Origin of the sequence: Tabrizicola flagellatus, from assembly GCF_046295235.1 — a bacterium.
In the GTDB taxonomy this organism is placed as follows: Bacteria; Pseudomonadota; Alphaproteobacteria; order Rhodobacterales; family Rhodobacteraceae; genus Tabrizicola; species Tabrizicola flagellata_A.
The window spans coordinates 1-52,244 of the sequence record NZ_JBKBLV010000028.1 but is presented as its reverse complement, the minus strand read 5'-3'; the positions used below and the strand labels follow the sequence as shown (position 1 = coordinate 52,244).

General features: G+C 66.4%; 63 protein-coding genes (1 of these 63 running past the window's edge). 25 read left to right on the top strand and 38 right to left on the bottom strand.

Features of this window, described 5'->3' with window-relative positions:
* The 7 genes from acpS to folK form a co-directional block, all read right to left on the bottom strand.
* On the bottom strand, positions 1-385 hold the 5' portion of the coding sequence (gene acpS / locus ACK4IU_RS13155; protein ID WP_409735906.1) for a holo-ACP synthase. Its footprint begins 41 nt before the window's first position; only the first 385 of its 426 coding nucleotides appear in the window; the start codon lies at positions 383-385; the stop codon falls past the left edge of the window.
* Between the two features lie 46 nt (positions 386-431).
* A complete protein-coding gene (locus ACK4IU_RS13150) occupies positions 432-953 on the bottom strand; it encodes an HdeD family acid-resistance protein (protein ID WP_409735902.1) in 522 nt (173 codons plus the stop codon).
* Between the two features lie 111 nt (positions 954-1,064).
* On the bottom strand, positions 1,065-1,823 hold the full coding sequence (locus ACK4IU_RS13145) for a pyridoxine 5'-phosphate synthase (RefSeq protein ID WP_409735899.1): 759 nt from the start codon (positions 1,821-1,823) through the stop codon (positions 1,065-1,067).
* A 34-nt stretch (positions 1,824-1,857) separates the two neighbouring features.
* Complete coding sequence (locus ACK4IU_RS13140) at positions 1,858-2,565, bottom strand: DUF2062 domain-containing protein (protein ID WP_409735896.1); 708 nt, start codon at positions 2,563-2,565, stop codon at positions 1,858-1,860.
* Between the two features lie 40 nt (positions 2,566-2,605).
* The gene (locus ACK4IU_RS13135) at positions 2,606-4,723 is read right to left on the bottom strand and encodes a RelA/SpoT family protein (RefSeq protein WP_409735894.1); all 2,118 of its coding nucleotides are present in this window, start codon (positions 4,721-4,723) and stop codon (positions 2,606-2,608) included.
* A gap of 28 nt (positions 4,724-4,751) precedes the next feature.
* Positions 4,752-5,105 carry a DNA-directed RNA polymerase subunit omega gene (rpoZ, locus tag ACK4IU_RS13130; protein ID WP_149588964.1) on the bottom strand — a complete coding sequence of 118 codons (354 nt, stop codon included), beginning with the start codon at positions 5,103-5,105 and terminating at the stop codon, positions 4,752-4,754.
* Positions 5,106-5,201: 96 nt separating this feature from the next.
* Positions 5,202-5,762, bottom strand: coding sequence for a 2-amino-4-hydroxy-6-hydroxymethyldihydropteridine diphosphokinase (gene folK / locus ACK4IU_RS13125; protein ID WP_409735891.1), 561 nt, complete (start codon positions 5,760-5,762; stop codon positions 5,202-5,204).
* Positions 5,763-5,918: 156 nt separating this feature from the next.
* Here folK and ACK4IU_RS13120 point away from each other — a divergent pair, with 156 nt between their 5' ends.
* From ACK4IU_RS13120 to ACK4IU_RS13085, 8 genes are all read left to right on the top strand, one after another.
* Positions 5,919-6,494 carry an NYN domain-containing protein gene (locus ACK4IU_RS13120; protein WP_409735888.1) on the top strand — a complete coding sequence of 192 codons (576 nt, stop codon included), beginning with the start codon at positions 5,919-5,921 and terminating at the stop codon, positions 6,492-6,494.
* 49 nt (positions 6,495-6,543) lie between these two features.
* Positions 6,544-6,972 carry a YqaA family protein gene (locus ACK4IU_RS13115; protein WP_409735886.1) on the top strand — a complete coding sequence of 143 codons (429 nt, stop codon included), beginning with the start codon at positions 6,544-6,546 and terminating at the stop codon, positions 6,970-6,972.
* Between the two features lie 216 nt (positions 6,973-7,188).
* Positions 7,189-8,142 carry a 4-hydroxy-3-methylbut-2-enyl diphosphate reductase gene (ispH, locus tag ACK4IU_RS13110; protein ID WP_409735883.1) on the top strand — a complete coding sequence of 318 codons (954 nt, stop codon included), beginning with the start codon at positions 7,189-7,191 and terminating at the stop codon, positions 8,140-8,142.
* Positions 8,142-8,612 (top strand): hypothetical protein, encoded by a 471-nt coding sequence (locus ACK4IU_RS13105; RefSeq protein ID WP_409735880.1) that lies wholly within the window; start codon positions 8,142-8,144, stop codon positions 8,610-8,612. The genes ispH and ACK4IU_RS13105 overlap by 1 nt, the downstream gene beginning before the upstream one ends.
* A gap of 36 nt (positions 8,613-8,648) precedes the next feature.
* A complete protein-coding gene (locus tag ACK4IU_RS13100; protein WP_409735877.1) occupies positions 8,649-9,110 on the top strand; it encodes a DUF3429 domain-containing protein in 462 nt (153 codons plus the stop codon).
* Positions 9,111-9,112: 2 nt separating this feature from the next.
* A complete protein-coding gene (rnhA, locus tag ACK4IU_RS13095; protein WP_409735917.1) occupies positions 9,113-9,583 on the top strand; it encodes a ribonuclease HI in 471 nt (156 codons plus the stop codon).
* Positions 9,580-10,227: a trimeric intracellular cation channel family protein gene (locus ACK4IU_RS13090; RefSeq protein WP_409735875.1), complete on the top strand. Its 648-nt coding sequence runs from the start codon at positions 9,580-9,582 to the stop codon at positions 10,225-10,227. The genes rnhA and ACK4IU_RS13090 overlap by 4 nt, the downstream gene beginning before the upstream one ends.
* A gap of 41 nt (positions 10,228-10,268) precedes the next feature.
* Positions 10,269-10,769, top strand: coding sequence for a transcriptional regulator (locus tag ACK4IU_RS13085; protein ID WP_409735873.1), 501 nt, complete (start codon positions 10,269-10,271; stop codon positions 10,767-10,769).
* On the opposite strand, the gene ACK4IU_RS13080 is transcribed toward ACK4IU_RS13085, so the two are convergent.
* The 4 genes from ACK4IU_RS13080 to def (ACK4IU_RS13065) are packed head-to-tail and all read right to left on the bottom strand — an operon-like array spanning position 10,762 to position 12,948.
* A complete protein-coding gene (locus ACK4IU_RS13080) occupies positions 10,762-10,995 on the bottom strand; it encodes a GlsB/YeaQ/YmgE family stress response membrane protein (protein ID WP_409735870.1) in 234 nt (77 codons plus the stop codon). The genes ACK4IU_RS13085 and ACK4IU_RS13080 overlap by 8 nt on opposite strands.
* 50 nt (positions 10,996-11,045) lie before the next feature.
* Entirely contained in the window at positions 11,046-11,939 is an 894-nt protein-coding gene (fmt, locus tag ACK4IU_RS13075) for a methionyl-tRNA formyltransferase (protein WP_409735868.1), read from the bottom strand.
* Positions 11,936-12,439: a peptide deformylase gene (gene def / locus ACK4IU_RS13070; RefSeq protein WP_409735866.1), complete on the bottom strand. Its 504-nt coding sequence runs from the start codon at positions 12,437-12,439 to the stop codon at positions 11,936-11,938. Before def (ACK4IU_RS13070) ends, fmt begins: the two co-directional genes overlap by 4 nt.
* Positions 12,436-12,948, bottom strand: a complete 513-nt coding sequence (gene def / locus ACK4IU_RS13065; protein ID WP_409735864.1) for a peptide deformylase — start codon at positions 12,946-12,948, stop codon at positions 12,436-12,438. Before def (ACK4IU_RS13065) ends, def (ACK4IU_RS13070) begins: the two co-directional genes overlap by 4 nt.
* 196 nt (positions 12,949-13,144) lie before the next feature.
* On the opposite strand from def (ACK4IU_RS13065), the gene ACK4IU_RS13060 reads away from it, so the two are divergent.
* Positions 13,145-14,317, top strand: coding sequence for a MalY/PatB family protein (locus ACK4IU_RS13060; protein ID WP_409735862.1), 1,173 nt, complete (start codon positions 13,145-13,147; stop codon positions 14,315-14,317).
* Positions 14,314-14,853 carry a murein L,D-transpeptidase family protein gene (locus ACK4IU_RS13055; protein ID WP_409735860.1) on the top strand — a complete coding sequence of 180 codons (540 nt, stop codon included), beginning with the start codon at positions 14,314-14,316 and terminating at the stop codon, positions 14,851-14,853. The genes ACK4IU_RS13060 and ACK4IU_RS13055 overlap by 4 nt, the downstream gene beginning before the upstream one ends.
* Before the next feature lie 73 nt (positions 14,854-14,926).
* Here ACK4IU_RS13055 and ACK4IU_RS13050 read toward each other — a convergent pair whose 3' ends face one another.
* Complete coding sequence (locus tag ACK4IU_RS13050) at positions 14,927-15,280, bottom strand: hypothetical protein (RefSeq protein ID WP_409735857.1); 354 nt, start codon at positions 15,278-15,280, stop codon at positions 14,927-14,929.
* Positions 15,281-15,513: 233 nt separating this feature from the next.
* Here ACK4IU_RS13050 and cbiB point away from each other — a divergent pair, with 233 nt between their 5' ends.
* From cbiB to ACK4IU_RS13035, 3 genes are read left to right on the top strand one after another with little or no spacing between them, the layout of a single operon-like run.
* On the top strand, positions 15,514-16,413 hold the full coding sequence (cbiB, locus tag ACK4IU_RS13045; RefSeq protein WP_409735855.1) for an adenosylcobinamide-phosphate synthase CbiB: 900 nt from the start codon (positions 15,514-15,516) through the stop codon (positions 16,411-16,413).
* Between the two features lie 25 nt (positions 16,414-16,438).
* Complete coding sequence (locus tag ACK4IU_RS13040; protein ID WP_409735853.1) at positions 16,439-17,596, top strand: lytic murein transglycosylase; 1,158 nt, start codon at positions 16,439-16,441, stop codon at positions 17,594-17,596.
* A complete protein-coding gene (locus ACK4IU_RS13035; RefSeq protein ID WP_409735851.1) occupies positions 17,596-18,501 on the top strand; it encodes a glycosyltransferase family 2 protein in 906 nt (301 codons plus the stop codon). Before ACK4IU_RS13040 ends, ACK4IU_RS13035 begins: the two co-directional genes overlap by 1 nt.
* A 69-nt stretch (positions 18,502-18,570) precedes the next feature.
* On the opposite strand, the gene ACK4IU_RS13030 is transcribed toward ACK4IU_RS13035, so the two are convergent.
* Positions 18,571-18,954, bottom strand: coding sequence for a group II truncated hemoglobin (locus tag ACK4IU_RS13030; protein ID WP_409735849.1), 384 nt, complete (start codon positions 18,952-18,954; stop codon positions 18,571-18,573).
* Between the two features lie 5 nt (positions 18,955-18,959).
* Entirely contained in the window at positions 18,960-21,329 is a 2,370-nt protein-coding gene (locus tag ACK4IU_RS13025) for a DUF1989 domain-containing protein (RefSeq protein ID WP_409735847.1), read from the bottom strand.
* Positions 21,330-21,455: 126 nt separating this feature from the next.
* On the opposite strand from ACK4IU_RS13025, the gene ACK4IU_RS13020 reads away from it, so the two are divergent.
* Positions 21,456-22,316 (top strand): EamA family transporter, encoded by an 861-nt coding sequence (locus tag ACK4IU_RS13020; RefSeq protein WP_409735845.1) that lies wholly within the window; start codon positions 21,456-21,458, stop codon positions 22,314-22,316.
* Positions 22,317-22,343: 27 nt separating this feature from the next.
* Here ACK4IU_RS13020 and ACK4IU_RS13015 read toward each other — a convergent pair whose 3' ends face one another.
* The 10 genes from ACK4IU_RS13015 to ACK4IU_RS12970 form a co-directional block, all read right to left on the bottom strand.
* On the bottom strand, positions 22,344-23,348 hold the full coding sequence (locus ACK4IU_RS13015; RefSeq protein WP_409735843.1) for a GlxA family transcriptional regulator: 1,005 nt from the start codon (positions 23,346-23,348) through the stop codon (positions 22,344-22,346).
* Positions 23,341-24,411, bottom strand: a complete 1,071-nt coding sequence (locus tag ACK4IU_RS13010; protein WP_409735840.1) for a heme-dependent oxidative N-demethylase family protein — start codon at positions 24,409-24,411, stop codon at positions 23,341-23,343. Before ACK4IU_RS13010 ends, ACK4IU_RS13015 begins: the two co-directional genes overlap by 8 nt.
* Positions 24,412-24,420: 9 nt before the next feature.
* Positions 24,421-25,383 carry a PDR/VanB family oxidoreductase gene (locus tag ACK4IU_RS13005; RefSeq protein WP_409735838.1) on the bottom strand — a complete coding sequence of 321 codons (963 nt, stop codon included), beginning with the start codon at positions 25,381-25,383 and terminating at the stop codon, positions 24,421-24,423.
* Positions 25,380-25,970 (bottom strand): dimethylamine monooxygenase subunit DmmA family protein, encoded by a 591-nt coding sequence (locus ACK4IU_RS13000; RefSeq protein WP_409735915.1) that lies wholly within the window; start codon positions 25,968-25,970, stop codon positions 25,380-25,382. The genes ACK4IU_RS13005 and ACK4IU_RS13000 overlap by 4 nt, the downstream gene beginning before the upstream one ends.
* Before the next feature lie 91 nt (positions 25,971-26,061).
* Positions 26,062-27,201: an aminomethyltransferase family protein gene (locus tag ACK4IU_RS12995; protein ID WP_409735836.1), complete on the bottom strand. Its 1,140-nt coding sequence runs from the start codon at positions 27,199-27,201 to the stop codon at positions 26,062-26,064.
* A 157-nt stretch (positions 27,202-27,358) separates the two neighbouring features.
* Positions 27,359-29,122: an APC family permease gene (locus ACK4IU_RS12990; RefSeq protein WP_409735834.1), complete on the bottom strand. Its 1,764-nt coding sequence runs from the start codon at positions 29,120-29,122 to the stop codon at positions 27,359-27,361.
* A gap of 343 nt (positions 29,123-29,465) precedes the next feature.
* Positions 29,466-29,627, bottom strand: a complete 162-nt coding sequence (locus ACK4IU_RS12985; protein WP_160147777.1) for a hypothetical protein — start codon at positions 29,625-29,627, stop codon at positions 29,466-29,468.
* Between the two features lie 16 nt (positions 29,628-29,643).
* Positions 29,644-31,035, bottom strand: coding sequence for an ammonium transporter (locus ACK4IU_RS12980; protein WP_409735830.1), 1,392 nt, complete (start codon positions 31,033-31,035; stop codon positions 29,644-29,646).
* A 259-nt stretch (positions 31,036-31,294) separates the two neighbouring features.
* Positions 31,295-32,638, bottom strand: a complete 1,344-nt coding sequence (locus tag ACK4IU_RS12975; protein ID WP_409735827.1) for an NAD(P)-binding domain-containing protein — start codon at positions 32,636-32,638, stop codon at positions 31,295-31,297.
* Positions 32,639-32,819: 181 nt separating this feature from the next.
* Positions 32,820-33,233 (bottom strand): universal stress protein, encoded by a 414-nt coding sequence (locus ACK4IU_RS12970; RefSeq protein WP_409735825.1) that lies wholly within the window; start codon positions 33,231-33,233, stop codon positions 32,820-32,822.
* Between the two features lie 109 nt (positions 33,234-33,342).
* On the opposite strand from ACK4IU_RS12970, the gene ACK4IU_RS12965 reads away from it, so the two are divergent.
* Positions 33,343-33,705 (top strand): cupin domain-containing protein, encoded by a 363-nt coding sequence (locus tag ACK4IU_RS12965; protein ID WP_409735823.1) that lies wholly within the window; start codon positions 33,343-33,345, stop codon positions 33,703-33,705.
* Positions 33,706-33,712: 7 nt separating this feature from the next.
* Here the strand turns inward: ACK4IU_RS12965 and ACK4IU_RS12960 are convergent, their stop codons facing one another.
* The 6 genes from ACK4IU_RS12960 to ACK4IU_RS12935 all read right to left on the bottom strand — a co-directional run bounded on the left by ACK4IU_RS12960 (position 33,713) and on the right by ACK4IU_RS12935 (position 39,771).
* Positions 33,713-34,465 carry an SDR family NAD(P)-dependent oxidoreductase gene (locus ACK4IU_RS12960; RefSeq protein ID WP_409735820.1) on the bottom strand — a complete coding sequence of 251 codons (753 nt, stop codon included), beginning with the start codon at positions 34,463-34,465 and terminating at the stop codon, positions 33,713-33,715.
* Positions 34,466-34,474: 9 nt separating this feature from the next.
* A complete protein-coding gene (locus ACK4IU_RS12955; protein WP_409735818.1) occupies positions 34,475-35,227 on the bottom strand; it encodes an SDR family NAD(P)-dependent oxidoreductase in 753 nt (250 codons plus the stop codon).
* 257 nt (positions 35,228-35,484) lie between these two features.
* Positions 35,485-36,792: a type III glutamate--ammonia ligase gene (gene glnT / locus ACK4IU_RS12950; RefSeq protein WP_409735816.1), complete on the bottom strand. Its 1,308-nt coding sequence runs from the start codon at positions 36,790-36,792 to the stop codon at positions 35,485-35,487.
* Positions 36,793-36,841: 49 nt separating this feature from the next.
* Entirely contained in the window at positions 36,842-38,170 is a 1,329-nt protein-coding gene (locus tag ACK4IU_RS12945) for an FMN-binding glutamate synthase family protein (RefSeq protein ID WP_409735814.1), read from the bottom strand.
* Between the two features lie 10 nt (positions 38,171-38,180).
* The gene (locus ACK4IU_RS12940; protein WP_409735812.1) at positions 38,181-38,870 is read right to left on the bottom strand and encodes a protein GlxC; all 690 of its coding nucleotides are present in this window, start codon (positions 38,868-38,870) and stop codon (positions 38,181-38,183) included.
* Between the two features lie 4 nt (positions 38,871-38,874).
* Complete coding sequence (locus tag ACK4IU_RS12935) at positions 38,875-39,771, bottom strand: class II glutamine amidotransferase (RefSeq protein ID WP_409735810.1); 897 nt, start codon at positions 39,769-39,771, stop codon at positions 38,875-38,877.
* A gap of 263 nt (positions 39,772-40,034) precedes the next feature.
* On the opposite strand from ACK4IU_RS12935, the gene ACK4IU_RS12930 reads away from it, so the two are divergent.
* Genes ACK4IU_RS12930 through ACK4IU_RS12905 form a run of 6 tightly spaced genes read left to right on the top strand, consistent with a single transcriptional unit; the run spans position 40,035 to position 43,270 of the window.
* Positions 40,035-40,289: a hypothetical protein gene (locus ACK4IU_RS12930; protein WP_409735808.1), complete on the top strand. Its 255-nt coding sequence runs from the start codon at positions 40,035-40,037 to the stop codon at positions 40,287-40,289.
* Entirely contained in the window at positions 40,289-40,666 is a 378-nt protein-coding gene (locus ACK4IU_RS12925) for a hypothetical protein (protein ID WP_409735805.1), read from the top strand. Before ACK4IU_RS12930 ends, ACK4IU_RS12925 begins: the two co-directional genes overlap by 1 nt.
* Before the next feature lie 6 nt (positions 40,667-40,672).
* The gene (locus tag ACK4IU_RS12920; protein WP_409735803.1) at positions 40,673-40,858 is read left to right on the top strand and encodes a hypothetical protein; all 186 of its coding nucleotides are present in this window, start codon (positions 40,673-40,675) and stop codon (positions 40,856-40,858) included.
* Complete coding sequence (locus tag ACK4IU_RS12915; RefSeq protein ID WP_409735801.1) at positions 40,851-42,287, top strand: APC family permease; 1,437 nt, start codon at positions 40,851-40,853, stop codon at positions 42,285-42,287. The genes ACK4IU_RS12920 and ACK4IU_RS12915 overlap by 8 nt, the downstream gene beginning before the upstream one ends.
* 36 nt (positions 42,288-42,323) lie before the next feature.
* Positions 42,324-42,998 carry a hypothetical protein gene (locus tag ACK4IU_RS12910; RefSeq protein ID WP_409735798.1) on the top strand — a complete coding sequence of 225 codons (675 nt, stop codon included), beginning with the start codon at positions 42,324-42,326 and terminating at the stop codon, positions 42,996-42,998.
* Positions 42,995-43,270 carry a hypothetical protein gene (locus tag ACK4IU_RS12905; protein WP_409735796.1) on the top strand — a complete coding sequence of 92 codons (276 nt, stop codon included), beginning with the start codon at positions 42,995-42,997 and terminating at the stop codon, positions 43,268-43,270. Before ACK4IU_RS12910 ends, ACK4IU_RS12905 begins: the two co-directional genes overlap by 4 nt.
* A 53-nt stretch (positions 43,271-43,323) precedes the next feature.
* Here the strand turns inward: ACK4IU_RS12905 and ACK4IU_RS12900 are convergent, their stop codons facing one another.
* From ACK4IU_RS12900 to hemF, 3 genes are read right to left on the bottom strand one after another with little or no spacing between them, the layout of a single operon-like run.
* Positions 43,324-43,677 (bottom strand): hypothetical protein, encoded by a 354-nt coding sequence (locus tag ACK4IU_RS12900; RefSeq protein ID WP_409735794.1) that lies wholly within the window; start codon positions 43,675-43,677, stop codon positions 43,324-43,326.
* A 6-nt stretch (positions 43,678-43,683) separates the two neighbouring features.
* Positions 43,684-44,295 (bottom strand): LysE family translocator, encoded by a 612-nt coding sequence (locus ACK4IU_RS12895; RefSeq protein ID WP_409735792.1) that lies wholly within the window; start codon positions 44,293-44,295, stop codon positions 43,684-43,686.
* Between the two features lie 10 nt (positions 44,296-44,305).
* Positions 44,306-45,166, bottom strand: a complete 861-nt coding sequence (hemF, locus tag ACK4IU_RS12890; protein ID WP_409735789.1) for an oxygen-dependent coproporphyrinogen oxidase — start codon at positions 45,164-45,166, stop codon at positions 44,306-44,308.
* Positions 45,167-45,242: 76 nt separating this feature from the next.
* Here hemF and ACK4IU_RS12885 point away from each other — a divergent pair, with 76 nt between their 5' ends.
* On the top strand, positions 45,243-45,632 hold the full coding sequence (locus ACK4IU_RS12885; protein ID WP_409735787.1) for a hypothetical protein: 390 nt from the start codon (positions 45,243-45,245) through the stop codon (positions 45,630-45,632).
* Positions 45,633-45,647: 15 nt separating this feature from the next.
* Here ACK4IU_RS12885 and ACK4IU_RS12880 read toward each other — a convergent pair whose 3' ends face one another.
* Genes ACK4IU_RS12880 through clpS form a run of 3 tightly spaced genes read right to left on the bottom strand, consistent with a single transcriptional unit; the run spans position 45,648 to position 47,827 of the window.
* Positions 45,648-46,460, bottom strand: a complete 813-nt coding sequence (locus ACK4IU_RS12880) for an SDR family NAD(P)-dependent oxidoreductase (protein WP_409735785.1) — start codon at positions 46,458-46,460, stop codon at positions 45,648-45,650.
* A gap of 13 nt (positions 46,461-46,473) precedes the next feature.
* Entirely contained in the window at positions 46,474-47,460 is a 987-nt protein-coding gene (locus tag ACK4IU_RS12875) for a class I SAM-dependent methyltransferase (RefSeq protein ID WP_409735782.1), read from the bottom strand.
* A 46-nt stretch (positions 47,461-47,506) separates the two neighbouring features.
* Positions 47,507-47,827: an ATP-dependent Clp protease adapter ClpS gene (gene clpS, locus ACK4IU_RS12870; protein WP_409735779.1), complete on the bottom strand. Its 321-nt coding sequence runs from the start codon at positions 47,825-47,827 to the stop codon at positions 47,507-47,509.
* A 106-nt stretch (positions 47,828-47,933) separates the two neighbouring features.
* Between clpS and ACK4IU_RS12865 the strand changes: the two genes are divergently transcribed.
* From ACK4IU_RS12865 to ACK4IU_RS12855, 3 genes are all read left to right on the top strand, one after another.
* Positions 47,934-48,629, top strand: a complete 696-nt coding sequence (locus ACK4IU_RS12865) for an HAD family hydrolase (RefSeq protein WP_409735777.1) — start codon at positions 47,934-47,936, stop codon at positions 48,627-48,629.
* A 266-nt stretch (positions 48,630-48,895) separates the two neighbouring features.
* Positions 48,896-50,863 (top strand): serine hydrolase, encoded by a 1,968-nt coding sequence (locus ACK4IU_RS12860; protein WP_409735775.1) that lies wholly within the window; start codon positions 48,896-48,898, stop codon positions 50,861-50,863.
* A gap of 3 nt (positions 50,864-50,866) precedes the next feature.
* Positions 50,867-51,544: a fumarylacetoacetate hydrolase family protein gene (locus ACK4IU_RS12855; RefSeq protein ID WP_409735773.1), complete on the top strand. Its 678-nt coding sequence runs from the start codon at positions 50,867-50,869 to the stop codon at positions 51,542-51,544.
* 180 nt (positions 51,545-51,724) lie between these two features.
* Here the strand turns inward: ACK4IU_RS12855 and ccoS are convergent, their stop codons facing one another.
* Both ccoS and ACK4IU_RS12845 read right to left on the bottom strand, forming a co-directional pair.
* Positions 51,725-51,883, bottom strand: a complete 159-nt coding sequence (ccoS, locus tag ACK4IU_RS12850) for a cbb3-type cytochrome oxidase assembly protein CcoS (RefSeq protein ID WP_149589877.1) — start codon at positions 51,881-51,883, stop codon at positions 51,725-51,727.
* On the bottom strand, positions 51,883-52,244 hold a 362-nt coding region (locus ACK4IU_RS12845), incomplete at its 5' end, for an HAD-IC family P-type ATPase (protein ID WP_409735771.1). The genes ACK4IU_RS12845 and ccoS, both read right to left, overlap by 1 nt.

Below are 52,244 nucleotides of genomic sequence, written 5' to 3'. Positions count from 1 at the left end.
CGATCACCACGAACGCCTGCGCCCAGGGGTGGTCGTCGGTCAAGGTGACATGGATCACCGCCTCGTGGCCCTCGGGTGTCATCGCCCGCAGCCGGTCGGCCGCCCAGCCCGTGACATGCATCACCGGCTGGCCCGAGCGCAGGTTGGTCACCGCCATGTCCTTCCAGGCGATCCCCATGCGCAGGCCGGTGCCCAGCGCCTTGGAACAGGCCTCCTTCGCCGCCCAGCGTTTCGCATAGGTCGCCGCCACCGCCCGCGCCCGGCCTTCCGCCTTGCGCTGCTCGACCGCGGTGAAGACGCGGTTCTTGAACCGTTCGCCATGGCGGGCGAGCACGGCCTCGATCCGCTCGATGTTGGCCAGGTCGGTGCCGATGCCCAGGATCATCGCATCCTTCCCGCAGCCGCGACCCGCGACCTGACGCCGTCCCGCCTCAGGCGCGTTCGATGCGACGCGCAGCCCAGACCAGCCCCAGAAGCGTCGCCCCGTCCGAGATCAGCTGCAGGCCCAGAAGCAGCCCCAGCGTGACCATCGCCGCCTGCCCGAAATTCGCGAAGATCACGATGCCAAGGACAAGCGACATCGCGCCCGACAACAGGACCATCCATTTCCAGTTGCTGGCCGGCATGCCAAGACCGGCCACCAGCTTGAAGGCGCCCGACACCACGAAGAGGATCGCCAGCAGGTAGGTCAGGCTGATCACCCCGGCCAGGGGATGCACCAGCAGGCTGATCCCGGCAAGGGCCGCCAGAACGGCCAGAAGCAGCGACCACAGACGATGGCTCCAATCCGTCTCGGCAACGACAGCGACCGCCTGGACGATCCCGAACAGCAAAAACATCCAGCCGGTAAGGATCGTCACCGCGATCGAACCGGCGACGGGATTGAGGATGGCGAAGAACCCGGCGACCACCGTGACGATCCCCAGGACGACAAGCAAGGTTCTGTTCTTCATGCGCAGCTCCCGATCCGGGCAGACAGGCGCCCGGTGCGGAAAGCCGACCATGCAATCGCAATCCGGTCAACTCGCATTTCACCTGCGCCCGGTAGGGCCCGTCGCGCATGGCTACAGACCGCGCGCCAGGTCCATCCGGCGGCGCATCTCCTCGATCGCTGGGCCGAGGCCGCGGAAGATCGCCTCGCCGATCAGGAAATGACCGATGTTCAGCTCCATCAGTTCGGGGATCGCGGCGATGGGCTCGACATTCTCGTAAGTGAGCCCGTGCCCGGCATGAACCTCCAGCCCCAGGCTTGCCGCCCGTTCCGCCCCGGCCCGCAGCGCCGCGAGCTCGCGCTCGGCCAGAGCGGTCTCGCCATCGGCCAGCAGGTCGGAATAAAGCCCCGTGTGCAACTCCACCACCGCCGCGCCGATCCGGGCCGAGGCCTCGATCTGGCGGGGATCATGGCTGATGAACATGCTGACCCGGCACCCCGCCTCGCGCAGGGGGGCGATGAAATCGGCCAGCCGGTTCTGGTCGCCGGCCACGTCGAGCCCGCCTTCGGTCGTCCGCTCCTCGCGCTTTTCCGGCACCAGGCAGACGGCATGCGGGCGGTGGCGCAGGACGATGGCCTGCATCTCGGCCGTCGCGGCACATTCGAAGTTCAGCGGGATCCCGATGCCCGCCATCAGCGCCTCGATGTCGGCGTCGCGGATGTGGCGGCGATCCTCGCGCAGATGCGCAGTGATCCCGTCCGCGCCCGCCGTTTCCGCCAGAAGTGCGGCGCGCAGCGGGTCGGGCCAGGCCGAGCCGCGCGCGTTGCGCACCGTGGCCACATGGTCGATGTTGACCCCAAGCCGCAGCTTTCCGCCGTCCCGTAGTGCCATCGTCTTTTCGCCTTTCGCAGAGTCCGTTGCCAGTCTAGGGGCTTCCGGGCGCGTCGTCATCGCCTTCGGCGTCGCCCTTCTCGCCGCGCAGCTTCAGTTTCGCCGCTGCCTCGGCCAGCTTGGCCCGCATCTTGTTGCGCCGTTCGGCGCGCTCATGCGCGGTGGCGGCACGGGCCTTCTGATAGGCTTCGACAAGCGGGATGGTGACGTAATAGGCGATGGCGCTGATGATGATTGCCGGGCCAAGCGCACCGATGAACCAGGGCAGGTAGATCTCGTTCCAGAACTGGACAAGCCCGTCCCAGCGCGCCTTTTCCGGGCCGAACAGCGACATGAAATTGAACCACAGATCGTGGCCGGCATTGTCCAGGGCATTCCAGATGTACTTGAAGTTCAGCGGCGCCTCGATCCCCAGGATCCAGTGCCCCAGCCAGACCGAAAAGACGGTGAATGGCGGGGTCGTCACCGGATTGGTGTTGAAGGTGCCCAGAAGCGCGGCCAGCACGTTGCCGCGGATCAGCCGGGCCATGCCCCAGGCCGCCAGGAACTGCATCCCCGGCAGCGGCAGGAAGCCGATGAAGAAGCCGGCAAAGACCCCGCGCGCCACCCGGTGCGGCTGGTCAGGCAGCCGCCGCATCCGGTAGACGACATAGCGGGTCGCCCGTTTGAAGCCGGACCGCGGATAGACCTGCTCGCGCAGCCATTCGCCCCAAGTCAACGGATCCCTGCGCTTGAAAACCAACTTCGTGCCTCTTGCCCCCGACTGCGCCCGTTGTGCTGGCCTAGGGCCGCCGTGTCAAATCCCGATGACGAGAGATCTGGGCCACGTCGGTTTCGGCTTCCAGCGCCGTCATCACCATGTGCAGGTGCTCTACATCGCGCAGGTCCACGTCAACAATGAGGCGATAGAAGTCCGGTTTTCTGTCGGTGAAGCGCAGGTCGGAGATGTTGGCCTTCTGCTCGCCGATCAGGGTGCAGATGCGGCCCAGGACTCCCGCATCGTTCGAGATCGTGAGGTCCAGGCTCACCGTGAACACCGGCTTGTGCCGGCCCGAATGCCAGTGCAGGTCCACCCAGCGCGAGGTCTGGTCCTCGAACTCTTCCAGCGCGGGGCAGTCGATGGCATGGACCACCACGCCCTGCCCCCGGTAGGTGATGCCGACGATGCGTTCCCCCGGCACCGGCTGGCAGCACTGGGCGCGGCGGAACTCCTGGTCGGCGGTCAGCCCGGCCACCGGGCGACCCGAGTCCACTTCCTCGGCCACCGCCTGCGCCAGTTCGGGATAAAGCGTCTCGACCACCCGCCGCGCCGGCAGTTCGGCGCTGCCCAGCCGGGCCAGCAGGTCGTTCTCGTCCGCCAGCCCCAGCATCTTGGCCGCCGTCCGCAGCGCCTTGTCGGTGGCCTTCTTGCCCACATGCTCGAAGGCCGCCCGGGCCAGTTCCTGCCCCAGCTTGACGAACCGCCCCCGGTCCTCCTCGCGCAAGCTGCGCCGGATCGCCGCCTTGGCGCGGCCCGTGGTAACGATGTCGATCCAGCTGGCCTGCGGCCGCTGGCCTTCCGCCGTGATGATCTCGACCGACTGGCCGTTCTTCAGCCGGGTCCACAGGGGCACCCGGATGCCGTCGATCTTGGCCGAGACGCAGGAATTGCCGATCCGGGTGTGGATCGCATAGGCGAAGTCCAGCGGCGTCGCCCCGCGCGGCAGCTGCACCACGTCGCCCTTGGGCGTGAAGCAGAAGACCTGGTCGGAATACATCTCGAGCTTGACGTGCTCCAGGAACTCGTCGGTGTCGCCCTCGTCCAGCCGTTCCGTGAGGCTCGCGATCCATTTCGCCGGGTCCACCGCGAAGGGGTTCACCGCCCGCACGCCCTCGCGGTAGGACCAGTGCGCCGCGACCCCGGCCTCGGCCACCTCGTGCATCTCGCGAGTGCGGATCTGCACCTCCACCCGCTTGCCGTCGCGCCCCGAGACCGTGGTGTGGATCGACCGGTAGCCGTTGTTCTTCGGCTGGCTGATGTAATCCTTGAACCGACCCGGCACCGCCCGCCAGCGCTGGTGGATGACGCCGAGGATGCGGTAGCAGTCCGCGACGCTGCTGCATATCACCCGGAAGCCGTAGATGTCGGACAGCCTGCTGAAGGCCAGGTCCTTCTCCTGCATCTTGCGCCAGATCGAGTAGGGCTTCTTCGCACGCCCGAACACGTCCGCCTCGATGCGCGCCTTTTCCAGCTCGTGCCGGATGTCGCCGCTGATCTGGTGGACAACATCCCCCGTCTCGCGCTGCAAGGTCAGGAACCGGCGCATGATCGAGTTGCGCGCCTCGGGATTCAGGACCTTGAAGGCCAGGTCCTCCAGCTCCTCGCGCATCCACTGCATGCCCATCCGGCCGGCCAGCGGCGCGAAGATCTCCATCGTTTCGCGCGCCTTCTGGGCCTGCTTCTCGGGGCTCATCGACCGGATCGTGCGCATGTTGTGCAGCCGGTCGGCAAGCTTGACCAGGATCACCCGCAGGTCGCGGCTCATCGCCATGAACAGCTTGCGGAAGTTCTCGGCCTGCTGGCTTTTGGTCGAGGACAGCTGAAGGTTCGTCAGCTTCGTCACCCCGTCCACCAGCTCTGCCACTTCCGCGCCGAACTGCGCCGAAAGGTCGGCATAGGTGGACCGCGTGTCCTCGATCGTGTCGTGCAGAAGCGCGGTCACGATCGTCGCGTCATCCAGCCGTTGCTCGGTCAGGATCGCGGCCACGGCGACGGGATGGGTGAAATAGGGCTCGCCTGACTTGCGGAACTGGCCCTCGTGCATCTTCAGCCCATAGGCATAGGCCCGACGGATGAGGTCGGCATTGCAGCGCGGGTTGTAGTTGCGGACCAGGGCGATGAGGTCTTCGACGTCGATCATCACCGCCCCTCTGCGGGTCTCTCGTCCGTCAGAACTCGCCCTGGGCTTCCATCAGGGCGCGGAGCAGTTTTTCTTCCGACATGTCGTCGACCATCGGGCGATCCATCTCTCCACCCATCAGAAGCGCCATCTGGTCTTCTTCCGGCTCGTCCACCTCGATCTGGGTCTGGTGGCTTTCGATCAGACGCTCGCGCAGAACCTCGGCCGACAGCGCCTCCTCGGCGATCTCGCGCAGGGCGACGACCGGGTTCTTGTCGTTGTCGCGGTCCACCAGCACCGGAGAACCCGCCGCAATCTCGCGCGCCCGATGGGCGGCCAGCATCACCAGCTCGAACCGGTTCGGAACCTTGTCAACGCAATCTTCGACCGTCACGCGGGCCATGGGACACTCCAATCGGAAGCTTCGCTGGAAGTGGCCTGTTTATGCCGCCCGCGCGGGCTTGACAAGCGGCAAAACAGGCAAGTTCACGCGTGTCTGTCACAACGGTCGCACTTCCGCGCGATCGGCTTCGGGCAGGTCCGCCAGCATCTCGGCCACCGTGCGCCCGTCGCGCGGATGGCGCCAGTCGGGCGCGACATCGGCAAGCGGCACCAGGACGAAGGCCCTGTCCTGCAACCGTGGATGCGGCAGGATCAGCCGGTCCGGCGCGATACGGGCCTGCGCCTCGGGGGCAAGACCGCGCCAGGCATCCTGGGTTTCGGCGTCGGGCAGCACCGAATCGCCCAGCGTCAGAAGGTCAAGATCCAGCGTCCGCATTCCCCAGCGTGAATTGCGCTGCCGGCCGAATTGCTTCTCGATCCGGTGCAGGGCCGCCAGAATTGACGTTGGGTCAATTTCGGCGCCCACCTCAAGGACGATCGCCGCATTCACATAGTCCGGCCCCGCGCCGGGGGGAAAGCATGGCGTCGCGAAGAACCGGCTAACTGCCCGCACCGAAAGACCTTCTGCCGCAATCGCACGGATTGCACGTCTGAGCGTCTCTGCCGGAGCGTCACCTTCGAATGGCAGGTTTGCGCCGATTGCAACCAGTGCGTGCATGAATTTCACCTTCACGATGGATTATTTCCTATACTTCACTTGTCGAAAACCGGCCCGGGCTGCTATTCACAGCCTGTCAGCCGCGCGACATTGATTTTCGTCGTGCAGACTATGGGGAGCACAGCATCCGCGCGGCGACATTGAGGGGACCTTTAAATGTTTTACAAGGACGAACGGCTTGCGCTGTTCATTGATGGTTCGAACCTTTACGCGGCCGCCAAAGCCCTGGGTTTCGACATCGACTACAAGCTGTTGCGGATGGAGTTCTTGCGTCGGGGAAAGCTTCTGCGCGCCTTCTACTACACCGCACTGCTTGAAAACGACGACTACTCGCCGATCCGGCCGCTGGTGGACTGGCTCCATTACAACGGCTTCACCATGCGCACCAAGCCCGCGAAGGAATACACCGACAGCCAGGGACGGCGGAAGGTGAAGGGCAACATGGACATCGAGCTTTGCGTCGATGCCATGGAACTGGCCGCGCGGGTGGACCATGTGGTGCTGTTCTCGGGCGACGGCGACTTCAGGCCGCTGGTAGAAAGCCTGCAACGTCAGGGGGTTCGGGTCTCGGTCGTCTCGACGATCCGCAGCCAGCCGCCGATGATCGCGGACGAACTGCGCCGCCAGGCCGACAACTTCATCGAGCTGGACGAGCTGCGCGAAGTCATCGGCCGCCCGCCGCGCGAACCGCGGCCCGTGGTCGGCGAAGAGGTCGCGGTCGAGGCGAAGTGAGCCTTGCGGTGATCGCCTCGGGGTCTGGGGCCCCCGATCCGATCCACCCATGATCGCACTGTCCGGCCTGTTCGTGGCGGCATTTCTTGCCGCTACCCCGGTTCCTTTCCAGTCCGAGGTCGTATTCCTCGCGATGCAGGCCGCAGGTTGGCCCCCTGCCCTGTTGATCCTGGTCGCCTCGATCGGCAACACGCTAGGCTCCTGCGTGACCTATGGCCTTGGCCGCTGGCTCTCCGACCAGCGTGACCATCGCTGGTTCCCGCTGAAGCCCGCCCAGATGGCCCGCGCCGAAGGCTGGTGGGCCCGCTGGGGCCTCTGGCTCCTTCTCCTGTCCTGGGCGCCGTTCGGCGATGCGATCGTCGCGCTTTCCGGCGTTCTGCGGGTGCCGCTGCCGCTGTTCCTGATCCTGGTCGCCATCGCCAAGACCGGCCGCTACATCGCGCTTGGCTGGATGGGCGAGGCGGCCTTCGGCACCTAGTCGAACCGCTCGTCGATGCCCTTCGGGCACTCCTCGCCGGCGACCTCGCGACGAGAAGCCGAAGGCGCACGAGGAGCATCTTGGTCATCAGATCCTGAACTCCCACAGCCAAGCCATTGAAATCCCTAATGGCCCGAGACCAGCTCCGCGTGGACACTGGACGCCCGCGCCGCCAACCCGTAAACCTGTCCCAACCGCCCTCCCAAAGGCCGCCCGATGCCCGACCTGCCGTCCCTCACCCTCTACCTCGCCGCCCCGCGCGGCTTCTGCGCCGGGGTGGACCGCGCGATCAAGATCGTCGAGATGGCCCTGCAGAAATGGGGGGCCCCGGTCTATGTCCGGCACGAAATCGTCCACAACAGGTTCGTCGTGGATGCCCTGAAGGCGCAGGGGGCCGTCTTCGTCGAGGAACTCGACGAGGTTCCGTCCGACCGCCCCGTCGTCTTTTCCGCCCACGGCGTCCCGAAATCCGTCCCGGTCGAGGCCGCCCGCCGCAATATGATCGCGGTGGACGCCACCTGCCCGCTGGTGACGAAGGTCCACAACGAGGCCGCCCGCCACCATGAGGCCGGCATTCAGATGATCTACATCGGCCACGCAGGCCATGCCGAAACCGTCGGCACCATGGGCCAGCTTCCCCCCGGCGAGGTGCTGCTGGTCGAAACCGTCGCGGACGTGGCGAAGCTTCAGGTCCGCGACCCCGCCAAGCTCGCTTTCATCACCCAGACCACGCTGTCCGTGGACGACACCGCCGAGATCGCCGCCGCGCTCAAGGCCCGCTTCCCCCTGATCCGGCCCCCCGCGCACGACGACATCTGCTACGCCACCACCAACCGCCAGGCCGCCGTCAAGGCGGTCGCGCCGAAGATCGACGCGCTCCTTGTGATCGGCGCCCCCAACTCCTCGAACTCCCGGCGCCTGGTCGAGGTCGGCAGCGCCGCCGGCTGCCCCTATTCCATGCTGATCCAGCGTGCCTCCGACATCGACTGGCGCGCGCTGCACGGCGTCCGCGCCATCGGCCTCACCGCCGGGGCCTCTGCGCCCGAGGTGCTGGTGAACGAGGTCATCGACGCCTTCCGCGCCCGTTTCACCGTCACGGTTGACCTCGTCGAAACCGCCGTCGAGGACGTCGAATTCAAGGTTCCCCGCATCCTGAGAGAACCCGCCTGATGCTGAAGCCGCTTGCTTTCCTGATTGTCCTTGCGCTGCCGGTGCAAGCCGACGAACCGGCCCCGGTGCTGGCCGACTACTGGACCAATTCGGGCAGCCTGCCGCCCGAATACGCCTGGGAAACCAGCGTCCTGATCCGCGAGGACGGACAACTGGAACTGAAGCACTGCCGGGGCTACGAGACCGAGGGCCCCGCCTGCAAGCAGCGCAAGGCGAAGGTCCCTGCGACCGCGCTGGAGGCAATCCGCACCGCGGCGACGGACAGCGGACTGCTTGAGGAACCCGCCCGAGAGACCGATGCGCCGGTGGTCGGCGGCGGGATGACCTGGGGTCATGTCTACCTGCCCGGCGGGACGGTCGAGCTGCTTTCGCAACCCGCAGAAGCCGATGTGCAGCGGGTCGGCAAGGTTCTTGCCGCCATTGCCGCCGCCATCCCGCCGCGATTTGAGCGCTTCACCGATCCGGACTGACTGGCCTTGCGCGGCGGGGCAGGCTAGATCATCGCAATGACCGACGACACCCGCATCCCCCGCCCTGCCCTTCTGCTCGGCCTTGCCGGGCTGATCCCGTTCCTGTGGTCGGCGGCCACGCATCTGTCGCCCGCCCTTGCGGCCGCGGCCGGGAAATGGCTTTCGCCGATGTTCCTCGGCGCCTATGTCGGGCTGACCTACGGCACCGTCATACTGTCGTTCATGTCCGGCGTCCTCTGGGGGTTCGCGACCCGGGCCGAGGGCCGAGAGGCCGCCATCGCCTACACCCTCTCGGTCATCCCGGCGCTCTGGGCCTTCTTCATGGTGCCCGACGCCTCGGACACCTCGGCCATCTTCCTTGCGGCCGGCTTCGTCGGCCTCCTGCTCCTCGACGCCACGTTCCAGGCCTGGGGCCTCGCCCCGCGCTGGTGGCTGCGGCTGCGCGTCATGCTGACCGTGGTTGTCCTCGGCTGCCTCGCCATCCCGCTACAGGCCTGATGATGGCGGACCTCTTCGCCTATACCGACGGCGCCTGTTCCGGAAACCCCGGGCCCGGGGGCTGGGGCGTGCTGATGATCGCGCGCGAGAACGGCGCGGTCGTGAAGGAGCGCGAGCTTCAAGGGGGGGAAGCCATGACCACGAACAACCGCATGGAGCTTCTGGCCGCGATCTCGGCGCTCGAGGCGCTGACAAGGCCCTCCGAGGTGACCATCGTCACCGACAGCGCCTATGTGAAGAATGGCGTCACCGAATGGATCCATTGCTGGAAGGCCCGGAACTGGCGCACCGCCGGGGGAGCCCCGGTCAAGAACGTCGAGCTGTGGCAAAGGCTTGAGGCGGCTGCCGCCCGCCACAAGGTCACCTGGCGCTGGATCAAGGGCCATGCCGGCCATCCCGAGAACGAACGCGCCGATGCGCTGGCCCGTGCCGGGATGGCCCCTTTCAAGGCGCCGCAGGAGTCGCGGGCATGATGCCGGAGTTCACGCTTCAGGACGGCCTTGACTATGCCTCGGTGCTGGTCTTCGCCCTGACCGGGGCACTGGCCGCCAGCCGGTCGCAACTGGACATCGTCGGCTTCATCTTCATCGCCTGCCTGACCGCCGTCGGCGGCGGCACCTTGCGGGACGCGATCCTGAACCGCGAGGTCTTCTGGGTCGCCGATCCGACGGTGCTGGCCGTTGCCACCGCTGCCGCCGTCCTGGTCTTCTTTACCGCGCATCTTCTGGAAAGCCGATACCGCGCGCTCCTGTGGTTCGACGCCGCCGCGCTGGCCATCGCCGTTCCCGCCGGCGTTGCCGTGGCGCTGACGGAAGCTCAGAACTGGCCCATCGTCCTGGTCATGGGGATGATTACCGGCTGCATGGGCGGGCTTCTGCGCGACGTGGTCTGCAACGAGGTGCCGCTGGTCCTGAAACAGGGCGAGCTTTACGCGACCTGCGCGCTGGCTGGCTCGCTCGGCGCGGTGCTTGCGGGCCTCGCCGGTCTGGGAGAGGGCCTTGCGCTGGTGATCTGCGGTGCCATCGTCCTTGTGCTGCGTGCGGGCAGCATCGCGCTCGGCTGGCGCCTGCCGGTCTACAAGTCGCAGCCCCCCCGGCCCGGAGCACCCAAACGCTAGCACGCTTGATCCGTGAACGAACATTCGTTTAGGTTCGGGGCATGCCTCGCAAGCGCATCATTCCGGACGCCCAGGTCTTTGCCATCATCCAGCGGCTGCTCGATGACGGAGGCGACAAGGCGGTGTCATTCGGAACCGTCGCCACCGCGACCGGCCTTGCGCCGCCAACTCTTGTGCAACGCTATGGCAGTCGCGATGCCATGGTGCGTGCGGCGCGTCTGGCGTTCTGGGACGACCTCGACAGCCGGACAGGCGAGGCCATCGCCGTGACCGTCGGCAAGGGACCACAGGGCCTGTTGAAGGCGATCGGCCCGGTAAAGGCTGCGGATATTGCCGCCGATCTGCGGGACCCCGACCTGGCGCAGCGCGCGGCCAGCTGGCGCGCAACTGTCGAGGCCGCGCTTGCCGAACGGCTCGGCTCTGGCGGAAAGGCCCGGGAAAGTGCCGGGCTCCTGTTCGCCGCCTGGCAGGGGCTGGCGTTCTGGTCGGCGGCCGGCCCCTCGGACCTTCGGCTCAAGGATGCGGTCAAGCGGCTTACCTGACCCAGGTCTTCCAGGCCCAGATCAGCAGCAGCGCCCCCAGGAGGGCGCCGACGAACCCCGCCCCGATCCCAGCCAGCATCACCAGTCCGCGCAGGACCACGGTGCCGATCAGCGCCCCCAGCACGCCGAGGGCAATGGTGGACGGCGTGTCCATGTTCACCTTCAGGATGCGCGAGGCCAGAAAACCCACGGCAACCCCGACGATCAAGAGAGCAACAAGCGGCATGGCTTCCCTCCTCCCAATTCCGTGAGTATGGGGGGCGCCGGGCCCCTGCGCTACAGCCTTGACGGCAAAATCAGCCCGCGCAGCACTTCGGCCGCCGGCATCGGCCGCTTGCCCTCTCGCTGCGCCTCGGTGATCTCGACCGCGCCGTCACCGCAGGCGACCGTGAATCCGCCCAGCACCTGGCCCGGCACGCCGCGGCCCGGCGCAAGCCGCGAGCGCAAGAGCTTCACCCGCTCGCCGTTGATCTCCACCCAGGCGCCGGGAAAGGGCGACAGCCCGCGGATCAGACGGTCCACCTCGGCGGCCGGGCGGGTCCAGTCCACCCGCGCTTCGGCCTTGTCGATCTTGGCGGCATAAGTCACGCCGACCTCGGGCTGCGGCTCGGGCGCGAGGTCCGGCAAACGATCCAGCGCCTGCACGATCAGCCGTGCACCCAGCGCGCTCAGCCGGTCGTGCAGTTCGGCGGTCGTCTCCTCGGCCCCGATCGGAATGGCCTCGCGCAGCAGCACCGGCCCTGTGTCCAGCCCCGCCTGCATCTGCATGATGCAGACGCCGGTTTCACGGTCCCCCGCCATGATCGCCCGGTGGATCGGCGCTGCGCCCCGCCAGCGCGGCAACAGGCTCGCGTGGATGTTCAGGCATCCCAGCCGCGGCGCGTCCAGCACCGCCTGCGGCAGGATCAGCCCGTAGGCCACAACCACCGCCACATCCGCCCCCAGCGCCGCAAACTCGCGCTGCGCCTCTTCGCTGCGCAGCGAAACCGGATGGCGCACCGGCAGGCCCAGCGCCTCGGCGCGTGCCTGAACCGGGCTTGGCCGTTCGGCCTTGCCGCGCCCGGCGGGGCGCGGCGGCTGGCAATAGACGGCAAGGATCTCGTGCCGGGCATGCAGCGCCTCCAGCACCGGGACGCTGAACTCCGGCGTTCCCATGAAAACTATTTTCATACGCGCCGCCCCAGCTTTTCCGCCTTGGCAATCAGCATCTTGCGCTTCAGGGCCGAGAGGTGGTCGAAATACATCTTCCCCGCCAGATGGTCGATCTGGTGCTGCACGCTCGTCGCCCAGAGCCCGACGAAATCCCGTTCCTCGACCGCCCCCTGCGCGTTCAGGAACCGCACCGTCACCGCCCGGGGCCGCGCAATCACCGCCGAAACGCCGGGCAGATTGGGGCTGGCCTCATCGTGCTCGCGCAGCTGGACGCTGGCGTGCAGCACCTCGGGGTTCGCCATCCGCACCGCCTGCCCCCGCGTCTCGGAACAGTCCACCACGGCTAGCCGCAAGGGCACGCCGATCTGCACCGCCGCCAGCCCGTATCCCGGCATCGCCTCCATCGTATCGATCATGTCGGCCCAGACCCCGCGCACCTCGTCGGTGATGGCCTCGACATCCGCCGCTGGCGTCCGCAGCACCGGGTTCGGCCAGGGCAGGCAGCGCCGGACCGTCACGCCCGCGCCCGTTCCCGCTTCAGCTTTTCCATCTTGCGGGTGATCATCTGGCGCTTGAGCGGGCCGAGGTAGTCGATGAACAGCTTGCCGTCCAGATGGTCGATCTCGTGCTGCACGCAGGTCGCCCAGAGGCCGGAGAACTGCCGCTCCTGCTCGGTCCCGTCCAGCGCCAGCCAGCGCACGCGCACCTCGGCGGGCCGCTTGACCTCGGCATACTGGTCGGGGATTGACAGGCAGCCTTCCTCGTAGGTCGAAAGATCCTCGGACGACCAGACGATCTCGGGGTTCACCAGGGCCATCGGCTCCGGGTCGCCCTCCTTGATGCAGTCCATCACGATCAGGCGCCTGGTCACGCCGACCTGCGGCGCGGCAAGGCCGATGCCCGGCGCGTCATACATCGTCTCCAGCATGTCGGCGGCAAGGGCCCTGATCTCGGGCGTGATTTCCGCCACGGGGTCGCAGACCTTCTTGAGGCGCGGGTCAGGATGGATCAGGATGGGTCGGATCATGCAAGCGATCTACGAAAGCGGGCCCGCGATGGCAAGAGCAACGCAGGCCGGTGACCTTGGCAACTGCAGAAGTCTGTCTATTCTATTTGACTGTATTGCAATGGAACATTTTTCCATTCAAACATGCCATTTTGGGATGACTTCCCGCTGAAGATGGAATAATCGGATGAACATCCCAAGCAACAGGCCAAACGACATGACCTTCGACACCCCCATCTCTCGCGCCGGATCTCATTGCGTCAAATGGGACATGCTGGAACCGCTCTACGGCTTCAAGGCTGACGAGGGCCTGGCCATGTGGGTCGCGGACATGGAGTTCCGGCCGCCGCAGGTCGTCCAGGACGCATTGCAGAAGATGCTCGACCACGGGATCTACGGCTATTTCGGCGACGACCGCGCCTATCTTCAGGCGATCCGTTGGTGGATGGCCAACCGCCACGGCTGGGAGGTGCAGCCGGACTGGATCTTCACCACCCATGGCCTCGTCAACGGCACCGCGCTCTGCGTCCACAGCTACACGCAGCCCGGGGATGCGGTCGTGCTGATGACTCCAGTCTACCACGCCTTCGCCCGCGTCATCAAAGCTGCCGGGCGCGAGGTGACCGAATGTCCGCTGCCACTCAAGGACGGGCTGGCGCAGGTCGATACCGCCGACTGGGAGACGCACCTGACGGGGCGCGAGAAGATGCTGATCCTCTGCTCGCCGCACAATCCCGGCGGCCGGGTCTGGACGCCCGACGAACTGAGGCAGATCGCCGATTTCTGCGTGAAGCATGACCTGATCCTCGTCTCGGACGAGATCCACCACGACCTGGTCTATCCCGGCCAGAAACATACCGTGATGGCCCTTGCCGCGCCGCAGGTCGCCGACCGGCTGGTCATGATGACCGCCAGCACGAAAACCTTCAACATCGCCGGCGCCCATATCGGCAACGTCATCATCGCCGACCCCACCCTGCGCAAGACCTTCGCGGGAACGATCAACGCCATGGGCATCTCGCCCAATTCCTTCGGGATGCACATGGCCACCGCCGCCTACTCGCCCGAAGGCGCGGCCTGGGTCGATGCGCTGATGCGCTACCTCGACGGCAACCGCCGGCTTTTCGACGAGGGCATAGCCAGGATCCCGGGCCTGCGGTCCACGCCGCTTGAGGCCACCTATCTCGCCTGGGTCGATTTCTCGGGCACCGGCATGGCCCCGGTTGAGTTCATCGACCGGGTCGAGAAGCAGGCGAAGATCGCGACCAATCACGGATCGGCCTTCGGAACCGGAGGCGAGAATTTCCTGCGCTTCAACCTCGCCTGCCCGCGCGCCCAGGTGGTGGATGCGGTCTCGCGGCTGCAAAGGGTGTTCGCCGACCTGCAATGATCCGTTATCTGCGCCTGCTGCTCTATCTCTTCCTGCTGGTGGGCCTCGGGTTCATCGCCGCTTCGCTCTACAGCCCGCCGGTGCCGATGCCCACACCGCCGCCCCCACCGCTGACCGGGACGGTGGACCGGATCGTGATCGAGAAGGCGGCGCGGCGGATGCAGCTGATCCAGGACGGAAAGGCGGTGCGCAGCTACGCTATTGCGCTCGGCTTCGCGCCGGAAGGCGACAAGCAGCGCCAGGGTGACGGCAAGACGCCGGAGGGCGAATTCACCATCAATCGCCGCAACGCTGAAAGTGCGTTTCACCTTTCGGTCGGTCTTGACTACCCGCGCCCCGCTGATCGCGCCCGCGCGGCCAAGGGCGGCTATTCTCCGGGCGGCGACATCTTCATCCACGGCCAGCCGAATGCGCTGCCGGAAGGTTTCAAGCTGCGGGGCGACTGGACGGCAGGCTGCATCGCCCTGACCAATGCCGAAATACGCGAGGTCTGGGCCGTAACGCCGATCGGTACCAGGGTGGAAATCCGCCCATGAGGCTCGTCGATGACTTCATCACTCCTCGCCGGCCTCCCGAAGCGAAGCCGAAGGCGCACAAGGAGGCGCCGGCTCACAGCCGTGGTAGGTAACCCACCGGCGCATTCTCGTCGCGCCAGAAGTCCAACGGCGCCCGTTCCGTCACCGCAGTGGCGCGCTTGAAGTCGCAGACCAGTTCCCCATTCTCGATGCTGGAGGCGACGATCAGGCACTGGAAGGCATGACGCGATCCGTCATAGACATCCACCAGCCCGCGCAGCTTGCCGGGTGAGAAATTGGCGTCCAGCGCAAAGCCGTTGTCCCAGAACCGCAGAACCGGGAAGACCGCGTCGCCGACCTGCACCCGCAGGCGCGACCTGCGCTTCTGGTCGCGCTTGCGTGCGGCATCAAGCCCCTCACGTACTTCGATCGGCAGAAACTCAAGCATGGCAACCTCACCCTCTCCCCAGTTTCAATTCTCGGGGCCGATCCGCAGAAAATCAAGTTGCCACAAGGGTATTGCCGGAATGTAAAGCCTGTATCGCGGCCGCAGCATCGTTCCCGATCGTCCCTGGCAACCCTTGGTTGTGGCCGCCCGGTCCGGTCATGCTGCGCGGCGAAACCGCAGCGCTTCGACGGATCGGCTTGCGAATCGGTGCGAGCGGCTGAATAGCCCTGCGCATGATCCTGATCGTCGCCCTTCTCCTCGATGCCGCCTTCGGCGAGCCGCGCTGGCTCTGGGACCGCTGGCCGCATCCGGCCGTCCTCATGGGCGGCCTCGTCGGATGGTGCGACGCCCGGTTCAACCGGGGCGAAGCGCGGAAGCTCAAGGGCACGCTGGTTGCCATCGGCCTCACGCTGACCGGGCTTGCGACCGGCTGGCTGATCCATCTTATCCCCGATCACGGGCTGATCGAGGCCCTCGCCGTCGCCATCCTGATCGCGCAGAAATCGCTCGTCGAGCATGTCCGAGCCGTAGCCCGCAGCCTGCGCTGCTCGCTGGCCGAGGGCCGCCAGGCCGTCTCGATGATCGTCGGCCGCGACACCGAAGCGATGACCGGACCCGACGTCGCCCGCGCCGCCATCGAAAGCGCGGCCGAGAACCTGTCGGACGGCGTTGTCGCCCCGGTGTTCTGGTATCTGGTCCTGGGCCTGCCGGGGATCGTCGCCTACAAGCTGGTCAACACCGCCGACAGCATGATCGGCCACCTCACCCCGCGCTACCGCGACTTCGGCTGGGCCTCGGCGCGGCTGGACGATGTGCTGAACCTGCTCCCGGCGCGGCTGACGGCGCTTCTCATCGCGCTGACCCATGGCTGGGTCGATCCCGCCCCGATCCTGCGCGACGCGCCCAAGCACCGCAGCCCGAACGCCGGCTGGCCCGAGGCCGCGCTGGCCCCGGTGCTGAACGTCGCCCTGTCTGGCCCTCGCAGCTACAACGGCGTCCGCAAGGACTACCCTCATGTCTGGCCCGAGGGCCGCCGCGACCCCGGCCCCGACGACATCGACGCGGCCGCCGATGCGCTCTGGCGGGTCTGGGCCGCGCTCCTTGCGGTTGCCGTCCTGCTGGCGCTCACCTAACCTCTCGGAAATTCCGGGAGACCCCATGCGCGCCGCCCTTCTTGCCCTGATCCTCGCCAGCCCGGCGACAGCCGCCCCCTGCGGCGGCGACTTCGCCGCGTTCCTCGCCGCGATGGAGGCCGAGGCCGTCGCCGCCGGCGTCCCCGCCGACACGGCCGCCGCCTTCTTCGCCGGCGCACGGCAGGATCCGAAGGTGCTCAAGGCCGACCGGGCGCAGGGCGTGTTCCGCAAGACCTTCCTCGACTTCTCACAGTCGCTGATCTCGAAAAGCCGCCTCGCCACCGCGCGGTCGAAGGCGGACGCGCTGGACCCGATCTTCACCCGGGCGGAAACCGAATACGGCGTCTCGCGCGGGATCCTCCTCGCCTTCTGGGCCTTCGAGACCGATTTCGGCCAGGTGCAGGGCGACTTCAACACACGGAACGCCCTCCTCACCCTGGCCCATGACTGCCGGAGGCCAGAGCTTTTCCAGCCCCAGGTCATCGCCGCCGCCAAGCTGCACGCGATGAACGACTTCCCGCTCGACACCACCGGCGCCTGGGCAGGCGAGATCGGCATGGTGCAGATGCTGCCAAAGGACATCCTCGAACGCGGGGTCGATGGCGACGGGGACGGGCTGATCCTGCTCAAGACCTCCGAGGCCGACGCGATCCTGTCGGGCGCGCGGCTGCTGCAACATCACGGCTGGCGCGCGGGCGAACCCTGGCTGGCCGAGGTCAGCCTGCCGCCGGAGTTCGACTGGTCGCTGACCGGCCTCGACACCGAACTGACGACCGAGGACTGGCAGGCCCTCGGCGTCACCCCCCGCAACGGCCCGCTGGCGCCGGGTCTCTCCGCTTCGATCCTGTTGCCGCAGGGGCGCAAGGGGCCGGCCTTCCTGGCCTATCCGAACTACCGCGTGCTCTTCGAATGGAACAAGAGCTTCGTCTATGTGACGACCGCCGCCTATTTCGCCACCCGGATCGAGGGCGCGGTGCCCTATGCGGCGGGCAACCCGGACCCGGCGCTGGACCTCGACGCGATGAAGGCCTTGCAGGAACGGCTTGCCGCTCTGGGCCATGACGTGGGCCGGATCGACGGCATCCTCGGCGCCGGCACCCGGACGGCGGTGCAGAAGGAGCAGGTCCGCCTCGGCCTGCCCGCCGACGGCTGGCCCACGCGGGCGCTGCTGGACGCACTCTGATGGCCAGCTGGGCCGTCGTCTCCACCATGAAGGCGCCGGAAGAGAAGGTCCTGGCCTTCGCCGCGCATCACCTGTCGCTGGGCGCCGACCATCTCTGGCTCTATTTCGACGACCCCGACCAGCCGGTCCCCGCCCCGATGGCCCGCCATCCCCGCGTCACCGTCACCCTCTGCGACGCGGCACACTGGGCCGATGTCGGCAAGAAACGCCCGCCGCAGCACCAGAACCGGCAGACCCAGAACGCCCGCCTGACCTACCGGGCGCGGGTGACATCGGACTGGATCGTCCATATCGACGTGGACGAATTCCTGCTGGCCCCGCGCCCCATCGCCGCGATCCTCGACGACACCCCTTCCGAGACCATCGCGCTAAAACTCGAACCATTCGAGGCGATGCACGACCCGCTCCTGCCCGACGACATCTACACCTCGCGCGAATTCCGCGGTGCCCTGCGCCACGAACACTGGCCGCGCCGCCGTGCCGCGCTGGGTCCCTATCGCAAGGTGATCCGCGACGGGATGCTGTCGCATTCGGTCGGCAAGATGATGTACCGCACCCGCGTCCCCGGCCTGTTGCCGCGTCTGCATGCGGTGATGGTCGATGGCGAATTCGTCCGAACGCCCGACTGGCAGCCGGAGGTGAAACTCCTGCACTTCCATGCCCAGGACAAGGCCGCCTGGCTCGCCGCGCTGCCCTTCCGGATGACGAAGGGCGCCTACCAGTTCCGGCCCGAGTTGCAGGCCTTCCTGGCCGAGGCCCCGCCCGAGGAGATCGACCGCTTCTACCGGCGCACCCAGATCCTGCCCCTCGACCTGCGCGAGGAACTGGTGGCCGTGGGCCGGGTTCTCATCGCCGACCTCGGCCTGCGCGCCAAGGTCGAGGCCCTGCGCGAGGGCCGCCTCTGAAGCGCCTCCCCTCCCCCGCCGTGGGGAGGGGATGGGGATGGGGGGCTGCGCCCCGCGCCCGGTCCGGCCTCAGTCGGTGTTGACCAGCATCAGCGCGGCGCGGCGGAAGGTGGCCATGATCTCGGTCCGCTCAGGCCCGGCCACGCCGGTTTCGACCATGGCGCGGTCCATCACCGCCAGCCAGTCCTCGGCGTCCTGTCGGCGGATCTCCACATGGGCGTGGATCTCGCGCAGGTTCATGTGGCCGTGGCGTTCGGCGTAGTATCGCCGCCCGCCGAAGAAGCCGCAGAGGAACTCGAACTGCGCCGGCCGGACATGGCTCAGCCCGTGGCCGCGCTGGTGCATGGCCATGATTGCCGCGCCCTGCGGCAAGGTCTCGATCAGGTCGTAGAAATGGTTCACCAGAAGATGAACCTGCCGCTCTCCGCCGATCCTGTCGATCATCGGGTCCATGGCAGTCAGCTCTGCGGGCGCGTCTTCTTGGGGTCGAAATGCGACAGGGGCACGATCACCGCCGGCAGCCGCTTCTGCTGTCCGTCCAGCTTGCCGACCTCAAGCGCCGTCCCCAGCTCGGCATGGGCCACATCGACCCGGGCCAGCGCGATGTTCTTGCCCAGAATGGGTGAGCGGACCGAGGATGTCACCTCCCCCACCTGCGCCCGGCCGACATGCAGGCAGTCGCCATGGCCCACATCGACATTCGCGTCGATCTCCAGGCCCACGAACTTGCGGCTCGGATGCTCCTTCCGCCGGATCAGCGCCTCGCGGCCGATGAAATCGTCGGTCTTGGACTTCAAGGGCACGGTGAACCCGATCCCTGCCTCGAAGGGGTCGGTCTGGTCGCTGAAATCGTAGCCGGCGAAGATCAGCCCCGCCTCGATCCGCACCATGTCCAGCGCGGCCAGCCCCATGGGCTTCAGCCCCAGATCGCCGCCATTGGCCCAGACCGCGTCATAGACCGCCGTGCCGTCCTTCGGGTGGCAGAAGATCTCGAACCCCAGTTCCCCGGTATAGCCCGTCCGCGACACCACGACCGGAGCCCCCGAAGGCCCGCCGATCCGGCCCACCGTGAACCGGAACCAGCCCAGTTCCTCGATCGTCGGCTGGTGCGGCGCGGTCCAGATCATCCGCTTCATGATCTCGCGGCTGTTCGGCCCCTGGACCGCCAGGTTGTGCAACTGGTCGGTGGAGGACCGCACCATCACCTTGAGCCCCAGCTTTTCCGCCTGCTCGCGGATCCAGATGCCGCCGTAATCGTCGCCGCCGATCCAGCGGAACTGGTCGCGGCCCAGGCGGAACAGCGTCCCGTCATCGATCATCCCGCCGTGCTCGTAGCACATCGCGGAATAGACCACCTGGCCCTGGCTCAGCTTCTTCACGTCGCGCGTCAGCACCCATTGCATCAGGGCTTCCGCGTCTGGCCCCGTGACCTCCCACTTGCGCAGGGGAGACAGGTCCAAGACCACCGCCGCCTGCCGGCAGGCCCAGTATTCCTCCAGCGCCCCGTTCGACGAATAGACCTGCGGCAGCCAATAGCCCTTGTATTCGACGTGATGCCGCGTCTTCTCGACGATCCGCGAATGGAAGGCGGTTTCCTTGGTCATCTTCGGCTCCGCATCGGGCGTGGGGCGCCAGGCGATGGCCCGGCTGAACTTTTCCGCCCCCGAATAGGTGCGGACGTGAATGTCGCTGAGATACCAGCCATTCGCCGGCGAGGTGTCGTCCGGGCAGGCCGAGTTGACGCAGACGATGTCGGTCAGCGCCCGGAACAGCACGTAATCGCCCGGGCGGCTCCACGGTTCATCCGAGATCAACACACCATGTGAATCGATGTTCGTATTGAAGAACAGGTTCACCGCCATCCAGCCGGGGCGAGGGTCAACCCCACGCCCCGCAAGGGCCTTGTTGAAGTTGTCCGAGCAGTTGACGTGCCCCGGATAGCCGATGTCGTCATAGTATTTCGACGCGCAGGCCATGGCGAAGGCATCGTGCCGCCCCACCGTGTCCTGCACCACCTCGACCAGCGGCACCCAGTCCTGATCGTAGTACTTGGAATGCAGCCCCGGCATCGAATAGGCGTGCCCCATCAGCGTGCGGCTTGTCGTCACGTCCAGCGCGTGCTGGATCCCCCGGTCCAGCTTCCGCGCGTCAAAGCACTGGAAATCGGTGCATTGCCGGCCGTCCACGTCGAGGATCTGGATGTAATCCCCGGCCTTGACGAAATAGCTCTCCGCCGTCGCGGATTTCACCCGCAGGTCCAGTATCGGGTCGGCCAGCGGGTCGGGCAGGTCATAGTGGCCCACCATCCGGGGCTTCGCGCGCTGCACCAGCAACGTCACCGGCGTCGCGGTATCCTGCGCCTCGGGCGCCATCGGCAGCCCCGGCGCGCAGACCACGAGCCAGCCATCGTCCAGCGCCGTCAGCTCGGCCCGCGTCCCCGCCGGCGTCTCGGCCCCGAACAGCCGCAAGGCCCCCGCGGTCGCCAGGTTGATCTTCCGCGCCTCCAGCCCCTTGCGCAGCCGCGCAAGGCTCTCCTCGCCCGAGGCCAGCATCGCCTTCAACCCCTCGGCCGTCGCATTCGCCGCCTGCCCCAGGATCGCCGCATCGATGCGCCCGTCCTTGCCGGCCGCCACCAGCTCCACCGGCTGGCCGCCCTCGTCGTTCACCAGCGTCAGCCGGTCGCCCGTCATCAGCTGCAACAGCACCGCCCCGCCGCCCGGCACCACATTCCGTTCCTGCCCGTGGTGCCGGGAAAACCCCTGCGGCGTCAGGATTCGCGACGGTCGCGGTGGACCGGGAACGACGGAAGGATAGATCGCGTCCAGCATGACATCTCCCCGCGGCGATTCGGCGTGATCGACCGGATCAGTTTAATGAGGATAAAACTTGTTCATCCACAAGAATAGCGACAGGGTAAGCCTGACACAAGCACGCGCGAGGGGGAAGGCGACAGAATGCTGGCACTAAGCTTCGGCCTTGGGGCCGCCCTGCTCTGGGCCGTTCACGATCTTCTGGCGCGCAAGCTCAGCCAGGGCGCGGCGCTGTTGCCGATCCTGACGGTGGTGCTTGCGGCGGGGACACTGGGGCTGGTTCCGGTCGCCATGGCGACGGGCGGTTGGGAGCGGATGACGGGCCAGGCGCTGGCCGTCGCTACCGTCTCGGGCCTTGCCTTCGCGGTGGCGATCGGCGGGCTCTACCGGGCCTTCAGCCTGGCGCCCGTCCGGGTCGTCTCGCCGGTGGTCGGGGCCTATCCGATGCTGATCCTCCTGATCGCCGTGGCGCAGGGGCGTCCCGTGTCGGGCGGGGACTGGCTCGCGGTCCTCGCCATCGTCGCCGGCATCGCCATCGTCGCCCTTGCCGCCCGCAACGATGCACCCGAAGGCTATGCGGCCTCGCCCGGGGTGGCCATCGCCTGGGGGGCGCTTTCCGCCATCGGCTTCGCCGCGACCTTCGCGCTGGCGCAAGAGGCTGCGCGGATCGGGGCCGAACTGCCGGTGATGCTGGTCGGCCGGATCGTCGCGCTGGCGGCGATCCTGGCGCTCCTGCTCTGGCGGCGCGGGTCGCTTGCGCCGCAGAAGGGGCACTTCGGCGTGCTGGGGCTGATGGGGCTTCTCGATGCCCTGGCCCTCGGGCTCGTCACCGCCTCGGGGGGCCTGCCGCGCGCCGAATATGCCTCGGTCGCCTCGTCGCTCTTCGGGGTGCTGACGGTGCTTCTGGCAGCCTTCTTCCTGCGCGAGAAGGTCCGGCCCATCCAGTGGGCAGGCATCGCCTGCGTCTTCGGAGGGATCGCCGCCCTCGGCCTGTCAGGGGCGTGACGGCGGCCTATGCCATCGGCCCGAAGCCTATTCCGCCGCTTCCACCCGGCCCGGCACCCTGCGCATCGTCTGGGTCAGGCGGCGTTCATCCTTGGGCGAGACCCCGAAGAACTCGGTATAGTGCCGGATCATCGGGCTGGAGGTCATGTAGCCCACCGAAGCCGCGATTTCCCGAAGGGAATCATTGGAATACAACACCCGCTGCCGCGCCTTCATCAGTCGCAGGTGGTGGTAATAGCGCAGGGGGCTCTGCCCCGTCTCGCGCTTGAACAGGCGCTCGAAATGCCGGCCCGACAGGCCCACGGCCTGTGCCACGTCGGGGATGCGCAGGGGGTCCTCGACATGGGTCTCGAACAGCCGGATCGCCTCGCGGATCGCGGCCGGCAGGCTGTCGGTGGTGCCGCCGGACCGGGCGACGGGGACCTTCTGGCTGGCGTCGGCGTCGCGGACAAAGGGGTGCTGGAACCAGCAGGCGACCTCGGTCATGCAGTCGCGGCCGAGGCGTTCCTCGATCAGGCGGAGCATCAGGTCGAAGACCGCACCGGCGCCCGAGGCCGTGGTGCGGCGGCCTTCGCGCAGGATCGTGACCTCGCGCGCCTCGACGGTGGGGAAGTCGGCCTTGAAGGCGGCCTCGTAGCACCAGTGGACGGAACAGGGGCGGCCGTCGAGAAGGCCGGCCCTGGCCAGCGGGAAGATGCCGCCCGAAAAGGCACCGAGCGTCATCCCGGTCCGGTCCAGCCAGCGCAGTTTCGCCGGGCTGTGGCGCGGGTCGGCGAATTCGGCAGTGGGGGGCGAGATCAGGTAGAGCTGGTCGATCCCGTCGAGGTCCTGCAGGGTCACGTCCGGGTCGAAGCCGATCTCGGCCGAGGACCGGACCGGCGCGGCGGTTTCGGCGACCAGCGTCCAGACGAACTCGCGCCGGCCGGTGATCTCGTTCGCCGCGCGCAGGGGCTCGATGGCCGAGGTCAGGCAGGCCATCGGAAAGCCGGGGAACATCAGGAACCCCAGCCGCAGGGGGCCGCGTTCAGTCATCGGGGAACCAGCCGGGGCTGGTGGGGGCGCCGTCGTCGTATTTCGACAGCCACTCCACCATCGCGTCGCGGTTGCGGATGAAGCCCTTGTAGGTCGCCAGTTCCACCGGCAGGTCGCGGATCACCCGATGCAGGCGGCGCGCCCATTTCGGGACCTCGACGATCTGCTCGAAGCTGCACAGATAGCAGCGGATGTCGAAGGCGATGGCGTTCGACCGGGGCAGGCGGTAGAGGCTTTGCAGTTCCACCCGCAGGTGCTGCTTCTTCCCCATGTTTTCCTGCGTGATCGTGGTCTTCATCGGCCCCCATTTCGGATAGGTCTCGGGCGCGGTGTCGAGAAGCGGGTTGACCGTCATCGTCCAGTTGAACCGCCGCACCGGCGCGCCGTGCTGCAGCTTCAGAAGGAATTTCAGCGCCCGGTCGAAGACGCCCTTCTCATGCGCGAGCGGCACCGGCGCATGCCATTCGTGGAAATTCATGCCGACGTCGAAATCCACCGACCAGTCGGCCTGGCTGGTCGCAATCCCCGCGTCCATCCACAGCGTCCCGTCGCGTTCGTCCTGCAGCGTCCAGTCGCCCTGGGTCTGGCGCATGATGTATTCGAAAGGCGGATAGGGCAGCGTGCTTTCGTCCAGGAATGTGAACGACTGTTCAATACCCAGCGGCCGGTTCACCCAGTGCCAGCGGTTGCCGTCCTTGGTCAGGCTGAACCACTGCGGATAGTCGCGCGCCTTGGCCTCCATGATCAGTTCCAGCACGTCCCAGCCGGCCAGCGTCATGTGCGGCAGGGACTGGCAGCGCAGCGGGTCCTCGGCCAGCACCTTGGCGCGGTCGATCATCTCGGCGATGTAGTGTTCGTCCACGTCCAGCATGTGTTCAAAGGCCGTGCCCTTCCGGCCCGGGACATGCGGTTCCATGTTGACGGAATACATGTAGTCGTCCCGGTCGAAGGGGAACGGAAACCGGCGCGGGTCGCTGTTGCGGTAGGTGAAGGTGTCGCGGAACGTCTCGTCCCGGAAGAAACCGCCGAAATCGTCGGGAGCGAACTTGAAATCAAGGCTCATGACCGTCTCCTATCGATCGATGACGAGGGTCTTGCCCTCGAAGCGGCTGACGCAGGGCATGATCTTGGTGTTCGAGGCCTGCTCTTCGGGCGAAAGCCAGTGGTCGCGGTGCAGGATCGTGCCGTCGCATTTCAGAACGTTCGTTTCGCATTGCCCGCAGGCCCCGCCCCGGCAGAGGTAGGGGGCGTCCACCCCGGCCGCCTCCATCGCCTCCAGCAGGCTTTGCGTTGTGCCGACGGTGATGGTCTTGCCGCTGGCCGCTAGTTCCACCTGGAACGGCAGCCCGGTGCCGGGGGCCAGGAATTCCTCGTGGTGCAGCGCCTGTTTCGGCCAGCCCATGCCCTCGGCGGTGGACAGGACCCAGTTGATCATCCCCTTCGGCCCGCAGACATAGAGATGCGTGCCAATCGGCTGATTTTCCAGCACTTTGGCCAAGTCGATCATCTGCTTCCGGTCGTCGAAGTAGCAATGCACCCGGTCGGGATGCGCAGCCGTCAGCCGGTCCATGTAGGCCCCCAGCGGCTGCGACCGCGCCGAATAATGCAGCTCGAACTTGCCACCGAAATGGGTGAGCTGCGCGATCTGGGCCAGGAACGGCGTGATCCCGATGCCGCCCGCGATCATCAGGTGCTTCTTCGCCCGGTTGTCCAGCGGGAACAGGTTGACGGGGTAAGAGAGCGTCATCTCCATCCCCGGCGTCACATGCCGGTGCATGTACAGCGACCCACCCCGCCCCGCGTCGTCACGCCGAACGCTGATCTCGTATCCCGACCGATCCTCGGGGTCGGACATAAGCGAATAGGGATTCAGTCTGCGGGTGCCGTGGTCGTCCATCTCGACCACGGTATGCGCCCCGCCGGAGAACGCCGGCAGCGGCGCGCCGTCGCGCGAGACGAAGCGGAAGCGCTTGATCAGCTCGTTGACCTCGACCACCTCGGCCACGCGGACCTGGAGTTTGGCGCCGCCGCTCATTTGAACCTCACCACGCTTTCCGGCACCTGGCCGGGGTCCTCGGCGTCGATGTTGACGCCCTGGAAGGCGGCCATGCGCCGGGAATAATGATCGCGGACAAAGAGGTTCAGGCCGCAATGGCTGCACTTGAACGGGTCGGTGGCCACGTTCTCGGTGATCCCCTTGCAATGCACGCATTGCACCCGCCGCAGGGTAGAGCCCCTGTGTTCCTTCTGGATCGAGGCGAAGGGGAAGCCCGTCGCCATGATCTCGCGTTCAGCCTGGCCGATCAGGCCCTCGGTGCCTGCGAGGTAGAACTGGGTCCCCATATGCGCATCCGCCAGAACCCGCACCAGGCGCGGCAGCAGCGCCGGAATGGTCGGCGCGCGGAAGAACCGTGCGGCGCCCAACCCTTCCAGCCTGGCCGAAAGGTCTGTTCCCGTCGGCCCCGGACAATACATGACATGCGCAGCGGACAGAATTTCCGAACGGTTGTTCGCCTTGTCCAGCATGTCGGTCACGGCCACCGCCCCCTCATCGTCGGCGACGATCACATGCAGCTTGCCGGGCCGCGGCTCGAGCGGCGCATAGACGGGGCGCGAGCGCATCGAGGGGGCATTTACCGGGGTCAGTTCCACTTTCACGGGGTCAGTTCCCTTGGGTAGAAAGGGGCCCACCCCAAGGCGGGCCCCCGGAAGATCAGTCCTTGGCGGTGCGCCGCTTCTTTTCGACGTCATAGAACGGCAGCGGGGCCGACACCGCCTTCAGCGGGCCATGCGTGCCGCAGCGCACCTCGACCTCGGTGCCGTTGTTGGCGCAATCGACCGGCAGACGGGCAATCGCCACGACCCAGTCGTTCAGCGGCGAATACATCGGCTGCGTCACCACGCCGATCTTCTTGCCGTCCTTGAAGATCGGCGCGTTGCCCGGAACCTTTGTCTTGTCCGCGAATTTCAGACCCGAGATCTTGAAGCGTTCCTTGCCCTGCAGGCGGTAATGCTCTTCCGCCCCCCGGAAGCCGGTCTTGCCCTTGGTCACGGTCCAGTCGAGGCCCAGCTCCCACAGGGTGTCGCCCGGGCCTTCGTTCTCGAACGGATACATCTCGGAATTGTCGAAGGGGTAGAAGAGCAGGTAGCTTTCCGCCCGCAGCATGTCGAGCGTGGTGAAGCGGCAGGGGATGATGCCCATGCTGGCGCCTTCTTCCAGGATGCGGTCCCAGATTTCCACCGCGTCCTGCCCGCGGCAGAAGATCTCGTAGCCGCGCTCGCCGGTGTAGCCGGTGCGCGAGAGCGTGATCGGCTTGCCGAACAGCATCGCCGGCATGTGGCCCATGTAGGGCAGCTGGCGCACGCCGGGGATGTGCTTTTCCAGGTAGTCCACCGCCAGCGGGCCTTGCAGCGACAGGTCGTGCAGGTTGTCGTCGAAGCGGATCGAAACATCGCGGCCCGTCGCGGCCATGGTCAGCTGCTCATGCCCCTGACCCGAGCCATGGACCACGGTGTAGCTGTTCGGGCCGAAGCGGTAGATGATGCAGTCGTCGATGAACTTGCCCGCATCGTTCAGCATGCAGGCGTACAGCGACTTGCCGGGCGCGATCTTTTCCGGGTCGCGGGTCGTGGCGCGGTCGATGACGTGGCTCGCGACATGGCCGGTGATGTGGACCTTCTTCAGGCCCGAGACATCCATCAGCCCTGCCTTCGTGCGGATCGCCATGTATTCGGCCTCGGGATCGCCCTTGGAATAGGACCAGGCCGTGCCCATCCCGCTCCAGTCTTCCAGGTTCGACCCCAGGGCCCGATGCCGGTCCATCAGTGCCGAGAAACGCCAGGAATTCGTCATGCGCAGTCCCTCCCATCGGGCTTTGATTTTCGCCGAGTGTCAGGCGATTCCCGCCAGAAAGCAATAATGAAATGCAACAATCTTTCTTGCCAGAAAACATCTCCGCAAGAAAAAGGCCGCCCTGTGCGGCGGCCTTTTCCAAGTTTTTTCAAGGGCTTCAGGCTGGCAGAACGAAGAACCAGTTCGCCCACAGCACCACTGCCGCCCCGGCGATCAGGGCCAGGTAGGGCAGGAAGCCCGCCTTCCTTTCGCCCATCTCGCCGTAGGCAAGGCCCAGGTCCTCATAGGCTTCCTTCGGGAACTTGCCCTTGTCCACGACATAGTGGCGATACCAGAACACCGGGAAGATGAACGAGGCGAAGATCAGCCCCGCCCACAGCGCGTTCTCGTAGCCCCAGACCTTGGCGCCGGCGCCCAGGAACAGCGCGTTGGCAAAGGCCAGGATCGTGTTCAGCCCGATCAGCGCGGCTGGCGCCTTCCAGGGCCGCTCCATATGGGCGTTGTCGATCCGGTGGATCCAGCCGGCGTTGAGGTTCAGGAAGTTGAACAGGATGTAGCCCACGTTCGAGATCGCGAGGACGTAGAAATACCCCGCCGCGTCCGAGGCCAGCGCCAGAAGGAAGATGTTGAAGGCCACGTCCGTCCACATCGCCCGGCGCGGCACGCCATGCTCGTTCAGCTTCGACAGGTAACGCGGCAGCCAGCCGTCGCGCGAACCCTGGTAGAGCGTGCGCGACGACCCCGCCATGGCCGTCATGATCGCCAGGAACAGCGCCATGATCATCAGGATGACGAAGATCTGGGTGATGACCGGCCCGCCGCCGATCATGTTGCCCAGCGCCTCGCCGACGCCGGTGCCATCGACGATGCCGGTGGCCAGCATGCCCTCTTGCCCCAGAACCCCCTGGAACGAGAAGGGGATCAGGAAGAAGAACACCATGCACAGAAGGCCGGAATAGAAGATCGCGCGGAAGGTGTCGCGCTTGGGATCCTTCAGTTCGCGGGTGTAGCAGACCGCTGTCTCGAAGCCGTAGGTGGACCAGGCCGCGACATAGAGACCACCCAGGAACAGGGTCCAGCCGCCGATGTTCCATGCGCCGTCCACCCCGGAATAGGCGGCCGTGGGCGGCACCAGGTTGGTGACGTTCATCCAGTCGATCGCGCCAGTCAGGATCGGCACCAGACCAACCAGCAGAAGCGGGGTCAGCACGATGATCGCCAGCCACTTCTGCGCTGATGCAGTGTTGGCGATTCCCTTTTCCTGGATCGCCAGGATCAGCAGCATCAGGATCACGCCGATCAGGAAGGTGGTATTGAAGTGCAGCGTCCCCAGCGCCGGAATAGTGATCTGGAACGCCTCGTAGGTGCGGAACCAGGGCGTCAGAGCCGAGACCGCATCCGCGGACGCCACCGCCTGAATTGCCTGCTCGACCGTCGCCCCTGCATTGTTGGCGATGTAGTCGGCAACCGCCGGGGTCTCGGCCGTGTAGTTGGCCAGGTTCGCCGTCACCCAGTCCATCACCGGCTGGCTGTCGGCAAGCGGGATCGGGAACAGCGCGTTCAGGATGTAGCCCGCGGCAATCGCGCAACCCAGCGACAGCACCGGCGTCCAGGCGAACCAGTTGCACCAGACCGACAAGGGCGCGATCAGCTTGCCATAGCGCAGCCAGGCCGTCGCACCATAGACCGAGGTGCCGCCCGACTTGTTACCGAACATCCCCGCCATCTCGGCATAGGTGAAGCTTTGCAGAAAGCCCATCACCATCGAGATCATCCAGACCACGAAGGCCAGCTTCCCCGTCGTCCCGGCGATCCCGCCGATCGAGAACAGCACCAGCGGCGGCACGCCGGCGGCAACCCAGAAGGCCCCCTTCCAGCTCAGCGCCCGGACCATCTGGCCCGATCCAGTTTCAGTCGTCATTCCCTCACTCCTGTTGGTCAGGCGGGACGGTCGGACCCCTCATGCCGCGGCACCGGAGCCTCGGCCCTTCCGCACCTGGATGGATGGCTTGTCTGACGCGATGGAAGTTGTTGTTCTGACCCGAAGGCTCTCCTCATCGGTCGCCGTTGCATCGCGGTCAAAGGGGCTTGCGCCCACGACCGGATGCCGCGAAAGTAAACATGCCTTTGCGGCTTTGGCGAGAAGAATTTCATCAGGGCGAAAATTTGTTTCCCCGCCGAATCGCCCATTCCCCTCGACCGCCCACGCAAAAGTGCCCCGGATCGACCGGGGCCCCTGCCGTCCTGCGCCCTGTTCCAGGCGGTCAGCCGGTCTTGCGGTAGGCGGCCTTCTCGTGCCGCGCCCCGAAGACCAGGGCGGCGATGCACAGCGCCATCGACAGGGCCAGCCAGAAGGCCTCGCTGCCCATGCCCGCATAGTAGGCGCCTTCCACGGCGGCCCAGCCGGTGATGTCGGTTCCGATCATGTCCTTCCTCCTGTCGTCATTGCGCCGGGGTCACCGGCCCGCGTGCCGGTTCGCCCAGGATTTCGGGATAGGCGACGGCCGGGACCTTCACCTTGTCGAGGCCCAGCAGCTCGGCCTCCTTCGGCACGCGCAGGAGGCCCAGCTTGCTCAGCACCAGCGACACGACATAGCCCGGCACGAAGCCCAGAAGGACCATCACCACCGCGCCGCCCAGCTGCCCCACCAGCGAGATCGTCGGCGCCCCCTCGGAGGTCAGCGCCGGATAGCCGCTGGCGAAGATGCCCACCGCCAAGACACCCCAGACCCCGACGACCCCGTGCAGCGCCACCGCCCCCACCGCGTCGTCGATCCGCAGCCGTTCGACATAGCGCGAGGCGAGCGGCATGATGACCCCCCCGATGGCGGCGATCACGAAGGCCATCGGCGGCCAGTAGAGGTCCAGCCCCGCCGCGACCGAGATGATCCCGCCCAGCGCCCCCGACATCATCCAGAACGGGTCGTGCGTCACCACCCAGGCCGCGATCGCGCCCCCGGCAAAGCCCATCAGGATGTTGAAGGTCATCGCCGACAGGGTGACCGGCGTGCCGTAGATCGTGGCAAAGATGCCCGAGCCCCAGGACCAGGGCTCGCCCGGGAAGATCACGCAGGCCATGAGGAAGCCCCAGAAGCCCGCGATGATCAGCATCAGCCCGACCAGCGTCGCCGGCAGCGAATGGCCGGGGATCGAATTGGCCGTGCCGTCCGGGTTGAACTTGCCAATCCGCGCACCGAGGTTGATGAGCACCCCCAGCGTGAAGAACCCCGCGATGGCATGCACAACGCCCGAGGCGCCGAAGTCATGGTAGCCGAGGCTCGTCACCAGCCAGCCGTCCGCATGCCAGCCCCAGGCGGCGCCCAGGATCCAGACGAAGCTGCCCAACACGATGGCGAGGATCGTGAAACCGACGATCTGGATCCGCTCGATCAGGCTGCCCGACATGATGCTGGCCGTGGTGGCCGCGAACATGGCGAAGGCGCCGAAGAACACCCCCGTCGCGCTGTCGGCCACGCTCGGCCCCATGACCTGCCCCACCGGGCTCGCCGCGCCCACCGCGTAGTCCCAGCCCGAGATGCCGGCCGGGCCTTCCGACATCGACAGGCCGGTCGGGAAGGCCCAGTAGATGAACCAGCCCGCATAGTAGAAGGTCGGGATGATGAAGGCGAAGGCGAGGATGTTCTTGATCCCCGAGGCCAGCGCGTTCTTGGCGCGCGAGGCCCCCATCTCGTAGGACAGGAACCCGGCGTGGATCAGCACCATCAACGGGATGGTGACGTAGTAGAAGGTCTCGGCGGCGGTCCGGTTCAACCCGGCCGTCGCATCCTTCAAATTGGCAATCTCCGCCGTGAGGGCGGCAATCTGTTCTTCCATGCGTTCACTCCCCAGCTGGTCCGCTTCCCCCTGTTGCGCCGGGGGATTTCCGCCGAGACTAGACGCAGGCCAGGCTGCGCCGGTCCGACAATTGTCATTTGCGGCAACTTTCTTTCAAGAAAAGGTCTGACTTCGACATTTTATGACCAAATGATGCGCAGACTGGCACGGGTTTGCATGAACTTTCGGCAGGTTCTGTCTGGCGGAAACGAAAAGGCCCCGGACTGCGCCGGGGCCTTCGCATGCGGGAACGGACGGATCAGTTCCGCAGATAGCTTTCCATCGAATCCTCCAGCGCGTCCTTCCAGGGCGTGTGGTGGACCGGCGCCATGGTGCCGGTGATGACCGAGCGGTAGGCGTTGTTCCGGAAGCCCATGATGTCCTGCTTCTTGTGCTCCTTCCACTCGAAGAAGGCCTCGCAGGCGCCGTCCACGTCGAAGGACGGATAGTCGGTCTCGGCGATCAGCTCCTTCACATAGTCGCCCTGGTAATGGATCGCGTCGTGGGCGTCCTTGCCGGCGTCCTCGGCCGCGACCCGGTCCGCGACATCCTTCAGAAGCACCGCCTTGTCCTCGGGTATCTTGATCTTGCCCATGATCGCGTCGCGGATCCACCAGGCCTGGGCGTCGAACATGTTGAAGGTGAACCACTGGTCCTGCATGCCGATGTAGAACAGCTTCGGATTGTGGACCCAGACCACGCCTTTATACAGGTCGGCCGTCGCCAACCGGTTCGCCGTCTTCAGCCGCAGGTCGTCGGGCAGGAACGGGAAGTGGTGCTTGTATCCGGTGCACAGGATGATCGCGTCGATCTTCTTCGAGGTGCCGTCGGCGAAATAGGCGGTGTTCTCGTCCACCCGCTCCAGCTTGGGCACTTCCTTGAAGTTTTCCGGCCAGTTGAAGCCCATGGGCGCATGGCGATAGGCCACGGTCACCGACTTCGCGCCGTATTTCCAGCACTGGCTTCCGATGTCCTCGGCCGAATAGGACGAACCGAGAAGCAGGATGTCCTTGCCCGCGAACTCGCGCGCGTCGCGGAAATCGTGGGCATGCAGGACGCGGCCGTTGAACTTGTCGAAGCCGGGGTATTCCGGGACGTTCGGCACCGAGAAGTGGCCGGAGGCCACCACGACGTAGTCGAACTCCTCATCGTACATCCGGTCGTTCTTCAGATCATGCGCGGTAACGGTGAAGTTGCCCTTGTCCTTGTTGTAGCGCACCATCCGCACCGTCGTCGAAAACCGGATCCAGTCGCGGACGCCGGCCTTCTTCACCCGGCCCTCGATGTAGTCGAACAGCACGGCACGGGGCGGATAGCTGGCGATCTGCTTGCCGAAATGCTCCTCGAAGGAATAGTCGGCGAATTCAAGCCCCTCCTTCGGGCCGTTCGACCAGAGATAGCGGTACATGCTGCAATGCACCGGCTCGCCATGCTCATCGAGGCCCGTGCGCCAGGTATAGTTCCACAGGCCGCCCCAGTTCGACTGCTTCTCGAAGCAGACCACCTCGGGGATCGCCTCGCCCTTGGCCTTTGCCGACTGGAACGCGCGCAGTTGCGCAAGGCCCGAGGGGCCTGCTCCGATGACGGCTACTCTCTTTGTCATGTTCAACCTCCGGATGCTGGATTCGTGCCGGCCCTGGCGGCGCCGGTTTTTCGCTAGCCTAGTGACAGAGTTGCGCCTGTGTCAAATCTTCTTCCTGTTGGTAAACAAACCAACCCCCGGCTGCGGACGGCGCCGGGGGTCGATCTGGCAGGGCTTGCCCGAACTCTAGGCAGAGGTGGGGTCAGCGGGCAATGGTCACCGTGCAATGCGCCCGCGAGGCGACTTCGCTGGCGACCGAGCCCAGGACCAGCCGCTGCAAGCCGCGCTTGTCGCCGGTGCCCATCACGATATGGGTGTAGCCGTTCTGTTCGGCATAGGCGATGATCGCCGGCGCGGCCTCGCGGGCCACGACTTCCAGCGTCCCGACATCGGTCGCGCCCTCGCGGCGGGCCAGTGCCTCGGCATCTTCGAGGATCTTCTTCACCTCCTCGGCCTTCCAGTGGCTGATGGTCGGCCCGCGGAACCCGCCATGGGCGATGTTGACCGCGCAGATGGTCAGGTGGCCGCCGGTGGCCTTGGCGACCTCCGCGGCAAGCATCACACCGACAGTCGCGTGGTCGGATCCGTCGGTCGGGCAGAGAATCTTGCTTGTCATGATATTCATTCCCCTCTCGGTTACTGGACAGAGAGGGCCATGAAACGCCACACTCCGCCTTGACCTGCGTCAAGAAAGTTTACCATCAGGCAAATTACCGGAGCCCGCCATGCAGCCGATCGACCCCAAGGACCGCCGGATCGCCAATATCCGCTCGGCCGCTTTCACGCCTTTCGTCTACCCGGACGGTGTCGCCCTGGGTGACGCGGTCCTGCAACTGGACGACGGTCAGCCGTTGGGTGTTGGCTTCCACGTCTACCGGATGCCACCGGGCATGACGACGCGCGGCCATCGCCACAACGGGCACGAGCAGTTCCTGATCCTGGAAGGCGAGTTGATCGAAAGCGATGGCACGGTCCTGCGGGCGGGGGACATGGTGTTCTACCGCGACGGGACCGAACACAATTCCCATACGCCGAACGGCTGCCTGCTGGCCGTCCACATCGCCGCGCCGGAAACATCGGTGGAGTGATCCCCGATCAGGCCACGGCCTGCGCCCCGGTGATCTCGACCAGCGAGCCGCACATGAAGGCCGCCTCGTCCGAGGCGAGGAAGGCGACAAGCGCCGCCACTTCCTCGGGCCTCCCGATCCGCCCGAACGGGACCAGCCTGTCGAGCTCGGCGATGGTGCGGCCCGACCGCCTGACCCCGGCTTCCAGCATCGGCGTGTGGATCTCTCCGGGGCAGACCGCATTCACCCGGATCTTCTGCGGGGCATAGTCCCGTGCCAGGTTCTGGGTAAAGCTGGCCACCACCGCCTTGGTCACGTTGTAGGCGATGTGGTTCGGCGCCGGATGCAGGCCCCATTGCGAGGCGGTGTTGACGACGGCCCCGCCGCCTTGCGCGATCATCGACGGCAGGGCCGCCTGGCACAGGTGGAACATGGCGTCGATGTTGACCGCAAAGGACAGATCCCAGTCTTCCGCCGTCAGGCTCAAGAGCGGCCCGCGCCGGTTGATCCCGGCATTGTTGCACAGGACGTCGATCCGCCCCTCGGTGGCGAGGGTGTCGGCGATGATGGACTTGCAGCCTTCGACCTTCGATATGTCGGCGGCAAGGCCCCGCGCCTTGCCGCCTGTGGCCCGGATGGCTGCGGCCGTCGCTTCGACACCTCCGCCGTTGACGTCCGTCACCACCACCCGCGCGCCCTCGCTGGCAAGGCGCTGCGCAATGGCGGTGCCGATCCCGCCCGCCGCCCCGGTGACCACCGCGACCTTGTCCTGAAATCGCATCCCGTCCCCCTATCTCAGGTAGCTTCCGCCATTCACATCCAGCACCGCCCCGTTCAGCGAGGCCTGGCCCGGCCGGAAGCAGAAGGCCACCAGCTCCCCGATTTCCTCGGGGGCTGCCATCCTGCCGATAGGTATGCCCGACAGCGCCGCCGCCTCGCCGTGTTCGGCGATGAAGGCCTCGGCCATATCGGTGCGCACCCAACCCGGGGCAAGCGCGACCGCGGTGATCCCCTCATGCCCATGACTTTGTGCAACCGACCGGGTCAGATTGATCAGCGCCGCCTTCGTGGCGCCGTAGGCCATGGCGCGCGATGTGTATCCCCGCTGTCCCGCGCGCGATGCCATGTTGACGATGCGCCCACCGCCATGTTGACGGAAATGCAGGATCGCCGCTCGGGTCAGGTCCGCCGCCGCCAGCAAATTCACCCGCATCTCGCGCGTCCAGTAGTCTTGCCAGGCCTGAAGCGGCGCATCGAGGGCGATCTCGGACCGGATGCCGGCGTTGTTGACTAGTCCGGTCAGGTGGCCTGCGCGGTCCTCTGCCCGCCGCCACAGGTCCGTTGCCGCCATGGGATCGGACAGGTCCGCCTCCAGCACGAAACCCCGCCCCCCGATCCGCTCCAGAATGGCCTCGGCCGCCGTCCGGCTCTGCCCGCAATGGATGCCGATCCGGGCTCCCTCGCCGGCCAGGCTGTCGCAGGTCGCCTGCCCGATGGCGCCCGTGGCTCCGGTGACAAGGATCGTCTGGTCTTGCAGTCGCACGGCAGGCTCGCCTCATCTTGCCGTCATGGTGTCGGCATGATCCAGCGCCGATGAACGCCACCCGTCAACCGGATTGACCCGGAGGCGGAAAAGGAAAAGCCCCGGATCGCTCCGGGGCCAGTTGGGGGCTCAGGTCAGGCAAGCTCATCCAGGCAAGGTGCGGACGGGGCGCTGCAAGAAGTAAAGAAACGGTGTACGTCCGCGACCAACTTTTTGATTTTGTTTGATTATCCGAGATTGTCCACCGTGGACACAGGTCAGATGTCCAGCGTTGTCTGCGTCTCCCATGCCGAGAAGTGGCTGCAATAGTCGTTCCACTCCTTGTGCTTCAGCTTCAGATAGGCGGCGCTGAACTCCTCCCCCATCATCGACTTCAGGGTCTTGTCGCGGTCGTATTCCCGCAGCGCGTCGAGGAGGTTCAGGGGCAGCTTCGGCGCCCCCTTCACCTTGTGGCCGTCCTGGTACATGTCGATGTCGTAGCGACGGCCCGGATCGGCCTTGGTCCGCACCCCGTCGATGCCGGCGGCCAGGATGACGGCCTGCATCAGGTAGGGGTTCGCCGCCCCGTCGGGCAGCCGCAGCTCGAACCGGCCCGGCCCCGGCACGCGGACCATGTGGGTGCGGTTGTTCCCGGTCCAGGTCACCGTGTTCGGCGCCCAGGTCGCGCCCGAGGACGTGCGCGGCGCGTTGATCCGCTTGTAGCTGTTGACCGTCGGGTTGCAGATCGCCGCCAGCGCCGAGGCGTGCTTCATGATCCCGCCCAGGAAGTGCCGGCCCTGGTCCGACAGGCCCAGTTCCTTCTTCGGGTCGGCGAAGGCGTTCTTCTTGCCGTCCAGCGTCCAGACCGAGATATGGGCGTGGCAGCCCGACCCGGTGAGGCCCTTGAACGGCTTCGGCATGAAGGTCGCGCGGAAGCCGTGCTTCTCGGCCACCGACTTGACCATGAACTTGAAGAAGCTGTGCTTGTCGGCGGTCTGCAGCACGTCGTCGTATTTCCAGTTCATCTCGAACTGGCCGATCGCGTCCTCGTGATCGTTCTGGTAGGCCTCCCAGCCCAATTCCAGCATGTAGTCGCAGATTTCCGAGATCACGTCATAGCGCCGCATCACCGCCTGCTGGTCGTAGCAGGGCTTCTCGGCGGTGTCGTAGACGTCCGAGGGGCCGGAGCCGTCGGTATTCAGGATGAAGAACTCGGGCTCCACCCCGGTCTTGACGCGCAGGCCCTCCTTGGCGGCCTCGCCGATCAGCCGCTCCAGAACGTTGCGCGGGGCCTGATCGACAAGCTTTTCCTCCATCGTCGCGCGGGCGGCGACCCAGGCGACCTCTTTCTTCCAGGGCAGCTGGATGACGCTGTCGGGGTCCGGCACCGCCATCAGGTCGGGATGCGCGGGCGTGAGGTCCAGCCAGGTCGCGAAGCCCGCGAAGCCCGCCCCGTCCACCGCCATGTCGTTGATCGCCTGCGTCGGCACCAGTTTCGCGCGCTGCCCACCGAACAGGTCGGTGTAGGAGATCATGAAATACTTGACGCCCTTATCCTTCGCCCACTTGGCAAGGTCCTTCGCCATCACTGTAGCTCCCTAGGTCTTTTGTATCGTTGTTGTGGAAACGGCGGCCTTACCAGCCGCCGTTCCGTCCTGGTATCCAGTTGGTCCCCGCCAAGGGAACCCCCGCCATCGCCGCCGCCTCGATGGTCAGCGAGCAGAGGTCCTCGGGTTCGAGGTTATGCAGGTGGTTCTTGCCGCAGGCCCGCGCGATGGTCTGCGCCTCCAGCGTCATCACCTTGAGGTAGTTCTTCAGGCGACGACCGCCGAGGATCGGATCGAACCGCTTGTACAGCTCGGGGTCCTGCGTGGTGATCCCCGCAGGATCGCGGCCTTCGTGCCAGTCGTCATAGGCATCGGCCGTGGTGCCGAGCTTCTGGTATTCCTCTTCCCATTTCGGATCGTTGTCGCCCAGCGCGATCAGCGCCGCCGTACCGATGGCCACCGCATCGGCGCCAAGGGCCATGGCCTTGGCCACGTCCGCCCCCGACCGGATCCCGCCCGAGACGATCAGCTGCACCTTGCGGTGCATGCTGAGGTCCTGCAGCGCCTTCACCGCCTGCGGGATGCACGCGAGGATCGGCATGCCGACATGTTCTATGAACACGTCCTGCGTCGCCGCCGTGCCGCCCTGCATGCCGTCCAGCACCACCACGTCCGCGCCCGCCTTCACCGCCAGCGCCGTGTCGTAATAGGGCCGCGCGCCGCCGACCTTGACGTAGATCGGCTTTTCCCAGTCGGTGATCTCGCGCAGTTCCATGATCTTGATTTCCAGATCATCGGGGCCAGTCCAGTCGGGGTGACGGCAGGCCGAGCGCTGGTCGATCCCCTTGGGCAGGTTGCGCATCTGCGCCACGCGGTCGCTGATCTTCTGGCCCAGCAGCATGCCGCCGCCGCCGGGCTTGGCGCCCTGGCCCACCACGACCTCGATCGCATCGGCCCGGCGCAGGTCGTCGGGGTTCATGCCGTAGCGCGAGGGCAGGTACTGGTAGACCAGCGTCTTGGAATGGCCGCGCTCTTCCTCGGTCATGCCGCCGTCGCCGGTGGTGGTCGAGGTGCCGGCGGCCGTCGCGCCGCGGCCCAGGGCCTCTTTCGCGGGGCCGGAGAGCGCGCCGAAGCTCATCCCGGCAATGGTGATCGGGATATCCAGATGGATCGGCTTCTTGGCGAAACGGGTGCCGAGCCAGACATCCGTCGCGCATTTCTCGCGGTAGCCTTCCAGCGGGTAGCGGCTGATCGAGGCGCCGAGGAACAAGAGGTCATCGAAATGCGGCAGGTGCCGCTTGGTGCCGCCGCCGCGGATATCGTAGATGCCAGAGGCGGCCGCGCGGCGGATTTCGGCGTTCACTGCGGGGGTGAAGGTGGCCGAGAAACGGGGCGGGGTACGGGGAAGATCGGTCATATTCCGTGCCTCAGTACGACGACGCGTTGTCGATGTTGAAATTGTAAAGCTTCCGGGCCGAGCCGTAACGGCGGAATTCCTCGGGCTTGGCCTTGTGGTCGGCCTCGCCGCGGCGGAGGAGATCTTCCAGGATGGCGTAGTGTTCGTCCCGCATTTCCTTCTCGATGCAGTCGGCGCCCAGCGACTTGACCGTGCCGCGCACGAAGAGCCGCGCCTCGTAAAGGCTGTCGCCCAGCGCCTCGCCCGCGTTACCCAGCACCACCAGGTTGCCTGACTGCGCCATGAAGGCCGACATGTGGCCGATGTTGCCGTGGACGACGATGTCGATGCCCTTCATCGAGATGCCGCAGCGGCTGGAGGCATTGCCCTTGATGACCAGAAGGCCGCCGCGCCCGGTGGCCCCGGCATACTGGCTGGCGTCACCGTCGATGATGACGGTGCCCGACATCATGTTTTCCGCCACGCCGGGCCCCGCCGAGCCCTTGATGCGGATGGTCGCCTGCTTGTTCATCCCGGCGCAGTAATAGCCGGTGGACCCCCGCACGGTGATGTCGACCGGCGCGTCCACCCCAGCGGCGATCGCATGCGCGCCCTTGGGGTTGATGACCTCCCAGTCGGTCATGTTGGTCTGGCCCTTCAGCGCGTGCAGCGCCGAGTTGAGCGCCCGGAGGCCCTCTTTCCCCAGATCGAAGGTCTGCATTCTCTCAACGCTCCCAGAAATAGACGGTGGCGGGTTCGGGTTCCCAGACGCGGGCGTCCTCGATGCCCGGCAGGTTCACGAGCGCCCGGTATTCCGACCCGAAGGCGACATACTGGTCGGTCTCGGCCATGACGGCCGGCTTGCAGGCGATGGGGTCGCGGACGACGCCGAAGCCGTTCTTGGTGCCGACGACAAAGGTGAAGAAGCCGTCGAGGTCGGTCAGCGCCGCCTCAAGCGCGTTGCCCAGCGTCTCGCCGGTCTTGAGCTTGTGGCTGATGAAGGCGGCGCCGACCTCGGTGTCGTTCTCGGTCTCGAAGGTCATGCCGAGACGCTTGAGTTCCCGCCGGACGCCGTTGTGGTTCGACAGCGAGCCGTTGTGCACAAGGCACTGGTCCGCCCCGGTCGAGAACGGGTGCGCGCCCATCGTCGTGACGGCGGATTCGGTCGCCATCCGGGTATGGCCGATACCGTGGGTGCCCTTCATCTTCGACACCTCGAAGCGGGCGGCCACGTCCTTGGGCAGGCCCACCTCCTTGAAGATCTCGATCGAGTCTCCCGCGCTCATCACCTTCACGCCGGGGCGCAGGTGCGACAGGGCCGAACGCGCGGCCTCCATCTGGTCAAGCGGCACTTCCAGAACGGCATGGGTGGACTTGATCTTCATCGTCACGGGCTGGCCGATGGCGTCGTGCAGATCGCCGTCCAGGTCCTTGAAATCCTGGTCCGGGTTGGCCGACTGGATCGTCAGCTTGCCCAGCCCGTCCTTCGCCCCGGAATAGATCGCGATGCCCGCCGAGTCCGGGCCACGGTCGGTCATGGTGATCAGCATGTCCGTCAGCATGGCACCCAGCTGGGGTTCCAGCTTCGGGTCCTTGAGGAAAAGTCCAACGATGCCACACATGGATTCGTCTCCTTCACATGGTTGGGAAGACGCTAGCACCGGTTTTTGCCCCTATCAACTGGTAAGAAACAAATTTCACCTCTCGGGAAAATCGCTGCTGAATACATGGGCACCGGCGGTTTTTCTTGACAGAATGTCGCAGTTGGCTTTCCTTGAGGCAAACAAAATCGCCGTGCAGGGAAAGACGTGGGGGCCGCGTCGCACGGATGTCCAAGAGCCCAAGGGAGGAAAACGTGGGAGACCTTAATCAGCGGATTGAGGCGATGCACCGACGCGACGTGCTGGTGGCATGGGCGTTCGTCATCGGCCTGTGGTTCGCCGTGATCTTCGTCGCACTGGCGACCTGGGACCTTGCGCCGACGGGAGGGGCGCGGACCCTCTTGCTGATCGGCGGCGCCATCGTCCTGATCTTCAACACCGCCGCGATCCTGGCGATGCTGCGCCATTACCGCGAGGACCGCGACTTCATGTACAGCCTAGACATCAAGTTCCTGGACGAAGCCAGGGGGAGGAAGTGATGGCGCATTACCAACCTCCGAAACAGGGCAAGGCCAGCCAGTTGATCGACGTGGTCGTGCTGGTGGTCCTGACCGTCGGCGCGCTGTTCGTGCCCCTGTGGCTGAACATGGCGGGCGCCGCGAAATCGGTGGCGAACCCCGCGACCGAGGCCACCTGGGAGGCCTTGGGCCAGACCCCGGCCCAAGCCGCGAAATACGAGGCGCTTGGCTACACCCCCGAAACCGCGCATGACCTGATCCTCGCACGGTTCGACTACAGCTTCTCGGTCGGCGCCTTGGTGACGATGATCGCGGTCATCCTCTTGTACTATTTCCTGATCCTGCGGTTTTCCGAAGTGGAATACCGCGAGGTCATCTCGGAAAAATTCGGGGAGTAGGCCGCCATGGACCTGTGGAACTGGCTTGAATACGGGGCCTGGGGGCTTTCGGCCCTTCTGGGGCTGCACATGCTGGTGGACTGGCTGAGGACCGACAGCACCTACAGCGAGGATGTGCTCACATCCTCCCGCGAGGGCGAGATCGAGGCCCTGGCCGAACAGCACAAGGCCAAGGAGGCGCATCATGGCTGACGTGGACATCACCTCGCAGACCATGGACGGCATGGGGCCGCACGGCACCAAGGTCGGCCTCCTGCGCGTCCTTGGCCCGGCGCATGTCTGGGCGCTGGGGGTCGGGATCGTTCTGGTCGGCGAATACATGGGCTGGAACTTCGCCGTCGGCAAAGGCGGGGCCTATGCCGCGCTGATCGCCTGCTGGTTCGCGGGGATCCTCTATTCCTGCGTCGCCATGATCGACAGCGAGGTCACCTCGACCGTCGCCTCGGCGGGCGGGCAGTACACCCAGGCCAAGCACATCATCGGCCCGCTGATGGCCTTCAACGTGGGCCTCTACCTCGTCTTCGCCTACACGATGCTGGAAGCGGCGAACGCGATCACCGCGGGTTACCTGTTCTCTGTCGTGGCGCAGATGACGGGGCATGCGGGCGAGCTCGACCAGCGGCCCTTCATCATCCTGGTCATCATGTTCCTGGCCTGGCTGAACTATCGCGGCGTGCTGGCGACACTGACCTTCAACCTGGTCATCACCGCTGTCGCCTTCCTTGCGATCATCGTCCTGTTCCTGTCCACCAGCGGCATCCTCGGCGGCGGGATCATGGACCATGCGGCGCTGTTCGAGGGGCACGAGCTGCCCTACGGCTGGATCGGCGTGCTGGCGGCGATGCACTTCGGCCTCTGGTACTACCTTGGCATCGAGGGCACCACGCAGGCGGCCGAGGAAGTCCGCTCGCCCGCCCGCGCGCTGCCCTTCGGGACGCTCGCCGGGATCATGACGCTGCTGATTGCCGCGACGCTGACCTGGTATGTCTGCTCGGGCGTCCTGCCGTGGGAGTTCCTGGGCGATGGCGTCAACGGGTCGGTGGCCCCGCTGTTCGACACTGCACGGCTCTCGGGCTCCACGGCTCTGGTCTGGCTTCTGGGCTTCGGCACCCTCTTCGCAACGCTGGCCAGCGCCAACGGCTGTATCAACGATGCCAGCCGCGCATGGTTCGCGATGGGGCGCGACAAGTATCTGCCCGGCTGGTTCGGCGCGGTGCATCCGCGCTATCGCACGCCTTACCGGGCCATCGTGTTCCTGGTTCCGATCGCGCTGATCTTCGCACTCGGTGCACCGCTGGATCAGGTCATCACCTTCTCGATCCTGTCGGGACTTCTGGGTTATACCTTCATGCCGCTGAACATCATCCTGTTCCGCCGCAAATGGCCGCTCGATACGATCAAGCGCGGCTATGAACACCCGTTCCACCCGATCCCCGCGATCACGCTGCTCACGCTCTGCGGCGTGACCTTCTTCGCGGTGTTCCTGGGCTACGGGACCCAGCTCGTCGCAATGATCGGCTTCTACATCGTGGTGTCGCTCTGGTTCCACTTCTGGCGCTACCGCTTCGTGAACCGGGGGGCGCAGTTCACCATGCCCTGGCCGAAGCCCCAGGGCTACTGAGACCGCGGCCCGCCCTCCGGGGCGGGCCTTTTCCCCATGTCCCCGCTTGTCCCCCTCGGCCTCGCCCTCGCCGCCCTCGGCCTCTGGCTCGCCCTCCGCCTGATCCGCGAGACGCGGGCACGCACGGCCGCCCGCGCGGCCTTCTTCGACGCAGTGAAACCCCTGTTCGACGGCGGCGAGACGCAGCTGCAACCCACCGGCTTTCCCCGGATGACCGGCCGGCGCGGGGGCCTGTCCTTCGACCTTCAGGCCATCCCGGACACGCTGACCTTCCGCAAGCTGCCCGCGCTCTGGGTGCTGGTCAGCCTGCCCGAGCCGATGCCGCTGGGCGCCACGCTGGACCTGATGGCCCGTCCATCTGGCAACGAACCCTTCACCCGCTTTGCCAGCCTGCCCCAGTCGCTGCCTACCCCGCCGCATCTGCCCCGCGAGATCGCTATCCGCACCGACGACGCGGCCCGGGTGCCGCTGGCCCGGCTGATCGCCGATCATGCCGACCTGTTTCGCGACCCCCGCGTCAAGGAACTTGTCCTCTCCCCCAGGGGCCTGCGCATCGTGATCCTCGCCGAGGAAGCCGACCGGGGCCGCTACCTGATCTTTCGCGAGGCAGAGATGGGCCGCAGCCCCCTGTCTCCCTCCCGGCTGGAACCGCTGCTCGACAGGCTGGCCACGCTCCGTCAGGATGTGCTGGCCCTGAAGGACCAAGCATGAAACAGCCGCTGAACCCCTACCTCGTCCTCGCCGTCGCGCTCCTTCTGCCCGGAGTTGGCCAGGTCCTGAACCGCCAGCCGGTGCGCGGGCTGATCTTCGTCTGCTTCGCGGTGCTCCTGGGCGGCTTCACGCTGAAGACCGCCGCGCCGGACGTGTCCTTCGTCGGCAAGGTCTCGGGCGGGCTGTTCGTCTGGGCCATGGCGGTGCTGGACGCCTACAAGACCGCGCGCATCCGGCAGGCGGTGTGGTCCCACGCCAACGCTCCTCGATGACTTCGTCACTCGTCGCGGCCCCCCGCGAGGAGAAGCCGAAGGCGCACGACGAGCTATTCTTGCCAGAGCCCCCCGACCATCCCTTTCAGCGCGGCCAACGCCTCGGCCCCGTCCTCGCAGCCCGGCCCGACCCTGACCGCCACCGTCGCCGCGAAACCAAAGGCCGCGCGCATCGACGGACGGATCGTCACCTCGAACCCTTTCGGCCCAGCCACCACGCTTTCGACGGCATCCTCGGCCCCGAAGGTCTCGTCGCTTGCCTCGAACCAGACCGGCCCGCCGCCGATGGGCTGGCGGAACAGCACATAGCCGTCGGCCTCGTCCTCGCCCTCGGCAAAACCCACGAAGAGGGTTCCCTCATCCTCGACGACCGAGCCGTAGGCCGCCTTTACCGTGATATCGGCCATTCCGATCTACCCTCGCCAAAAAAGCCACGCCGCGACTGCGGCCAGCGTCAGCGCCTGAACCCGGTGCATCCTCGCCGAAACGACCGGGTCGGCAAGAGGTCCGCGCAAGGTGCCGGCCAACGCCACGATCATGAGATGCACCACGACCGCCACGACAAGATAGATCGCGGAAAGGACCGCGCTCTCCCATGCGCCCGAATCCGCTGTCAGGAAGCCCGGCAGCACCGTCACGAACATGAGCGCGGCCTTTGGGTTCAGCAGATTGGTCACCAGCCCCCGGCGAAACCCTGCTGCCCCGTCCTCGCCGCCGCCCGGCAGGTGATGCGCCGGATTTCCGGCATCGCGCCAGCTTTCCAGCGCGAGATAGAGAAGATAGGCCACGCCCGCGATGTGCAGCGCCTGGAACAGGCCGGGCCAGGCCGCCACGACAACAGCAACACCCGTTGCCGCCAGGAGGGCCTGCACAGCCAGGCCAAGGGTGATGCCAAGAACCGCAGCCAGCCCGGCCCGTGGTCCCGACGTTGTCGCAAGCAGGGCAAGCCACGCCATGTTCGGCCCCGGGGTCAGTTCCAGGACCAGCGCGGTCAGCAGGAACGACAGCAGAGCATCGGCGTCCATGCCCGAGGTCTCAATACCACTTGGCGACGGGCGGCAGGCTCATCAGCACCGCGTTGGCGTCATGTCCGGTCTCAAGCCCGAACTTCGTCCCCCGATCATACACCAGGTTGTATTCGGCATAGAGCCCGCGGTGCTGCAACTGCACCTCGCGGTCGGCCTCTGTCCAGGGCGTCTCGACGCGACGTTCCGTCACCGGCAGGAAGGCCGGCAGGAAGGCCTCGCCCACCGCGCGGGTGAAGGCGAAATCCCGGTGCCAGTCGCCGGTGTTGAGGTCGTCGAAGAAGATGCCGCCCACGCCCCGCGCCCGGCCGCGATGGGGGATGAAAAAGTATTCGTCGGCCCAGGCCTTGAACTTTGCATAGTAGTCGGGCGCATGCGCGTCGCAGGCCGCCTTCATCTCGGAGTGGAAATGCGCGGTGTCCTCGGCATATTCGATGCAGGGGTTCAGGTCGGAGCCGCCGCCGAACCACCAGGCGCCGGGGGTCCAGAACATTCGGGTGTTCATGTGGACGGCGGGCGCATGAGGGTTCTGCATATGGGCCACCAGGCTGATCCCGCTGGCCCAGAAGCGCGGGTCCTTGTCCATCCCCGGCACCCCCCGCGCAGCCATCGCGCGTTGTGCCTTCTCGCCGAGTTGCCCGTAAACCTCGGACCAGTTGACGCCCACCTTCTCGAACACCGCGCCGCCACGCATCACGCTCATCAGACCGCCACCGCCATCGGCGCGGCTGGTCGGCGTTACCTCGAACCGGCCGGGTGCACCCTTGGCATACTTGTCCTCCAGCCCCTCGAAAGCCGCCACGATCCGGTCGCGCAGGGTTCGGAACCAGGCGGCTGCGACGGCGTTGCGGCTGTCAATCGGATCGGTCATTCTGATGTCCTCGGATGCTGACATCCGCATGCCTAGCATCCCCGTGCGATGCTTTCCACTGTTCAAGGAGTCTCCGATGAAACGGCTGTCATTTCTGGCACTTGCCACGCTTGCGGCGTGCGGCACTCCCCAGGAGCAATGCATCAGCCGGAACACGCGCGACCTGCGCACCGTTGACCGGCTGATCAAGGAGTCCGAGGGCAACCTGGCGCGCGGCTACGCCTTCGAGACGGTGACCGTCTATGAAAGCTACTGGACCACCTGCGAACGCCCTGCGCCGGCAGGCCAGCCCGCCCCGCCGCCGCGACTGTGCCTCGATGAACGCCCCGTCACCGAGACAAGGCCCAAGGCCATCGACCTTAAGGAAGAAGCGCGCAAGCTGGAAAGCCTGAAGGAAAAGCGCAAGGAGCTTGCCCGGCAGGCCGAGAAGGTGATCGCCGCATGCAAGGCGCAATATCCCGAATGATCGGTGCGAAGGTGGTCAGTGTGCGGGGGCGCTCACCGCGTCCAGAAGCCCGCGCCCGCCATCCACGGTCAGCACCTGCCCGGTGATGAAGCCCGAAGCGTCCGAAGCCAGGAACTGCACCGCCTCGGCCAGCTCGACCGGCGCCGCGATACGGCCCAGAGGCGTCGCCCCGGCGATCTGGTCGCGATAGCCGGGGTTCTGCTTCAGCGCGGCCTGCAGGCTTGCGCTCATCACGCTGCCGAAGGCCACCGCGTTGACCCGGATCCCCTTTGGCGCCAGCGCCACCGCCAGCGAGCGCGTCATCTGGTCCATCGCCGCCGCGGCCATGGAATAGCCCAGCAGCTCCGGCCGGGTGGCCTGCGCGGTGATCGAGGACAGGTTGATGATCGACCCCAGCATCGTGCCTTCCTCGACCTCGGCCCTCTGGGCGTGCTGGATCATCCGCTTGGCGGTGATCTGCGAGATGCGCAGCGCGGACAGCACATTGTAGCGCCACAACTCCTCGACCCCGTCAGCATCGGGGTTCAGGATGTCCGAAACCATCATCCGGCGGCTGGCGTTGACCAGGATGTCCACCCGGTCGAAGGCGTCGATGGTCGCGGACAGCAGGTTGGCGATGGTCAGCTTTTCGGTCAGGTCGCCCGCGAACATGCGAACCGGCCCCTCGGCCCGCGCCTCTTCGCCGATCTCGGCCTCCAGCCGTGCCTCGTCGATGTCGGCGAACATCACGTTCGCACCCTTGTCGACCAGATGCCGGGCAATGGCGAGCCCGATGCCGGCGGCGGAGCCGGTGACGATGGCGGTCTTGCCGGAGACGGAAAAGGACATGGAACCTCTGGGGTTAGGCCCGTTGCGCGTCGCGCCGGGGCCTTGTGGCATGGATCACGCGAAAGCGGCCGTCGCCGGCGACTTCGCGCACATCGAGAAAGCAGTCGTTAAGCACCGGATCATAGGGCAGGTGGCGGTTGGCAACTACCCAAAGGCTGCCGTCGGGGGCAAGCATCCGCCGGGCCGCCCGGATGAAGGCCGCGCCAAGGGCGGGGTCGGCCACGCGGCCGGTGTGGAAGGGCGGGTTCATCACCACGGCGTCGAGCAGCGTCTCGGGGCGCCAGGCGGTCGCGTCGGCCCAGTGGAAGCGGGCGCGCGGATCGGTGATATTGGCCCGCGCGCAGTCCAGCGCGTCCGCTTCGGCCTCGACCAGGTCCAGCCGCTTCACGCCCGGCCGCTTCAGGATCTCGGCCGCCAGGAACCCCCAGCCCGCCCCCAGATCGGCGACCTTGCCGCCCAGCTTGTCGGGCAGGCTGGCGGCCAGCAGGACCGAGCCCGGGTCGGGACCGTCCGAGGAGAATATCCCCGGCAGCGTGCGGAAGCCCGCCACTTCGGCGGGCCGGGCCGCCCAGTCCGACAGGTCGGGCCCGGCGCGGAAGGAGGCCAGCTTGCCATGCGCCTTCGACAGGCTTTCGGACAGGTCCACCCGCCCGCGCAGGTCCTTAAGCGCGGTTTCGATACCGTCGGTCTTCTGGCCATCGACTGCGATCCAGCCGCCCGGGGTCACCTCGGCCGCCGCCCGGGCGATCAGTGCCCGCGCCGCCTCGCGCGAGCGGGGCAGACAGACGATTGCCGCCGCGTAGGGTGGCGCGGGCGTCACGGAACACATGGCCGCGAAGTGGTCGTAGTCCGGCCTGAACCCTGTCAGGGCCACCAGCCGGTCGCGCGGCAACATCGACAGGTCGTCGTCGCGTCGCGGCCCGTAAACGGCGATGCGGCCCGTTGCCGGAAGCGTCAGGGCGCCGGTCTCCAGCGCCAGGGACAATCGTGCGGCTCGCATGGGCGGGGGCTTCAGGCCCCCCGGTTCCTTCTGGCCGGGTGCACGATCATTCCTTTTCCATCGTGCATTGCAGCGGGTGCTGGTGGCGCCGGGCAAAGTCCATCACCTGCGCAACCTTGGTCTCGGCCACCTCGAAGCTGAAAACGCCCACCACGGCAAGCCCCTTCTTGTGTACGGTCAGCATGATCTCGAAGGCCTGGGCATGGTTCAGGCCGAAGAAGCGTTCCAGCACATGCACGACGAATTCCATCGGCGTGTAGTCGTCGTTCAGGAGCAGCACCTTGTACAGTGGAGGGCGCTGCGTCTTCGACTTCGGCTTGGTCAGAATCGAGGTATCGTGCCCGGGGCCGTCCGTCTTGTCGGACATGGTCGGTGGACGGAAGGACACGGGGATCGGGCTCCGGCTTCAGGATTCGGGGTTGCAACTGCCCCCTGAAATATAGCCTCTTTTGCCGCAGGGAAAAGAGGTGGCCATGCTGACGACGATCGGCTTCGACGCGGACGACACGCTCTGGCAGAACGAAAGCTATTTCCGGATGACCCAGGACCGCTTCCTGGAACGGCTGGCAGATCATGCCGAGCCCGATCACCTGCGGGAACGCCTGACCGCGGCAGAGCATCGGAACCTGGCCTATTACGGCTTCGGCGTGAAGGGGTTCACCCTGTCGATGATCGAGACGGCGATCGAGGTGACCGAGGGCCGCGTCCCGGCCCGTGTCATCGGCGAGTTGATCGCCATGGGCCGCGATCTTCTGGAACACCCGCTGGAACTTCTGCCGCATGTCCGCACTACCGTCACCGTACTGTCGGAACAGTTCCGGCTGGTGCTGATCACCAAGGGCGACCTCTTGCACCAGGAACGCAAGCTGGCGCAGTCCGGCCTGGGCGACCTGTTTCACGGGGTCGAGATCGTCTCGGACAAGACCGAGGCGACCTACCGGCAGGCCTTCGCCCGGCACGGGACGGGGGCAGACCAGGCGATGATGGTCGGCAACTCGCTGAAATCCGACGTGATTCCGGCGCTTCAGGCGGGATCATGGGGCGTCCATGTGCCCCAAGAGAAAGAATGGTCGTTCGAAGTGGCTTCGCCCCCGACCGCGCACAGCCGGTTCCACGTCGTCAGGGATCTGGGCCAGTTGCCGGACCTGGTGCGTCAGCTGCATCTCTAATCCTGCACTAGAAGCACAGACCCCCACAAATAGACGGCCAGACCCCCTTCTGACCCTAGATATGGCCTGACCGACCTCGGATTGCTGCTTCCCTGCAACTACTTCAACTGCACCTCGAAACCCCTTGGAATTTTTGGGTTTTCGCATTGCAGTTCCTGTGCTAGCCTTCGAACCGAGGCAGAATTCGGCACCGGAAAATCCGGGCCAACAGGCAAAGGGTGGGCGAGGTGACATCGCTTCTCGGGCGTATTTTTCGCACTATTTCCATGATTCTTGTCGTCGCCGCAGTCGTCGTGACGTCTCCGCTTCAGGCCGCGCCCTTCGCGGCCATCGTGATGGACGGCCGGACCGGCGAAGTCCTCTACGAGAAAAATGCCAATGCACGGCTGCATCCTGCATCGCTGACCAAAATGATGACGCTCTACATCGCCTTTCAGGAGATCGAGGCGGGGCGACTGTCGCTGGATACGATGGTGACGGTGTCGAAATACGCAGCGTCGCAGCCGCCGTCGCGGCTGGGGCTGAAGCCGGGGCAACGGATCTCGATGCGGCATCTTATCCGGGCGGCGGCGATCAAGTCGGCCAATGACGCGGCTTCGGCGATCGGCGACCACATCGGCGGCGACGCCGCGACCTTTGCCAAGCGCATGACCCGCACCGCGCGGCAACTGGGCATGAACAACACCACCTTCAAGAACGCCAACGGGCTGACGGCCGAGGGACACCTGTCCACGGCCTACGACATGAACGTGCTGGGACGGCACCTTTTCTACGACTTCCCGCAGTACTATCACATCTTCTCGCGCCGGACGGCAGACGCCGGGATCGCGACCGTGACCAACACGAACTCTCGCTTTCTCGACAGCTATGAGGGCGCGGACGGGATCAAGACCGGCTACACCAGCCCGGCGGGCTTCAACCTGACCGCCTCGGCGCGGCGGGGCAACAAGCACATCATCGCCACGGTGTTCGGTGGCACCTCTTCGGCCAACCGCAATGCGAAGATGGCGGAACTGATGGACATTGGCTTCAGCAAGGCCCGGAACGGCGTGAAGGAACAGCCGCCGAAAGCAGCGCCGATCGAGGACGCGCTGGTCGCCTCGCTGGAAACCGGGATCGATGAGATCGACGCCGTGGGTGGGGCCGGCAAGACTGTCCGCGTCTCGGGCGAGGTGAAGAAGTCGCTCCGCCCGAAGGCGCGGCCGGCGGTTCCGACGGTGCCGGATGCCGTGGCGGTTGCCATGGCGCAGGGGATCGAAGGCGCGCTGGCCGAGGCTACCGCGGCGCCAGCGCCGGAAGGGACGCTGGACTTCCAGGCGCAGGCAATGGCCGCCGCCGAACAGGCCACCACAGAGCCGATGGCGCTGGCAGAGACTGCAGTCGAGCCGGCAGCGGCAATCGAAGCTGCGCCGGAAAACCTGTTGGCTGAGGCGAGCGAACCGCCGGCCGTTCCTGCCGTTCTGCCCGAGTCCGGTACCCTGGACGCGCAGGCTGCGGCTCTGGCCGCACCGGCAGGCGAGACGGTTCTGGCCGAGGCGGTTGCGCCGGAGATGGTTCCGGAAGCTGCGACCGGGTCGCTTGTCGATCCTGCCCTTGCGGCGTTCAAACCGAGGGCGCGACCCGATGCCATGGCTGCTCCGTTGATCGCGGCAGCCGAGCCGGAGGCGAATGCGCCTGCCGTCGCGTCGGCAGAGCCGGTCGCGCAGGAAGTCGTTATTGCCGAGGTCCAGCCCGAACTTGTGGTGACCGATCCGGGCCTGGATCCAGCTGCCACCGACACCCCTGCGGTGCTGCTGGCCGAAGTGACCGACGTCGAGAGCGTTGCCGGAGCCACAGCCCCAGTCCCGCCGACGGTAACTGCCGGCCTTGCGCCGGATGCCGTGGCCCCGGCCATGCCCAAGCGGCAGGCTCCGATCTTCGACACGGTCGAGACCGCGGACATGCAGGCGGAGGACACCGGGACGAGTGAAGAGGTTGTCGTGGTGATGTCCACCTCGGGCGGGCGGCACTTCGGGGTGAATGTCGGCGAATATTCCTCGCGCTACGAGGCGGACAAGGCGCTTCTGAAGACCGCGCTGGCCGAAAGTGCCACCCTGAACGAGGGGAACCGCCGGGCGATCCAGTCGGGCGGCAAATGGCGGGCAAGCTTCATGGGGCTGACCGAGGAACAGGCCCAGCTGGCCTGCCGGCGCCTGACCGCCCGCGCGATCCCCTGCGAAACCGTAGGAGGCTGAGCCATGGTCGCACTCGTCTTTCCCGCCCTGCCGACCGTCACCCTGCCCGTCTCCGGCCGTGCCGAACGCTTCCCGGTCCGCCGCATCTTCTGCGTCGGCAGAAACTATGCCGAGCACACCCGGGAGATGGGGGGCGAGCCGGAACGGGAGACGCCGTTCTTCTTCACGAAGCCCGCCGATGCCGTGGTGGAGTCCGGCAGCCGCATCCCCTATCCGCCCGCCACGCAGAACCTGCACCACGAGGGTGAGCTGGTGGTCGCCATCGGCAAGTCCGGCGCGATGGTGTCGGAGGAAGCGGCCCAGGCGATGATCTGGGGGCACGCCGCCGGGAACGACCTGACCCGCCGCGACCTGCAGGCCGAGGCGAAGGAGCGCCGCCGGCCCTGGGACATGGCCAAGGGGTTCGACAAGTCGGCCGTGGTGGGGGCGATCAGGCCCGGCCCCCTGCCCGGCGGGCGGCTGCGTTGTTCGGTGAACGGGGCGGTGCGGCAGGAAGCCTCGACCGACGAGATGATCTGGACCCCGGCCTCGATCATCGCGGCCCTGTCGCAGCTGGTCAGCCTGTCGCCGGGAGACCTGATCTTCACCGGCACCCCCGCGGGGGTGGGACCGCTGAACCGGGGCGACACCTGCAAGGTCGAGGTCGAGGGCCTGCAACCGGCGACGGTGACGATCGCTTGAACTTGTCCACGGTGGACAAACGCCGGAATGTCAAGAAAACCAACCCCTTGGGATTTTCCGTTAGGGTGGTGTCAACCATGGTGTCGGCGCAGGCCGGTTGCAAGAAAACCCTGCCCCGGACTTGATCCGGGGCCTCCTGTTTCCCGGTGAGACCCCGGATCAAGTCCGGGGTGGGGTCGCTCAGGGCTTGGGGCGGTCGTCCCAATCCTTCATCAGGATGCGGTTCGCATCGCCCTCGGGGTCGTCGAACTGCCGGTTGCGCATGGCCCAGAAGAAGGCCGCAAGCCCGATCCCGCCCAGGAACAGCGAGGCCGGGATCAGGATGGTGAGGACTTCCATTACTTCAGCCTCATCGCGTTCAGCGAAACGGTGATCGAGGACAGCGACATGGCCAGCGCCGCCGCAAGCGGCGTGGCCAGGCCCACCAGCGCGATCGGCACGGCGACGATGTTGTAGCCGCCCGAGATCAGAAAATTCTCGACCATCCGCCGCGTCGCCTGCCGGCTGATCCGCTGGGCGTCGGCAATGGGGGCGATGTCCTGGCCGAGGAGCACGATGTCCGAGGCGACCCGCGCCGCATCGAGTGCCGAGGCGGGCGAGATCGAGACATGCGCGGCGGCCAGCGCAGCCGTGTCGTTCAGCCCGTCGCCGACCATCAGGACCTTGCGGCCCTCTGACGCAAGCTGCGCCACGCGGGCGG

What these genes read in the sequence shown, in the direction of transcription:
- rpoZ (WP_149588964.1), bottom strand. Translation starts at nt 5,105, where the DNA reads ATGGCCCGCGTGACGGTCGAAGATTGCGTTGACAAGGTTCCGAACCGG.
- ACK4IU_RS13105 (WP_409735880.1), top strand. Translation starts at nt 8,142, where the DNA reads ATGCTGAAGCCGCTTGCTTTCCTGATTGTCCTTGCGCTGCCGGTGCAA.
- ACK4IU_RS12915 (WP_409735801.1), top strand. Translation starts at nt 40,851, where the DNA reads ATGGCTGACGTGGACATCACCTCGCAGACCATGGACGGCATGGGGCCG.
- ACK4IU_RS13060 (WP_409735862.1), top strand. Translation starts at nt 13,145, where the DNA reads ATGACCTTCGACACCCCCATCTCTCGCGCCGGATCTCATTGCGTCAAA.
- ACK4IU_RS13040 (WP_409735853.1), top strand. Translation starts at nt 16,439, where the DNA reads ATGCGCGCCGCCCTTCTTGCCCTGATCCTCGCCAGCCCGGCGACAGCC.
- ACK4IU_RS13090 (WP_409735875.1), top strand. Translation starts at nt 9,580, where the DNA reads ATGATGCCGGAGTTCACGCTTCAGGACGGCCTTGACTATGCCTCGGTG.
- ACK4IU_RS12960 (WP_409735820.1), bottom strand. Translation starts at nt 34,465, where the DNA reads ATGCGATTTCAGGACAAGGTCGCGGTGGTCACCGGGGCGGCGGGCGGG.
- ACK4IU_RS13145 (WP_409735899.1), bottom strand. Translation starts at nt 1,823, where the DNA reads ATGGCACTACGGGACGGCGGAAAGCTGCGGCTTGGGGTCAACATCGAC.
- ACK4IU_RS12920 (WP_409735803.1), top strand. Translation starts at nt 40,673, where the DNA reads ATGGACCTGTGGAACTGGCTTGAATACGGGGCCTGGGGGCTTTCGGCC.
- ACK4IU_RS13055 (WP_409735860.1), top strand. Translation starts at nt 14,314, where the DNA reads ATGATCCGTTATCTGCGCCTGCTGCTCTATCTCTTCCTGCTGGTGGGC.
- ACK4IU_RS12865 (WP_409735777.1), top strand. Translation starts at nt 47,934, where the DNA reads ATGCTGACGACGATCGGCTTCGACGCGGACGACACGCTCTGGCAGAAC.
- clpS (WP_409735779.1), bottom strand. Translation starts at nt 47,827, where the DNA reads ATGTCCGACAAGACGGACGGCCCCGGGCACGATACCTCGATTCTGACC.
- ACK4IU_RS13050 (WP_409735857.1), bottom strand. Translation starts at nt 15,280, where the DNA reads ATGCTTGAGTTTCTGCCGATCGAAGTACGTGAGGGGCTTGATGCCGCA.
- ispH (WP_409735883.1), top strand. Translation starts at nt 7,189, where the DNA reads ATGCCCGACCTGCCGTCCCTCACCCTCTACCTCGCCGCCCCGCGCGGC.
- ACK4IU_RS12935 (WP_409735810.1), bottom strand. Translation starts at nt 39,771, where the DNA reads ATGTGTGGCATCGTTGGACTTTTCCTCAAGGACCCGAAGCTGGAACCC.
- ACK4IU_RS13025 (WP_409735847.1), bottom strand. Translation starts at nt 21,329, where the DNA reads ATGCTGGACGCGATCTATCCTTCCGTCGTTCCCGGTCCACCGCGACCG.
- ACK4IU_RS13015 (WP_409735843.1), bottom strand. Translation starts at nt 23,348, where the DNA reads ATGACTGAACGCGGCCCCCTGCGGCTGGGGTTCCTGATGTTCCCCGGC.
- ACK4IU_RS12980 (WP_409735830.1), bottom strand. Translation starts at nt 31,035, where the DNA reads ATGGAAGAACAGATTGCCGCCCTCACGGCGGAGATTGCCAATTTGAAG.
- ACK4IU_RS12885 (WP_409735787.1), top strand. Translation starts at nt 45,243, where the DNA reads ATGAAACGGCTGTCATTTCTGGCACTTGCCACGCTTGCGGCGTGCGGC.
- rnhA (WP_409735917.1), top strand. Translation starts at nt 9,113, where the DNA reads ATGGCGGACCTCTTCGCCTATACCGACGGCGCCTGTTCCGGAAACCCC.
- ACK4IU_RS12930 (WP_409735808.1), top strand. Translation starts at nt 40,035, where the DNA reads ATGCACCGACGCGACGTGCTGGTGGCATGGGCGTTCGTCATCGGCCTG.
- ACK4IU_RS13100 (WP_409735877.1), top strand. Translation starts at nt 8,649, where the DNA reads ATGACCGACGACACCCGCATCCCCCGCCCTGCCCTTCTGCTCGGCCTT.
- ACK4IU_RS12875 (WP_409735782.1), bottom strand. Translation starts at nt 47,460, where the DNA reads ATGCGAGCCGCACGATTGTCCCTGGCGCTGGAGACCGGCGCCCTGACG.
- ACK4IU_RS13000 (WP_409735915.1), bottom strand. Translation starts at nt 25,970, where the DNA reads ATGCGCTCGCGCCCCGTCTATGCGCCGCTCGAGCCGCGGCCCGGCAAG.
- ACK4IU_RS13005 (WP_409735838.1), bottom strand. Translation starts at nt 25,383, where the DNA reads ATGAGCGGCGGCGCCAAACTCCAGGTCCGCGTGGCCGAGGTGGTCGAG.
- ACK4IU_RS13080 (WP_409735870.1), bottom strand. Translation starts at nt 10,995, where the DNA reads ATGCCGCTTGTTGCTCTCTTGATCGTCGGGGTTGCCGTGGGTTTTCTG.
- ACK4IU_RS12990 (WP_409735834.1), bottom strand. Translation starts at nt 29,122, where the DNA reads ATGACGACTGAAACTGGATCGGGCCAGATGGTCCGGGCGCTGAGCTGG.
- ccoS (WP_149589877.1), bottom strand. Translation starts at nt 51,883, where the DNA reads ATGGAAGTCCTCACCATCCTGATCCCGGCCTCGCTGTTCCTGGGCGGG.
- fmt (WP_409735868.1), bottom strand. Translation starts at nt 11,939, where the DNA reads ATGAAAATAGTTTTCATGGGAACGCCGGAGTTCAGCGTCCCGGTGCTG.
- ACK4IU_RS13030 (WP_409735849.1), bottom strand. Translation starts at nt 18,954, where the DNA reads ATGGACCCGATGATCGACAGGATCGGCGGAGAGCGGCAGGTTCATCTT.
- ACK4IU_RS13150 (WP_409735902.1), bottom strand. Translation starts at nt 953, where the DNA reads ATGAAGAACAGAACCTTGCTTGTCGTCCTGGGGATCGTCACGGTGGTC.
- folK (WP_409735891.1), bottom strand. Translation starts at nt 5,762, where the DNA reads ATGCACGCACTGGTTGCAATCGGCGCAAACCTGCCATTCGAAGGTGAC.
- ACK4IU_RS12860 (WP_409735775.1), top strand. Translation starts at nt 48,896, where the DNA reads ATGATTCTTGTCGTCGCCGCAGTCGTCGTGACGTCTCCGCTTCAGGCC.
- ACK4IU_RS12910 (WP_409735798.1), top strand. Translation starts at nt 42,324, where the DNA reads ATGTCCCCGCTTGTCCCCCTCGGCCTCGCCCTCGCCGCCCTCGGCCTC.
- ACK4IU_RS12925 (WP_409735805.1), top strand. Translation starts at nt 40,289, where the DNA reads ATGGCGCATTACCAACCTCCGAAACAGGGCAAGGCCAGCCAGTTGATC.
- ACK4IU_RS12880 (WP_409735785.1), bottom strand. Translation starts at nt 46,460, where the DNA reads ATGTCCTTTTCCGTCTCCGGCAAGACCGCCATCGTCACCGGCTCCGCC.
- ACK4IU_RS12975 (WP_409735827.1), bottom strand. Translation starts at nt 32,638, where the DNA reads ATGACAAAGAGAGTAGCCGTCATCGGAGCAGGCCCCTCGGGCCTTGCG.
- ACK4IU_RS13035 (WP_409735851.1), top strand. Translation starts at nt 17,596, where the DNA reads ATGGCCAGCTGGGCCGTCGTCTCCACCATGAAGGCGCCGGAAGAGAAG.
- ACK4IU_RS13135 (WP_409735894.1), bottom strand. Translation starts at nt 4,723, where the DNA reads ATGATCGACGTCGAAGACCTCATCGCCCTGGTCCGCAACTACAACCCG.
- ACK4IU_RS12965 (WP_409735823.1), top strand. Translation starts at nt 33,343, where the DNA reads ATGCAGCCGATCGACCCCAAGGACCGCCGGATCGCCAATATCCGCTCG.
- ACK4IU_RS13115 (WP_409735886.1), top strand. Translation starts at nt 6,544, where the DNA reads ATGATCGCACTGTCCGGCCTGTTCGTGGCGGCATTTCTTGCCGCTACC.
- ACK4IU_RS12970 (WP_409735825.1), bottom strand. Translation starts at nt 33,233, where the DNA reads ATGACAAGCAAGATTCTCTGCCCGACCGACGGATCCGACCACGCGACT.
- ACK4IU_RS12900 (WP_409735794.1), bottom strand. Translation starts at nt 43,677, where the DNA reads ATGGCCGATATCACGGTAAAGGCGGCCTACGGCTCGGTCGTCGAGGAT.
- hemF (WP_409735789.1), bottom strand. Translation starts at nt 45,166, where the DNA reads ATGACCGATCCGATTGACAGCCGCAACGCCGTCGCAGCCGCCTGGTTC.
- ACK4IU_RS12985 (WP_160147777.1), bottom strand. Translation starts at nt 29,627, where the DNA reads ATGATCGGAACCGACATCACCGGCTGGGCCGCCGTGGAAGGCGCCTAC.
- ACK4IU_RS13120 (WP_409735888.1), top strand. Translation starts at nt 5,919, where the DNA reads ATGTTTTACAAGGACGAACGGCTTGCGCTGTTCATTGATGGTTCGAAC.
- ACK4IU_RS13020 (WP_409735845.1), top strand. Translation starts at nt 21,456, where the DNA reads ATGCTGGCACTAAGCTTCGGCCTTGGGGCCGCCCTGCTCTGGGCCGTT.
- ACK4IU_RS13010 (WP_409735840.1), bottom strand. Translation starts at nt 24,411, where the DNA reads ATGAGCCTTGATTTCAAGTTCGCTCCCGACGATTTCGGCGGTTTCTTC.
- def (WP_409735864.1), bottom strand. Translation starts at nt 12,948, where the DNA reads ATGATCCGACCCATCCTGATCCATCCTGACCCGCGCCTCAAGAAGGTC.
- ACK4IU_RS12895 (WP_409735792.1), bottom strand. Translation starts at nt 44,295, where the DNA reads ATGGACGCCGATGCTCTGCTGTCGTTCCTGCTGACCGCGCTGGTCCTG.
- ACK4IU_RS12995 (WP_409735836.1), bottom strand. Translation starts at nt 27,201, where the DNA reads ATGACGAATTCCTGGCGTTTCTCGGCACTGATGGACCGGCATCGGGCC.
- ACK4IU_RS12940 (WP_409735812.1), bottom strand. Translation starts at nt 38,870, where the DNA reads ATGCAGACCTTCGATCTGGGGAAAGAGGGCCTCCGGGCGCTCAACTCG.
- ACK4IU_RS12855 (WP_409735773.1), top strand. Translation starts at nt 50,867, where the DNA reads ATGGTCGCACTCGTCTTTCCCGCCCTGCCGACCGTCACCCTGCCCGTC.
- ACK4IU_RS12905 (WP_409735796.1), top strand. Translation starts at nt 42,995, where the DNA reads ATGAAACAGCCGCTGAACCCCTACCTCGTCCTCGCCGTCGCGCTCCTT.
- ACK4IU_RS12945 (WP_409735814.1), bottom strand. Translation starts at nt 38,170, where the DNA reads ATGACCGATCTTCCCCGTACCCCGCCCCGTTTCTCGGCCACCTTCACC.
- cbiB (WP_409735855.1), top strand. Translation starts at nt 15,514, where the DNA reads ATGATCCTGATCGTCGCCCTTCTCCTCGATGCCGCCTTCGGCGAGCCG.
- glnT (WP_409735816.1), bottom strand. Translation starts at nt 36,792, where the DNA reads ATGGCGAAGGACCTTGCCAAGTGGGCGAAGGATAAGGGCGTCAAGTAT.
- ACK4IU_RS13085 (WP_409735873.1), top strand. Translation starts at nt 10,269, where the DNA reads ATGCCTCGCAAGCGCATCATTCCGGACGCCCAGGTCTTTGCCATCATC.